This is a genomic window from Yersinia sp. 2553 StPb PI, assembly GCF_052217105.1.
In the GTDB taxonomy this organism is placed as follows: Bacteria; Pseudomonadota; Gammaproteobacteria; order Enterobacterales; family Enterobacteriaceae; genus Yersinia; species Yersinia enterocolitica_E.
The window spans coordinates 573,162-630,832 of sequence record NZ_JAZGPX010000002.1 but is presented as its reverse complement, the minus strand read 5'-3'; the positions used below and the strand labels follow the sequence as shown (position 1 = coordinate 630,832).

Here is a 57,671-nt window from a genome sequence, read left to right as displayed (position 1 = left end):
CGTGACTGGCAGTACTGCGATCGCTTGATTGGGGTATATGAAGAGCATGGTATTCGTATTAACCGCGAGCCATTTGGCCCATTGACCGGCACCTTAATCCCGCCGTTTGTGTCCCATGCGGTCGCGATTATTGAAGGTTTACTCGCGCTGGAACAAGGTGTCCGGTCTATCACCGTGGGCTACGGCCAGGTGGGTAATATTGTGCAAGATATCGCGGCTATCCAATCATTACGCGAGCTGGCTCATGAATATTTCCACGCTAATGGCTACGACAATTACGAGTTGAGTACCGTGTTCCATCAATGGATGGGGGGATTCCCAGAAGATGAGTCCCGTGCATTCGCGGTTATCTCTTGGGGGGCCGCAGTAGCGGGGATGGCCGGTGCTACCAAGGTGATTACCAAAAGCCCACATGAGGCCTACGGGATCCCAACTGCCGAGGCAAATGGTCAAGGATTAAGAGCCTCGAACCAAATGCTGAACATGGTTCGTGACCAAAAATTCCCACCTTGTCTGGAGGTCGATCGCGAGGTTGATCTGATTAAACGTGAAGTTCGCGCCGTTATGAACAAAGTGCTGGAACTGGGTCAGGGCGATATTGCGATAGGTACCGTACGTGCCTTTGAAGCGGGAGTCCTTGATGTGCCATTTGCCCCCGCCACCTGTAACTCCGGCAAAATGATGCCTATCCGCGATAACCATGGCGCCATCCGCGTCTTCGATCCGGGTTCAGTACCCCTGCCTGAAGATGTACTAGCACTCCACCATGATTTTGTTGCTGAACGCGCTAAAGAAGAAGGCCGTGTACCTTCATTCCAAATGATTATTGATGACATTAACGCTGTATCCCACAGTAAATTAATAGGAAGACCATAATGAAAATCAAACACGCTCTGTTCACCGCAGGTTACTCATCTTTCTACTTCGATGACCAACAAGCAATCAAAAATGGCGCGAAATTGGATGGGTTTATCTATCAAGGCAAGCCGGTGACTGAGGGATTCACGTCAATTCGGCAGGCAGGTGAATGCGTCAACATCCAATTAATTTTAGAAAATGGGGCCGTGGCAGTGGGTGACTGTGCCGCAGTGCAATACTCAGGCGCTGGTGGTCGTGATCCTTTGTTTATCGCAGCAAATTTTGTTCCTTTCTTAGAAAAACATATCAAACCCCTACTGGAAGGGCGCGATGTCAGTGAGTTTCGTCTGAATGCCCGTTTCTTTGACGACGTGACCATTGATGGCAAACAGCTACATACCGCCATTCGTTACGGCCTTTCTCAGGCATTGCTGGATGCCACTGCGTTAGCTACCGGGCGTTTAAAAGCCGAGGTAGTGTGTGACGAATGGCATCTGCCGCTGGTTGCCAAACCTATTCCGCTGTTTGGTCAAAGTGGCGATGACCGTTATATCGCTGTGGATAAAATGATCGTTAAAGGCGTCGATGTTCTGCCACATGGTCTTATCAACAACGTTGATGAAAAACTGGGCCGCAATGGCGAAAAACTGCGTGACTATGTGAGTTGGTTAGCCAAACGCGTGGCTGAACTGCGCGTTGATCCTAACTACAAACCGAATCTGCATATTGATGTTTACGGCACCATTGGCCTGATTTTTGACATGGACCCAATGCGGTGCGCTGAATATATCGCCAGTCTGCAAGAACAAGCCGGCGATCTGGATCTGTATATCGAAGGGCCGGTTGATGCGGGCAATAAACCAGACCAAATCCGCCTGTTAACTGAGATTACCCGCAATCTGGCAAAACTCGGTTCGAAAGTCAAAATTGTGGCCGATGAATGGTGTAACACCTATCAAGACATCATCGATTTTACTGATGCGGGTAGTTGTCACATGGTGCAGATCAAAACCCCTGATTTGGGCAGTATTCACAACATCGTGGACGCGGTTCTTTACTGCAATAAAAAAGGGATGGAAGCGTACCAGGGGGGGACTTGTAACGAAACCGATATCAGCGCTCGCACCTGTGTGCATGTCGCTATCGCCTCCCGTCCGATGCGGATGCTAATCAAACCGGGGATGGGTTTTGATGAAGGGATGAACATTGTGTTCAACGAGATGTCTCGCACCATCGCGCAACTTAATGCAAAGGCTAACTGATATGTCTAAGACCTTTAAAATTCTCTCACCAACGGCCATCTTGGGGTACGGATTCCCGGAAGAGAGCTTTATGAAAGCGATGGAGGAGTCACCTGATTTAATCGCCGTAGATGCTGGATCCTCTGACCCCGGCCCTCACTATTTGGGTGCCGGTAAACCTTTTACCGACCGCGCTGGAGTAAAACGCGATCTGCGCTATATGATAACCGCAGGGGTGAAAAATGGTATTCCTGTGGTTATCGGTACTGCGGGTGGTTCAGGGGCTGCACCGCACCTGGAGTGGTGTCGCCAGATAATTTTAGAGATTGCCAAAGAGGAATCGCTCAACTTTACGCTGGCTGTTATCCCTGCCGACGTCAGTAAAGAAGTGGTGCACGCCGCCCTTGATGCCGGCAAGATTCAGTCGCTGGATTTTGTCCCTGAACTGACTCATGAAGCCATTGATGCCACAACCTATATCGTTGCTCAAATGGGGATCGAGCCTTTTCAGGAAGCATTGCAAGCGGGCGCACAAGTGGTGTTAGGTGGCCGTGCTTATGATCCCGCCTGCTTTGCGGCGTTACCGATTATGAGGGGATTCGATGAAGGTCTGGCGTTGCATTGTGGCAAGATTTTGGAATGTGCTGCTATTGCAGCAACACCGGGATCAGGCTCCGACTGCGCAATGGGTATTCTGGACGAAACTGGCTTTACCTTAAAAACCTTCAACGAGAAACGTCAATTTACCGAAACCTCGGCCGCGGCACATACCTTGTATGAAAAATCTGACCCATATTTCTTACCCGGCCCCGGCGGCGTGTTGAACCTGAAAGCCTGTCGCTTTGAAAATGTCGGCAACGGCCAGGTTCGTGTCAGCGGGTCAGTACATGAAAACACGCCATACACCGTGAAGTTGGAAGGCGCACGTCCGGTGGGCTATCGTACCCTGAGTATTGCCGGCACCCGTGATTCCATTATGATTGCCGGTATTGATAATATTTTGGTCGAAGTACGCAACAGTGTCGAAAAAAACCTCAAAATCGATCCTGATGCGGTGAAGCTCAATTTTCATCTGTACGGCAAGAACGGTGTCATGGGCAAAATGGAGCCAGAGCCGGATACCACTTCTTATGAATTGGGTATTTTGCTGGATGTTGTCGCCCCGACTCAAGCCATGGCTGATAGCATATGTTCACTCGCCCGCTCTACTCTGCTTCATTATGGTTATGCCGGGCGAATAGCTACTGCGGGTAATTTGGCCTTCCCATTCTCTCCGTCAGATATTCGAGCGGGACTGGTTTATGAATTCTCCATTTATCATTTGATGGAATACACACCAGAAGTTCCATTTAAATTCCGCCTGGAAAATGTAACAACCGAAGGAGTGGTAGCATGAAAAAATCAATTTTAGATTTGGCACACGTTGTCAGATCGAAAAATGCCGGTCCTTATGAATTAGTGCTGGACATTTTATTTAAGGATAAAGAGATATATTCAAGCATTAAAGCATCAGGGCAATTTAAAAAAGAACTGATTGCGCAACTCTATAAAATTGACCCCAAATTTGTACACCGCATTGTTTGGTTCGATCCCGCCAATGCTGTCAAGGTAGTCATGCCGCGTAGCCTGGTATCGGGTGCAGTAGGCGATACTGACGTCTATGGTGCTCAGCAACATGCACCATTATTGAAACTCGAGTTTAGCATTTAGTATTTCATTAACTGTAGCAATAGAAAAAACACTCTAATAATCCGGTGCACTGCGCTGCGTCATTCGCTTCGTCCTGCACCGTGATTAATATAGAGGCAAATACAACATCAGCACTGTTATTAATTAAGTTTAGAGCAACGATACCACCCTACTTATAAATGGAATCCTTATGAAATCAAAAAATTTGACCACAATGATCATATTGGGTCTGATAATAGGTATTATTGTCGGATTTTTAATTAATTCCTTTAGCAGCCCTGAGTTCGCTAAATCATACTCATCTGAAATATCTATTTTCACCGATATTTTCCTGCGATTGATCAAAATGATCATTGCTCCATTAATCATCTCAACATTAGTGGTTGGGATTGCCAAAATGGGGGATGCCAAAACCTTAGGACGCGTTTTCTCAAAAACGCTGTTCTTGTTCATTTGCGCCGCATTCATTTCCATTCTGCTCGGGTTGGTGATTGTTAACCTGTTAAGACCCGGTGATGGGATTAACTTCGTGGCGGAAACTGCCAGCGCTGTTGACGGTATCGCACCAGTACCATTCTCGGCTAAGGTGTTTATCTCACACGCTATCCCAACCAGTATTGTGGATGCGATGGCACGCAATGAAATCCTGCAAATTGTTGTGTTCTCTATATTTATGGGAATTAGCCTGTCCGCCATCGGTGAAAAAGCTACCCCTATCGTTTCGGTATTAGATTCGTTGGCACACCTGATGCTAAAACTCACAGGTTACGTCATGTTGTTTGCCCCTCTGACCGTATTCGCTGCCATTTCAGCCATGATTTCTGAGCGTGGCTTAAGTGTATTAGTCAGTGCCGGTATCTTTATGGGCGAGTTCTATCTCACCCTCGGCCTGCTGTGGCTTATTTTGATTGGTTGTTCGATACTTCTGATTGGCCGCTGCACGCTGCGCTTAATTAAAGGCATCAGCGAACCCGCGCTGTTAGCTTTTACCACCTCAAGTTCTGAAGCGGCCTTCCCTGGTACGTTAGAGAAATTAGAAGAGTTTGGCGTATCCAACAAAATTGCCAGTTTTGTGTTGCCGATTGGTTATTCCTTTAACCTTGTAGGCTCCATGGCATATTGTTCGTTCGCGGTCATATTTATTGCTCAGGCATGTAATATCCATTTGAGCATGGGTGAGCAAGTCACCATGTTATTGATTCTAATGCTGACTTCTAAGGGCATGGCGGGGGTTCCACGTGCTTCATTAGTGGTTATTGCCGCAACGTTGAGCCAGTTCAATATCCCGGAAGCAGGGTTGATTCTACTGATGGGTGTTGATCCCTTCCTCGATATGGGCCGTTCTGCCACTAATGTGATGAGTAACGCAGTTGGTGCAGCATTGGTTGGGCGTTGGGAAGGTGAACACTATGGTGAAGGCTGCCGTGGCGTGGCAAAAGCGCGTACGGAAACTATCATGGTTAAAGAGATGGCGGTGATTCAAGAGACATTTACTCTCGAGGCGCAGGCCAAGTAATAGCCGCTCTCTGTTTGTTCCCGCTGAAAAAGCAAAAAGCCCAGGCTTGCAATAAGCTTGGGCTTTAAATTTGGCGGAAGGATAGAGATTCGAACTCTAGGACCTGTTACAGTCGACGGTTTTCAAGACCGTTGCCTTAAACCACTCGGCCATCCTTCCAATGGGCAGCATTATCATCTATAGCGCGATGATATGTCTAGTGTTTCATTTAGAAAAAATTGAAATTCGATTCGTTTGGTTAAACTTCACACCAAAATTGGTCAAAAAAAGTCTGTGCGGCTAAAAATGGCGCGCCTTTTGATAAACCATCGGCTGTTTTCAATGCACGTAAGAGCTGCCTTCGGCGGATAAACATCCTGTCCTAACAATACCAGCCTGATGACCGACACAAAAAAACGCGGCCAGATTGACCGCGTTCTGCCTCAGAACTTATCCTGTAATCAGAATTAGAACTGGTAAACCACACCAACAGCTACGATATCATCAGTGTTGATACCGGCGTTTTTGGTAAAGGTATTTTCATCCAACAGGTTGATTTTGTAATCAACGTAGGTGGACATATTTTTGTTGAAGGCATAAGTTGCGCCGACATCAACGTATTTCAACAGATCCTGGTCACCATAACCGTTGCCAAGGTCTTTACCTTTGGATTGCAGGTAAGCCACGGATGGGCGCAGGCCGAAATCAAATTGATATTGAGCCACTAACTCAATGTTTTGCGCTTTGTTAGCATAACCGGCATCGGCATTGTTATTGCCGAAATCACCGAAGCGGGTCAGGTTATAAGTCTGAGTATAGTTAGCCGCCAGATAGACATTGTTGGCATCGTATTTCAAACCACCGGTGTATGCATCTGCACGGTCACCGTGACCAAATTTCAGGTTATTTTGATCAGTAGTACGCAGAGAACTGGCCATCGCCGCAGACGCACTCACACCCCAGCCCAAATCGTAAGATACGGACATACCGTAACCATCACCATTCTGCCCTTGTACATCACGGCCATTATTGGTTTCAGTACCGTTACCATTTTTGCCCTGATATTGCAGCGCAAAGTTCAGGCCGTCCACCAGACCAAAGAAGTTGGTGTTACGGTAAGTCGCCATGCCGTTACCACGTTGAGACAGGAAGTTATCCGCACCATATGTATCGCCACCAAACTCTGGCAGCACGTCAGTCCATGAAGTTACGTCGTACAGCACACCATAGTTACGGCCGTAATCCAGAGAACCGTAATCCGCAAATTTCAGACCCGCAAAGCCAACACGCGTGAAGTTGCCTTGATCCTGACTTTCAGCTTTATTCAGGTTTGCCTGATATTCCCACTCGCCATAACCGGTCAGTTGGTCATTAATTTGTGTTTCGCCTTTTAGGCCGAAACGCATGTAGGACTGATCGCCATCATTGCTTTTATTGTCAGAGAAATAATGCAGACCATCAATTTTACCGAACAAGTCCAGTTTGTTGCCGTCTTTGTTGTAAATTTCAGCTGCACCTGCACTACCTGCGACTAATAAAGCCGGAACCAGCAGAGAAAGAACTCGAAGTTTCATCGTTATTATCCTCTATTATTAGATTTGATTATGCCACTGCTCTTTCGAGCAATTACTCCCAATGGGGTTTCTCTATTGTGGGAATAAGATTAGGATTAATCTATACAGAAAATGCTACTAAGTGACGGATAATGTTTCATATACCCAACAAAGTATTTCAAAATGTAAATACTGGCGAACTTTAACAAATATTAAAAACACTAAAAATATAGCACTTACAATCAAGAACAAATATAATTAACATATAAAACAACATGTTGAAAAAACACATCAGCAGCACAAATTGATAAGTAAAATACAATAATCGAGGGCTATAATACATCCGCTATCATCATTATTTTTACTTTTATTCACATTATGGCTTATGTGGCCAGATAATTAGTTAGTGTTACGGCCGGTCTTTGACCGGCTTTTTTATTGCCAATAATATATAGTTAAGTATATTCATAGTGAGCACGTATTAACAAGATGAAATAGTAGCCGAATAATATAGTTTCATGGTTTTATTTAAGCACAAATAGCTTAAAAATATCTAATCAGTGATTATAATGCCCTATGGATGACCGTTCAATTATTCATCAACGATGAATAATTGAACGGTTCACTCTCTACTAGAAATAATCCTCGGCTAATCATTTTTGATTTTAAGCCACAATCTTATTGAGTGATACGGTTATCCTGCGGTGTATTTAGGATGATAAAAACCACATTTTAGCCTAATGAGTAGCTAAAGAGAGGCCAGCTATGCCATGCATATATAGGGCTTAGAGTCATGGGGTGCCCGCAAGCAACCGTATATAAAAAGCAACTATTCTACTAATCCAGACAAATCCCTTCGACCCGCATTTCTCTTTGTGATAGAAACATCTGTCAATATCACTTGTTCGTTTCAATCGCAGATCTGATACCTCATGACCACCAAAGTACTCCAACAAACATTGCAGCCAGGTGTTGCACAGCAAGTCTCGACCCGACTGGCATTCTTTATTGCAGGATTGGGTATGGCCGCTTGGGCCCCTCTGGTGCCTTTTGCCAAAGCGCGTATCGGTCTTAACGATGCGTCGTTGGGCTTACTGCTATTGTGTATTGGTATCGGTTCGATGCTGGCAATGCCCCTGACCGGGGTACTAACGGCAAAAAGGGGTTGCCGCCCAGTGATTTTACTGGCAGGGGCAGTGCTGTGCCTCGATCTTCCCTTGTTAGTCCTGATGAATACCCCGGTGACGATGGCTCTCGCTCTGCTCGTATTCGGTGCTGCTATGGGCATAATAGATGTCGCCATGAATATTCAGGCGGTTATTGTTGAAAAAGCCAGTGGCCGGGCCATGATGTCCGGTTTCCACGGTCTGTTTAGTGTCGGAGGGATTGCCGGTGCTGGTGGCGTGAGTGCTTTATTATGGTTGGGGCTAAGCCCATTGGCGGCGATTATCGCTACCGTGGTGCTAATGATTGTTCTCCTGCTCACTGCCAATAAGAATTTGCTACGAGGTAGCGGAGAAGCCCATGACGGCCCACTGTTTGTTTTGCCGCGTGGTTGGGTGATGTTTATTGGCTTCCTGTGCTTTGTTATGTTTCTGGCCGAAGGCTCGATGCTTGACTGGAGTGCGGTTTTCCTGACTACACTGCGCGGTATGGACCCCTCACAAGCGGGAATGGGATATGCGGTATTTGCCATCGCCATGACACTCGGGCGTTTGAATGGCGATCGGATTGTCAACGGATTGGGCCGATACAAGGTATTATTAGGTGGCAGTCTGTGTGCTGCGCTTGGGATTATCATTGCGATAAGCGTTGATAGCTCAATTGCCGCTCTTTTGGGCTTTATGCTCGTAGGGCTTGGGGCATCCAATGTCGTGCCTATCTTATTTACCGCCGCCGGTAACCAAACCGTGATGCCAGCCAATTTGGCGGTAGCATCGATTACCACCATCGGATACGCCGGGATTTTAGCCGGGCCTGCGGCAATTGGGTTTGTCGCACAATTAAGCAATTTATCGGTGGCTTTTGGCTGTGTGGCGTTACTATTACTGACCGTCACTGCCAGCGCCAGAGCCGTCACGCGCTAATCAAGGAATATGCATTATCGTTATGCAAAATAACTCGTTATCTACCAGTTCTGCGAATATCACTCGCTGTTTCTGGCTGTTTATCGTCCTGCTGCTCGTCACGATGGGCCTGTATAGCTACAACTATACCAATGCCTATCTGGCAGAAAAAAAATACGCGCTAACGACTATCGCCGCAGGCCTGCAACAACGTATCGATGATTACCGCTATCATACCTATCAGATATACGATTTAGCCAATAACCCCAATATGTCTGAGAAAAGTATCCTCTCCGCACAAGAGGTCCGGCTACGCCCTGATATTTACTATATCGAAAAGCCGCGCAGAAAAACTGACTCGGTCATTTTTGGCAATCACGAGCCAGCAACACTGCCGATGATCTTGCAGATATCTGACTATCTTGATAGCCATTGGGGGTCACAAAATGATACTTACTCGATGTATTATCTTAACGGCCAAGATAATAGTCTGACACTCATCACCACCCAGGCATTAAAAGAAGTCACTTCGCGTTTTAAAGAAAGTTACCTGACCGTTGCTGCTGAATCTCGGCGCGCGGAAATGTTGCAACAGGCCAATACCTTAGATGAACGTGAGAGTTTCTCACCGTTACGTAAATTTCGCTTTCAGAACGCCTACTATTTTACGCTGAGAACCACATTTAACCATCCTGGGCATTTGGCTACCGTTATCGCTTTTGACTTACCAATTAATGACTTAATACCTTCCAATATGGCGCGTTCTAACTTTTTGCTGCAACAAGATAAGACCCCCATTAATGAAGGTATGGCGCCCGAGGACATTGTAGCAACCAGCGTGGCATTGAATGGTTCCTGGCTAGAATTTTCAGCCCCTCTGGCGAATGCCGCGCTGAAAATTGTCTATCGTGTCCCGGTCGGGGGGTTAGCCATTGATTTGCTGAGAAACAACTTTTGGCTCCTTTTGTCCAATATATTGTTGCTAGTACTGGCTGTTTTAGGCATCTATTTTGTGCGCCGCCAATATGTGCGCCCAAGTGCAGATATGGTCGAACAGTTAGAAACACAGAAATCACTGAGTCAGGAGATTATTACCAGCCTGCCACAAGGGTTATTGGTCTATAACTTCAGCAACAGCACTGTAGTCGCTAGTAACCAGATTGCCGATAACCTGATGCCCCATCTAAATCTGCAAAAAATTGCTCATATGGCAGAACAGCACCACGGGGTGATTCAGGGCACGGTAAATAATGAAGTTTATGAGATTCGGATGTTCCGCAGCCAGATTTCACCAGAAACCTATCTGTTCCTGCTTCATGATCAGGATAAAGAGGTACTGGTAAATAAAAAGCTGCAACAAGCAAGGCGTGAATACGACAAAAACCTGCAAGCCCGCAAATTGATGTTGCACAACTTGGGGATTGAGCTGAATCAACCTATCAACAACCTCAATCAGATAGCCCATGAGCTCCAGAACACCACCGACTTACAGCAACAACAGAATCTGAAAGCCAAATTGGTAGCGCAAACTGACACTATCGCCGAGTTGATAGATAACATTACCCTCCTGACGCGGCTGGAGACTCAGGACTGGCAGCCTGAACAGGGGGCCTTCTCTCTATCAGCATTAATCGATGCGCTACTGCTGGAGGTACTGCCTGCGATAAATCAGAAAGGTTTAACGCTGTTTAATCACTATCATGTCAATATCGATCAGGATTACATCGGCGATGAAAAAATCTTACGTAAAATACTGTCGCTGCTACTGCATTATTCTGTTATCACCACAGCTTATGGGAAAATCACGCTCAATGTTGGCCACGAACCCGGGCATCCAGAACAACTGATTATCCAGATAACCGATACTGGTGTCGGTATTTCTGATGAAGAGATCAGTAATCTTAATTATCCTTTCCTCAGTCAAACATTGGTTGACCGATACAACCATGGCTCGGGGTTAACATTCTTTTTATGTAACCAATTATGTAAGAAATTAAACGGCCAACTTGAGATTCGCAGTAAAGTAGATATAGGTACTCGCTATACTATCCGTGTATCCATGGCTATCCAAAATGAACAAGTAGAGGAGCAAGAAAAATTATTGGACGGAGTTACGGCGCTATTAGATATAACTTCAGAAGAAGTACGTTCAATTATCACCACGTTATTGAATTCATTCGGCGCCAATTGCATTGTCGCGGATGATCGTTTGCCAGGGCGGGATTACGATGTAACCTTAACGGATAACCCACAACAGTATGATAACTTTACCTTATTGCTAGTCTCAGACGAGGTGGGTTTACAGCAGTTGCAGGATAATTATATTCGGGTAAATTATAATTTGGGCAGCGCTGTCATTGATGCAATATTATTATTAATCGAGCAACGAATCTTATCAGATGAGTCTCCTGAAGAGTCTGAATCCATTGCTGCTGATGATATAAATACCTACGAGCAACAACTAAAGTCCAGTGACTATTATTCCTTATTTGTTGAGACAGTACCGGTAGATCTGAAGAAACTGTATACTGAAGTTCAGCAACGTGATTTCATATCGCTTTCGCAGACCGCACATCGATTGAAAGGCGTATTTGCTATGTTGAACCTGATACTTGGCAAACAGCTATGTGAAACATTAGAACAGCATATCGCAGATGGCGATCGGTTGAAGATCGAAAATAGCATCAGTCAAATTGATTCTTTCGTCACCAGACTGTTGCAGCAAGGTAACCCATAACCATGAACAACCTTAATGTAATTATTGCTGATGACCATCCAATTGTGTTGTTTGGCATCCGAAAGTCGCTTGAGCAAATTGAATGGGTAAACGTTGTCGGGGAGTTTGAAGACTCTACAGCGCTTATTAACAGTTTGTCTAAACTTGATGCCAATGTGCTAATTACCGACCTCTCCATGCCTGGGGATAAGTACGGTGATGGCATCACTCTGATAAAATATATAAAAAGGCATTACCCAGATTTAGCCATAATTGTTCTGACCATGAATAATAATCCCGCTATTCTTAGTTCAGTTTTGGACTTGGATATTGATGGGATAGTATTAAAGCAAGGCGCACCAGCCGACTTGCCTAAGGCATTGGCCGCACTACAAAAAGGGAAGAAATTCACCCCAGAGAGCGTGGCTAAACTGCTAGAGAAAATCAGTGCTAATGGTTACGGTGATAAACGTTTATCACCGAAAGAGAGTGAAGTTTTACGGTTATTTGCTGAAGGTTTCTTAGTGACTGAAATCGCCAGAAAACTCAATCGCAGCATTAAAACCATCAGTAGCCAGAAGAAATCGGCCATGATGAAGCTGGGCGTAGATAATGATATCGCGCTGTTAAACTATCTTTCATCTGTAACCATTAGTCAGGTTGATAAAGAACAATAATCTTTATCTACCGATATAATCTCAAGCCCGGTGTTGCTCAGCAAAATTTGCTCAGTGACCTCGGGCTTATTTTTATCCATTTTTCCATTCATGCTATTAATGCATTAACTCTCGTTATAACAACCAAACGACCTAAACAGCTAACCCCTGCGGCTTCAAGACCAAGGCATAAGCCAAAGTAATTGGAGTTGCAGGTAGGCAGCAAACGAATAAATCCCGAGGAGCATACTCACGTAAGTGATTCGGGTGAATGAGTGCAGCTAACACCCCTGCGGCTTCAAGACCAAGATATAAGCCAAAGTAATTGGAGTTGCAGGTAGGCAGCAAACGAATAAATCCCGAGGAGCTTACTCACGTAAGTGATTCGGGTGAATGAGTGCAGCTAACACCCCTGCGGCTTCAAGTACGAAGGCTTTAACGTGAACGGCGGACTTTGTCACTATAGTAAACCAACATCTGGCGCAATGTATCCAGTGTCACTGGCTTGGACAAACAGTTATCCATCCCTGCTTCAATACAGCGTTGTTTGCCTTCAGCTAATGCATTGGCGGTTACACCAATGATCGGGAAATGATGGTTTAACTGCCGCAGGCGCTGAGTCAGACGATAACCATCCATATTTGGCATGTTCACGTCAGTCAGTACAATATCGACATTATTGGCACTCAATACTGCCAGAGCATCCAACCCATCATTCGCGGTAATCACTTGGTAGCCCAGAGTGGTGAGCTGATCGGCTAACAAGCGGCGATTAATGGGATGATCGTCCACAACCAGAATTTGCAAGTCTGCATTCTCATCCTGATTTGCTTTCGGTGCTGGCAACTGTAATGGCGCGCACTCAACCAATGGTTGTTCCAGCAATATCTGGTCCAATAGCGGGATAATCTCGAGTAGGGTCGATGTGCTCAGTAACCAATAGCCTGGACGCGTCTCTTGTGGCAGACCAATGTGCTCAATGGAGATTTGAATCCACGTCGATAGAGGTGCGTTTATTTGCGGTAAGTAATCACAAATCAGCACTTGATCCTGCAAGGTCTGTTCATTACTGTAACGCCGGATCGTGGCTCCAAAATGACGCAATAAATCAAGTAAATAGCTTTCCAACCGCGCATTGCGGATATCCAACCACAAGGTTTTCCCTTGCCAACGGTCGCTTTGCGGTAACACGGCATTTTTAGCCCGATTGCCATTTTCGGCAAAATATAATGGAATGCGGATAGCAAAAATACTGCCCATTCCTAGCTCTGAAACCACTTCAACATCGCCATCCATCAGGTTGACCAACTTCTCACAGATAGCCAGGCCTAGCCCCGTCCCTTGAAAATGGCGCTGCACTCCAGTTCCAACCTGGAAGAATGGATCAAATAACTGGTTAATCTCACGTGAATTAATCCCCACGCCGGTATCTCGCACTCGGAATTCCAGATAATCACCGCGCACCCGTACTTGCAAGATAATACAGCCAGTATCTGTAAATTTTATAGCATTATTCAACAGGTTAGAAATCACCTGTTGCAAACGGACAGGATCGCCGAGCATCTGTCGTGGTACATCAGGCTCAATAAAGCAGTAGAGACCTAAGCGTTTTTTGACCACCAGCGGTAAATAGTTAGCCGTAATATGGGTTATCACCTCCACGGTAGAGAACTCACTCGGCTCAATTTTCAGTTGTTCAGATTCTATTTTAGAAAAATCGAGGATGTCGCTGATAATTTTGAGTAATAAGCCTGACGAATTATTCATCGCCGTCACCAGCCGCTCAACACCGTGAGGTAACTCTTTGGTTTGCAACAAATCGAGGTTACCGATAATCCCATATAGCGGCGTGCGCAACTCATGGCTGACCGTGGCTAAAAACATCGATTTTGATTGGCTGGCCTGCTCCGCCGCCGCCGCCATCTCTTGCAGTGACTCTTCCATTTTGACCCGTGAGCTGACGTCAACCAGCACACAGATAGCCACATCTTCATTACGATAACGGGAGTGAACAAAGCTAATTTGTAGATTATTGTTATTGCTGGTCATGACATCGACAAAGTTCGCCTGCTGCTCACAAATAATGCGTGTAATACGTTCGCGATCCTCATTCGTCAGCAAATTAATATAATTATGTGCCAATTCATTGCTGAGGATATTGGTCCCGTCACTAATGCGCAGAATAGAAATGCCCACAGGAGCCGAAGCGACAATTTTGCGGTTGAACTGTTCATGTTCCTCCAGCCTCAAAGCGTTATCTTCTGCTGGATGGAACATTTTTCGCTCAAATAGCCACGCCAGAGTAAAGATCACAACACCAGAAAGCGCATTCAGAAGAAATGCATTAAAAATTAATAACTTGAATGTATCTATTATCGTTCTAACCGGCAAGGAATAAGCGATGCTGAGGGTTGATGGCAGTAAATTCTTTTTTAGAATAAGCGAGTTGTAGTCATCAACGTAGCCAAAATAAGACGGAGAATCAGGGTAATCGTCTAACATCGAAGCATACCGTTCCCCTGTTGCTAACCGTAATACCGGCTCATTATCCTGATCAAGTAATGTCACGCCGACAGGCAATGTCCCGGAAGAGATAAAATCCTCCAGGCGGATAGTTTGCTCAGTACCCACCATTGCCTCTAGCTTGTTGCCCACATAGAGGGGGGTCAGGACATATAAGGTACCAATTTCAGGCCGCACACCCGGTACTATCCAATACAACGTGCTGTCTTTATCCTGATTTTTTGCATCTCGATATTTTAAAATATTTTCATTCAATGACTTAAGCAGACTCTCCTGCTCCATCGGGGTATTGCGAATATCGAAATCCACCATGCACAGCGTGTCGCTGCCAATAAAGAATATCCGGTTAAGGTCATAAGCTGCGGCAAAGTTCTCTTTCCAGTACAGAATCAGGTTACTAAGAGAACTTAATGAAGAGTGGCGCGACGAATTAAGTGCAGCACAATCCGCACCGGTATTAAGCGGATGATATTGTGGTGTCGTTTTGTTTTTGATAAAAGCGCCAGCAGCGATATCACTGCTCGCCGAATCCTGATTTAATCTGTTTTCCGCCATATATTTGATATCGCGGATGATATCGGCAGAGTGCCTGATGTAGCTCTGAGCCTGCTCAAAGTTAGTATTATATTCCTGACGGATGTCAGATTTTTTCTCGTTGAGAATGTTCAGGATATAAAAAGTGGTCAACAGTGCACCAAGTGACCATAACATAATGGCCAATACCCGAAACAAGTAACGGGATATTTTCAGTGTCGTGCGAAATGAAGAGAGATATTTCAATCTGATTCCAGGGTGGAAAGTAGGGCCAGACAGGCTGCATGAGCAACAGAATACACTACCAATAGCCCATAAAAAAGCCAGCTCGTAAGCTGGCTCTTGTTTTCAACAACGCATTATACGTTGTCGTCCTCATCTTCAGCATCGCCTTCTTCTGCTTCATCAGCAGCATCTTCATCTTCTGGTGTATTCAGTGCAGCATCGTCTTCGCCGCCCTCTTCACCTTCTAATGATTCGCCATCAAGGATTTCATCATCCTCTTCTGGCTCAGCAACACGTTGCAGACCAACGACATGCTCATCTTCTGCGGTACGGATCAGCGTCACACCTTGGGTATTACGCCCCACGACACTCACCTCAGATACGCGAGTACGCACCAGAGTACCCGCATCGGTGATCATCATGATCTGGTCAGTCGGAGCCACCTGAACAGCCCCCACAACCTTACCATTACGCTCACTGACTTTAATGGAGATAACACCCTGAGTCGCACGGGACTTGGTTGGGTACTCTTCCACTGCGGTACGCTTACCATAACCGTTTTCAGTCACAGTCAAGATTTCGCCATCACCACGTGGGATAATCAGAGAAATAACCCGATCATCACCATTGAGGTTGATACCACGTACACCGGTCGCAGTACGGCCCATCGAACGGACCTGTGACTCAGGGAAGCGAACCACTTTACCCAATGCAGAGAACAGCATGACTTCATTGCTGCCATCGGTCAGATCCACACCAATCAGCTCATCGCCTTCATTCAGATTGACGGCAATAATACCGGCGCTGCGTGGACGACTGAACTCGGTCAAAGCGGTTTTCTTCACAGTGCCGCTGGCGGTCGCCATAAAGATGTGACGGCCTTCTTCATATTCCCGCACTGGCAGAATGGCGGTAATACGCTCATTTGGCTCAAGCGGCAATAAGTTGACGATCGGACGACCACGTGCACCACGGCTGGCTTCCGGCAACTGATAGACCTTCATCCAATAGAGACGGCCACGGCTGGAGAAGCACAAAATAGTATCATGGGTATTGGCAACCAACAGACGATCAATGAAGTCTTCTTCTTTGATACGGGCAGCCGATTTACCTTTACCACCACGGCGCTGAGCTTCGTAATCCGTCAGCGGTTGATATTTGACGTAGCCCTGATGGGACAGCGTCACAACCACATCTTCCTGATTAATCAGATCTTCGATGTTGATGTCGGAAGTATTAGCCGTTATCTCAGTACGACGTGCGTCGTTATATTGCTCTTTGATAGCAACCAATTCTTCACGGATAACCTCCATCAGGCGATCCGGGTTTTCCAGAATAAAGATCAACTCACCAATTAAGGTCAACAGCTCTTTATACTCATCCAGCAGTTTTTCATGCTCCAGGCCCGTCAGTTTCTGCAAACGCAGATCCAAGATTGCCTGAGCTTGTTGCTCGGTGAGGAAATATCTGCCGTCACGGATACCGTATTCAGCTTCCAGCCACTCAGGGCGGGCAGCGTCATCACCGGCACGTTCCAACATTGACGCCACGTTGCCTAATTCCCATGAATTGGCAATCAAGCCCGCTTTGGCTTCAGCAGGAGTGGCGGCACGGCGGATCAATTCGATAATCGGATCGATGTTAGCCAGTGCAATTGCCAATGCTTCAAGGATGTGTGCGCGGTCACGTGCTTTACGCAGTTCAAAAATGGTACGACGCGTCACCACTTCACGACGGTGGCGCACAAATGCAACCAGAATGTCTTTCAGGTTAAGCAATTTAGGCTGCCCTTGAGACAGAGCCACCATATTGATACCGAAAGTCACCTGAAGTTGCGTCAGTGAATAGAGGTTATTTAGAACCACTTCCCCGACGGCGTCACGTTTAATCTCAATCACGATACGCATGCCGTCTTTATCAGACTCATCACGTAACGCGCTGATGCCTTCTACGCGTTTCTCTTTGACCAGCTCAGCGATTTTCTCAATCAACCGTGCTTTGTTCACCTGATACGGGATCTCGTGAACAATAATGGTTTCACGGCCGGTTTTCGCGTCAGCTTCAACTTCAGCACGGGCACGGATATAGACCTTGCCACGGCCAGTACGATAAGCCTCTTCAATACCACGGCGACCATTAATAATGGCGGCTGTTGGGAAATCTGGACCTGGAATGAACTCCATCAACCCTTCAATGGTGATGTTTTCATCTTCGATCAGAGCCAGACAGCCATCAATAACCTCAGACAGGTTATGTGGCGGAATATTGGTTGCCATCCCTACGGCAATACCTGACGAACCGTTAACCAACAGGTTAGGGATTCGGGTTGGCATCACTGCGGGGATCTGTTCCGTACCATCATAGTTAGGCACGAAGTCAACGGTATCTTTTTCTAAATCCGCTAACAATTCGTGAGCAATTTTAGACATACGGATTTCGGTATAACGCATCGCCGCAGCAGAATCGCCATCGACGGAACCGAAGTTGCCCTGCCCATCCACCAGCATATAGCGCAGTGAGAACGGCTGGGCCATACGCACAATTGTGTCGTAGACCGCGCTGTCACCATGCGGGTGATATTTACCGATAACGTCCCCGACTACACGGGCCGATTTTTTGTATGGTTTATTCCAGTCATTACCCAGTACATTCATCGCATACAGTACGCGACGGTGCACCGGTTTCAGTCCATCCCGGACATCTGGTAAAGCACGTCCGACAATAACGGACATCGCATAATCCAGATAGGAGCTTTTCAGCTCTTCCTCGATGTTGACCGGTGTTATTTCTCTGGCAAGGTCGCTCATTGAGCCGCTATCCCTCTACTAATTACCGGATTTAAAGGTACGAAACTATATCACAAAACCCAGATTTTGGCGAAACTACGTGATGTTTGTCGAAACGACTTTATGTCGGGCTTATCCGCCTAACTTAACGGTATTATTCTGCGTCAATTGGAAGGGAACATGTATAATCTGCGCAAAGAAACAGAACAGTGAGAACTCTCCATGCGTGTAGATAACACAGCTAGCCATCAGAATGTCGACGAGCAAGAAATCGCTAAATTTGAGGCAGTTGCCTCTCGCTGGTGGGATTTAGAAGGTGAATTCAAACCTCTTCATCGCATTAACCCGCTGCGTCTTGATTACATTTTACAGCGCTCTGGCGGTATTTTTGATAAGAAAGTGCTGGATGTCGGCTGCGGTGGTGGAATTTTGGCCGAAAGCATGGCTCGGGAAGGAGCACACGTCACCGGTCTGGACATGGGCTATGAGCCGTTGCAAGTGGCTCGCCTACATGCGCTGGAAACCGGTACCAAACTGGATTATGTACAAGAAACAGTTGAAAGCCACGCGCAAGCACACCCACAACACTACGATGTGGTGACCTGCATGGAGATGCTCGAACACGTGCCAGATCCCGCCTCGGTTATCCGCGCCTGCGCTCAATTGGTCAAACCCGGTGGCCACGTATTCTTTTCAACTATTAACCGCAATACCAAATCCTGGCTGATGGCCGTGGTCGGTGCAGAATATATATTGAAAATGGTTCCGAAAGGCACCCATGATTCGAAAAAATTTATTCGCCCATCAGAACTTATCGGTTGGGTTGATCAAACCCTGTTGCGTGAGCGCCACATTATCGGGCTACATTACAATCCGATAACAGATCGTTTTAAGCTTGGCGGTAATGTTGATGTGAATTATATGGTGCATACTCAACGAGATAGCGAATAAATTCATCGCGTGGGGAGTATAAAAATCAAACAATACCCAATAGATTTCGCGTTGTAGCAAGGCGGCAACCGAACAAATTCCCAGGAGCTTAGTCCACTAAGTGACTGGGGTGAGTGAGGATAGCCAACACCGCTACGGCGCGAAAGATGAAGGGAATTTTTCTAATGTTTAATAAACCGGCAAACGATCCACTTTTTAAGGTTTTCAGTAAAATCTTATCCCCCAAAGCGACAGTAGGTAAGATCCAGTGATGGCGCAGTCTGAGAGCGTTTCGTAACAATTCACCCCCAAGTTATCCACACAATTAAGCGATCTTGTTCACTTGCCAAAAGCCGCAATACTCACTATCTTGTTATCTATCCACTACCCACCCCCTACATATAGTGTTTACATACTGAACAATACACTACAGCCTCAATGATTTTCGTAATCATAGAGAGTGTAAATTTGTGCTGTTTGTGCATGAAGAACGGGGATAAAAGGTCAAGAACACATGAACCAAAGCCTACTTGTTACTAAACGCGATGGCAGCAAAGAACGCATCAATCTGGATAAAATCCACCGGGTCATCGACTGGGCCGCAGAAGGTTTACATAACGTCTCGGTCTCTCAAGTAGAATTGCGTTCACACATTCAGTTTTATGATGGCATTAAGACTGCCGATATCCATGAAACTATCATCAAAGCAGCGGCCGATCTTATCTCGCGCGATGCGCCTGACTATCAGTATCTGGCTGCGCGTCTGGCTATTTTCCATCTGCGCAAAAAAGCTTATGGCCAGTTTGAACCGCCAAAACTCGTCGATCATGTCGCGAAAATGGTAGAAATGGGTAAATACGACAAGCATCTGCTGGAAGATTATACCGCAGAAGAATTCGAACAGATGGACACTTTCATCGACCATTGGCGCGATATGAACTTCTCCTACGCTGCGGTTAAGCAGTTGGAGGGTAAATATCTGGTGCAGAACCGCGTCAGCGGTGAGATCTATGAAAGTGCCCAATTCCTGTACATTCTGGTTTCCGCCTGCCTGTTCTCTAACTACCCGCGCGAAACTCGTCTCGATTACGTGAAACGCTTCTATGATGCGGTTTCAACCTTTAAGATTTCGCTGCCGACACCGATTATGTCAGGGGTGCGTACCCCAACTCGTCAGTTCAGTTCTTGTGTGTTAATCGAGTGTGGTGACAGCCTGGATTCTATCAATGCCACCTCCAGTGCCATTGTTAAATATGTGTCACAGCGTGCCGGTATCGGTATCAATGCGGGTCGTATCCGTGCGTTAGGTAGCCCAATCCGTGGTGGTGAAGCTTTCCATACCGGTTGTATCCCGTTCTATAAACACTTCCAGACTGCGGTGAAATCCTGTTCACAGGGTGGCGTGCGTGGAGGTGCTGCCACGTTGTTCTACCCAATGTGGCATCTGGAAGTTGAAAGCCTACTGGTGTTGAAGAACAACCGTGGTGTTGAAGGCAACCGCGTGCGCCATATGGATTACGGCGTCCAAATCAACAAACTGATGTATCAACGCCTGCTAAAAGGTGAAGATATCACCCTGTTTAGCCCATCGGATGTACCGGGGCTATATGACGCGTTCTTCGCTGATCAGGATGAGTTTGAACGCCTTTATACCCAATACGAACAAGACAGCAGCATCCGTAAGCAACGGGTAAAAGCGGTTGAGTTATTCTCTCTGATGATGCAAGAGCGTGCTTCGACTGGCCGTATCTATATTCAGAACGTTGACCACTGCAACACCCACAGCCCGTTTGACCCGAAAATTGCCCCCGTGCGGCAGTCAAACCTGTGTCTGGAAATTGCATTACCAACCAAACCACTCAATGACATCAATGACGAGAATGGCGAAATTGCGCTCTGCACCCTGTCTGCCTTCAACTTAGGTGCCATTGATAGCCTTGACGATTTAGAAGAGTTGGCGGTACTGGCTGTACGTGCGCTGGATGCCTTGCTCGATTACCAAGATTACCCTATTGCCGCCGCGCAGCGTGGCGCGATGGGCCGTCGCACCTTAGGTATTGGGGTGATTAACTTTGCTTATTACTTGGCGAAGAATGGCGTGCGTTATTCCGATGGCAGCGCTAATAACCTGACTCACCGCACCTTCGAAGCTATTCAGTACTACTTGCTGAAAGCCTCTAACGCGTTGGCTCGTGAGCAAGGTGCCTGCCAGTGGTTCAATGAAACCACCTATTCGCAAGGTATTTTGCCGATCGATACCTATAAGAAAGATTTGGATGCCATCAGCAACGAGCCACTGCACTACGATTGGGAAACGCTGCGTAACGATATTAAGACTCACGGCCTGCGTAACTCCACACTGTCTGCGCTGATGCCATCTGAAACGTCTTCGCAGATCTCGAATGCCACTAATGGTATCGAGCCACCGCGTGGTTACGTCAGTATCAAAGCCTCGAAAGATGGCATTTTACGCCAGGTTGTGCCTGAATATGAGCGTTTGAAAGATGCTTACGAACTGCTGTGGGATATGCCAAATAATGATGGTTACCTGCAACTGGTCGGCTTAATGCAGAAATTCGTCGATCAGGCGATTTCAGCTAACACCAATTATGACCCAACCCGCTTCCCATCTGGCAAAGTGCCGATGAAGCAATTGCTGAAAGATTTGCTGACCACCTACAAATTTGGTGTGAAGACCCTTTACTATCAAAACACCCGCGACGGTGCTGATGATGTGCAGGAAGATATTCAAAGTCAGCCGGGTGATGATGACTGTGAAGGCGGCGCATGTAAGATCTGATTTATAGTTCTGGCCCTACGCGATAATCGCAAATACGGTTATCGCCGGGCCATTCTTCATTTGCCCTTGCATTGTTGTCCCCTGAGGAAATCATGGCCTATACCACTTTTTCGCAAAATAAAAATAACCAGTTGCTTGAACCGATGTTCTTTGGTCAATCCGTTAACGTGGCGCGTTTCGACCAGCAAAAACACGCTATTTTCGAAAAACTGATTGAGAAGCAATTGTCATTTTTCTGGCGTCCAGAAGAGATAGATGTCTCCCGTGATCGTATCGATTACAACGCACTGCCAGATCATGAAAAACACATTTTTATCAGCAACCTGAAATACCAGACCTTGCTGGACTCAATTCAGGGCCGCAGCCCTAACGTTGCCTTACTGCCGCTTATCTCAATTCCAGAACTGGAAACCTGGGTGGAAACCTGGTCATTCTCAGAAACCATCCACTCACGCTCGTACACCCATATCATCCGTAATATCGTGAATGATCCGTCGATAGTTTTCGATGATATCGTGACCAACGAAGAGATCCTCAAACGCGCAAAAGATATCTCAGCCTATTATGATGATTTGATCGAAATGACCAGCTACTACCACCTGCTGGGGGAAGGCACCCATCAAGTTAATGGTAAAACTGTCGTCGTCAATTTGCATGAGCTGAAAAAACAGCTTTATCTGTGTCTGATGAGCGTCAATGCGCTAGAAGCCATCCGTTTTTATGTCAGTTTCGCCTGCTCCTTTGCTTTTGCGGAGCGCGAATTGATGGAAGGCAATGCCAAAATCATCAAAATGATTGCCCGCGATGAAGCCCTGCATTTAACCGGTACCCAGCATATTCTTAATTTGATGCGTTCTGGCGAAGATGACCCGGAAATGGCCGAAATTGCCGTAGAGTGCCAACAGCAGTGTTATGACCTGTTCGTTCTGGCCGCCCAACAAGAGAAAGAGTGGGCTGAATACCTGTTCCGTGACGGTTCCATGATTGGTCTGAACAAAGAGATTCTGTGTCAGTACGTGGAATACATCACCAATATCCGCATGCAGGCGGTGGGGCTGGGTGTGCCGTTTGCTACTCGAACCAACCCTATTCCGTGGATCAACTCCTGGTTAGTGTCTGATAACGTGCAGGTGGCACCGCAGGAAGTTGAAGTCAGCTCTTATCTGGTCGGTCAAATTGATTCAGAAGTCAGTGCTGACGACCTGAGCGATTTCGAGCTGTAATCCATGAAATCCATTATCAAGTTGAGCACCACCGGTGTTCAACTTAACCGGCCCGCGAACAGCCGTAACTTGCTAGAAACGCTTGAATATCATCAGGTACCCATCGAATACCAATGCCGCTCTGGCTATTGTGGCTCCTGCCGCCTGCGCTTGCTGAAAGGCGAAGTCTGCTATTCGCAGCAACCTTTAGCTTTTATTCAGGCCGGCGAGATCCTGCCCTGTTGTTGTCAGCCAAAGGGCGATATTGAAATCGAGCTTTAAGCAGATAGATAAATCAGCCAATCGGATTTCACCTATAATCAGCCTGTTGAATAGATGATATTTTTGCATCTGGAATTAAAATCATAGGGACAAAAGATGAAAAGACTGTCAATCGCCATAACCAGCCTGTTAATGGCCGCCTCTGCCAGCACTATTGCCGCTACTGAGCCACCACTTAATCAACAACAGCCGTTAGAGAAGATTGCGCCTTATCCTCAAGCTGAAAAAGGAATGAGCCGCCAGGTCATTTTCCTCGAGCCACAAGAAGACGAAAGCCGCTTCAAAGTTGAATTGCTGATAGGTAAAACCATTGAAGTTGACTGCAACCGCCATATGCTCGGTGGCAATCTGGAAACCAGAACCTTGTCTGGCTGGGGCTTTGACTATTTGGTGATGGATAAAATCTCCGAACCGGCCTCAACCATGATGGCTTGCCCGGATAACACCCGCCGCCCACAATTTATCGCCGCCAATCTGGGGGACGCCGCTATGCAGCGCTATAACAGTCGCCTACCGATCGTGGTTTATGTACCAAAAGGAGTTGATGTGAAATACCGCATTTGGGAAGCAGGCAAAGATGTAAGAAACGCGCAGGTAAAATAAACGGTTCTGTCGCATTAAGACATCGTCAGGTAACATGCTGTTTTTTTTAAGATGTTGCCTAACCATGTCTCTGATCCGAAACGCCTTTAAACGCCGGCATTATCCCGTTGATATCATCGTACAATGTGTTCGCTGGTATCTGGCTTATACCCTGAGCCTGCGCAATTTGGAAGAGATGATGGCTGAACGCGGTATTGCCGTTGACCATTCCACGTTACATCGTTGGGTTATCCGCTTGGTGCCCTTGCTGGATAAGGCGTTTCGTCGGCATAAACGTACCGTAGGTCGGCGGTGGCGAATGGACGAGACCTACATCAAAGTCAAAGGTCAGTGGAAATATCTGTACCAGGCGGTCGATACTGCAGGCCAGACCATCGACTTCCTACTCACCGCCAAACGGGACGCTGGGGCGGCACTGCGTTTTTTCCGCAAGGCTATTCGCCAACACGGCGAACCTGAGGTGGTCACCATTGATAAAAGTGGTGCCAATACAGCGGCTCTGGCTACACTCAATGCCAGCAAACCGGCGGAAGAAAGCATTACCGTCAGGCAGAATAAGTACCTGAATAACCTTGTGGAGCAGGATCACCGAAATATCAAACGGCGGATACGATCGATGCTGGGCTTCAAATCATTTAGACGTGCGCAGACGATATTGGCGGGCATTGAGTTAGTGCACATGATACGCAAAGAACAGCTTCAACATCCAACTGGTGACAGATTGTCACCGGCGGAAAAATTTTATCTGTTGGCCACCTAAATAACCGACAACGCAACTTTTGCCAACTTCATATCACTAATACGACAGAGCCTTCTTGATAACGTATATCGGAGCAAGGCACTTTATTTTTTAAAGTATTTAGTATATGCAACTTTCAGGAAACACCATTAATGAGATAAAATATGTCTTCTTCATACAATATAGCAGGAAATAATTTATGATATTTTGGGTACGTATTTGTCTGGTAACATTAGTGTCAGCAGCATTTGGCTTCACATTTCATGTCTTATATGGAAGAGGATGGGTTTTAGACTACATGGATGCTGCAACTAAAGCAGGTAGGATGGATGGTCTTTTGCAGGAACCTTATCCTGTTTATATTGTAGTTATAGCTGCTTTAACTGCTTTAATCCCGACTCTGGGTAAAGTGTTTATTTGGTTATTTATTCGAGAGAAGCTACCTGGAAAAAATCTTCTAATCAAAGGAATGTGGTTTACTGTAATAATGATGATTGCTGACAGCGATTTGCTGCGTCAGTCTATAATGAATCTCCTTATAGGGATGCCTATAGATGTATGGTTTGTATACAGCGCTGAGCAGTGGATTATAGTACCAACTATGTGTTTTCTAATTGTTGCGCTATCTCCTAAGAATGAGGAAGGCTAACATGCTGTTTTTTATGATGTTACAACCCTATCAGTTAATAAATTCAATTCAAAAATGTTTCTGAATGGAGCAGGATTTTGGGGTAGGTCAAGCGTGAAGATCCGCCAGTTTGGGATAATTGGGGTAAAGCCAAGGGCAGCAGGAAGGGGAGATAATCCATGAGAAAATATTCCCTATCGTACGCTTCCGTACCATTGGACCTCAAACCCAGACTACTACAAAATATTCTTAACCATATCCAGCAGTAAAGAACTCCCCCCCATCTCAGTAAATCTATCTACACCGTGTGTACGCATATAGATAACCGATTGCCTCCACATGACAGGTTTATTAATATGCTCAGAGAGGTTTTTTATTACAGAGGATACGGTATACGGACAGGCCGTCCTATTGGAGATAACTGATATCGTGGGCGATGAAAATGAAAAGTCTTGTATATATTCCCCGAATTTTATAGCTGCGGAATTTAACATCGTACTATGAAAAGCACCACTCACTCTCAGTACAACATATTTAATTGCATAGTTATCGTAAAATATCTCTTCTGCCTGTTTAATACTCTCAATCGGCCCTGATATCACCATTTGTAAATCGGAGTTAATATTAGCTATCGAAATATCAAAAAGATTATTCTCCTCAAGGATTTGAGCCACTTCTTCAGCATTCAGACCAAGAACAGCAGCCATACCTCCCCCCTGACTTTCAGACATCAGCAAGGCTCTTTTTTTTACCAGACGCAATCCTGTTTCAAAGTCGAATACACCGGCGGCATGTAATGCATTAAATTCGCCAAGAGAATGACCCGCTAGAAATAATGGTAACGCCCCAGACTCATCAATATATCGACGATAATACAAAGCATTAACTGTATATAAAGCTGGCTGAACGTAAAGGGTGTTGCTAAACCGATCCGCAGGATAATCCAGAAAAAAATCACGAATACTAAACTCAGCAATTTCTTCAGCATCTGCCACTAATTTGGGGTAGATATCAAATATCGGAGCCCCCATGTCTGGACGCTGCGCCCCCTGCCCCGGAAATAAAATTGCATGATGTGATGCCATGTATCGCCCTCTTTACTGTGGTGGTGCTATAAAAATAGGTAATCTTTCCTATTTTAGTTCGGAAAATGGCCCCTCCGTAGGCCATAGTTCATAGATGTCTAAGCCTCTGAACTGCTCGTTACAAACATATCAATCAGGCCGTTTATAGATTTAATATTTTTTAACTCAGTACGTGGGATTTTTATTTTTAACTCTCTCATAGCACCTGAGACAACGGAAACTATGTCTAAGCTGCTTGCGCCATAGTCTGCCATTGATTTTTGCAAATCAATGTCATCTTCCTTGATACCATCGACAGAATTAATAATGTGTTTTTTCACAATATTAGCAATATATTCTCTATCCATAACATCCTCTCTTATTTATTAATAAAAATTTATTCTTCTCTGTTCCAAACAAGCTCAAACAACCATGACTCCCCATTGAGAAATATACCATCCGTGGATTTAAGAATTAACTTATCATACTCAAAAATAAAGTATCGGCGAAATTCAGTGCCAATTTGATTGGGAATTTTGCTATTTTCAATAAAATGCGTGACGATGTTTTTATCGTGATTCACATCGTAATGGCCACAATATGTTTCAAATTTAGGAAAATCTGCCACGATCTGTTCTGACGGGATAGCACGAATATCCTCCGTGCTAAATTGAGTTCTTTTACCTGATGCAATAAACACCATCATATATTGTTCGGTATAGGTCAACATACCAAACGGTTCACTACCTATAGGATAAATATGTATACCTCCACTGTTACCAACACAGGACTCAAGTTTCCATCGGCCAAGAAATGAGTTACCTTTGGAAATAGACATGATTAATACCTTTTAGGTTAAAGTAACGTGAATAATACCGAGCGATATATGAGTTAACTCGGAGTAATATTCGTGATAGAGGAGATTCTCCCTCATTATTTCTCGACAAAATGAGTTTCAATCATTTCGATCCACTTGGTAAAGTTGTCAGTAAACATCCTGCCATTATCAACGGTGATGACCTGACCACGCACGGCATCCATTAATCCGCTGCAAAGAGCTACACTTACATTGCCAACAGCCTCAGGTTTGACAATGAAATCTGGATCAAATTTTCGAATAAATGTTTGTGCTTTTTTACCAAAAACCAATTCAAAGGCTTCTGTATCTACCACACCAGGTGAAATGCAGTTAATAATGATATTTTCCCGTGCACCAATGTATTTAGTTAATGTTTCCAATACCGCTTTCGATGCCGCAACATAATCATAGCCTGTTATATGGCAACTACGATGTCCTTCGGAAGTAATTGCAACTACATAACCAGGATATTGAAAAAAATATTGCTTAATGCAATCTATATAAGTGACAAGTGGCCAGGCGTTGTGTTCAATACTATCAAGCAGCCCCCTAAATTTATAAGTATCTTTAAATTGGGGAGCAAACGCAGCATTGAGAATAAGAATATCGATTCTTTTGTTTTCTTGAGCAATGGTTTCAATTAGCCGTATGGTTGTGTCTTCATCACTGATATCCGCCTGAAGGAAGATTGGACGATTGATATATTGAGAAAAATAGTTTTCAACTTCATCTAAATTGTCTCCCCAAAAATAAGTGCCATATACTTTTGCTCCCGCCTTAACAAAGCTTTCAACAGTAGCCCGCCCGATACCTTTCGTACCGCCAGTTACCAATACGGTCATTTCACTAAAGTTATTCAGCATATCTAACCCGTGTAATTGTCTTGTATTTGCTGTTCAATATTGCTTTGATTAAATGCAATATGGTGCATAAACGCCTCTATGGTGCTTGTTTCCTCTAGTGTTTTTCGTCTGTCGATAGACATGTATTTTTTTAATAACTCCAAGCTATGGCGTGGTTTTTCAGCAATGGCTGTAGCCAATTCAATGGCTTTTTCCATGACCGTGGCGCGAGGCAAAATATAATTGAAACAACATTTTCCTTTCAGCTCACAGCCTCTAAGATAGTTATCGGTGACCATCATTTCAAAACCGGTATAGTAACCAAATGCCGCCTTACTCATGGCGGTTGATCCCATCCCTGGGGTGAAACCCATGTTCATAAATGACATGCCATAGCGGCTCTCTTCCGCCGCGACTAAAATATCCGCATATAAACCTAAGACTAATCCCCCACCTGTAGCACTGCCTTCCATCGCAGCAATAACTGGGATCGGTATATTCAGAAAGTTCTTGAGGTGATTGGCATACTCATGCTCAATATTAGTTTTGTAGTGTGTGATTAGGCTTTGTAAAAACGCCTCGGTTCCACCGGTACAAAATATATCAGGCAATCCGACTAAAATAAGTACTTTAATGGTTTTGTCTTTCTTTATCGTGTCGATAATACCATGCAACTGTAAACAGAATTCATCATCAATGGCATTATTGTTGACTGGATCGTTAATATGCATAAAAACGATGCCTTCATCAATTTTTCTTAAATAGAGTTTTTTCATATTTGTCATCCGCATATTCATCATTAAACAACTTGATGTTTTCTAAATACTGACATATTTTTTCTATGGTCTGAGAGTCATTTAATTTTTTCACCAGAAGATGTCCACCTAAATCCAGCCTTTCGTCGAAAGAATGATGTTCCGTCAACAGTAACTTACTTTCTTTTATAGCGGATGTTGGAATGCGAGATAGCTTCTTACTCATAACTTGAATATCTTGGTCTAAGTTTTCCAGTATATTTACCTGATCGATTAAACCCCATTTTAGGGCTTGTTTTGCCGAAATAACACTTGAACTCCATACGAAGTATTTAAGATGATGAGGCCTAATACGTTCAAGTAAGCAAGACATGGCTATTGTTGGTGTAATTCCAAATGTGACTTCTGGCAAACTAAAAGAAGCAGTATCGCTCGATAGAATAAAATCGACGACTGACAGTAAGGCAATTCCCCCCGCGATAACATTTCCTTCAACCTTAGCTAATACTGGCTTATGGCTACTCCTTACCATTTTTAGGATAGTGCAGAACTGTGACACAAAGTTGGCGTCATAATCGGTAGAAATATACGTAAGATCCATACCCATACTAAAGTAGGTAGGCCCGCCCGTAAGCACAATAACGTTATAGCGCTCGTTATTTAGCGCAGAGATAAAGCGGCTTTCGAAGTCGGCTAATGAATTGGGATTAAATTTGATAGGTACAGTGACATATTCATGCATAGCGATAACTCCGTAAGTGGTTATCAATACGCTCAAGAATAAGGAGCCCACTCCCGCTGTAATGTTGTGTATACCAGTCCTGTAAGTTGTCCCTGTCTAAGCTATAGTCTTTACCTTGCATTTGTGCACTACGCGCATTTTCCAGTTGCTCGTATGCCGCTATATCCAATATTTTCCGCTGGGCAAGCAATATGTCCAATGCCGTACCTTGCTGTTGCGCAATCTCTAACGCTTGATCCCCGACCTGCATACTGAAATACTCAGCACAGGACCCTGAACCATAAGAGTAGACCCCAATTCGATCACCTGGTTGAAGCTCTGGTGCTTTTACAATCAGTGAAAATAGGGAAAGAAAAATACTGCCACAATAGGTTGCCCCTATTTCTTGCGAATAATATAGAGAAGGCATAACTTTTTGTTTAAATAAAGTAGCTAATGCCTCTTTTCCAAAGAGCCCTTGGAGTTCTAATAATATTTTATGTGCTTCTTTACTAATTCCAGGGAAAGGGACGTGGTATAAATTATAATTGAAGTAGGCACTCTCTCGAGCATCAGGTGTCTGTTTACAATATTCCTCGAAAGCATTTTCGAGTCCATCCATATAAGAGAAAAGACTGGCTTCTACATCGAAAGCGACCTCTTTCCAAGGAAGAGGACGAATAACATCCGTCACTTCATGAGTATGAATACCCGATTTCCCCGTTTCAATGACCGCAAAAAGAGGATTATTTGAGATAAGCAAGGCAATAGCCCCAGCGCCAAGGCTATACTCCATCTTTCCGTGGCAAATCATGTTATTACTGATATCCACATTGATCAATAGCACTTTCTTACCGTGATTAAGACCGGATGATATCCATGACTCAGCCATTTTTAATGCCGCCGCTCCGGCATGGCAGGCAGATTTCAGTTCAAAAACACGGCAAGTCGCAGGCAGTCTCAAATAGCGGTGCGCCCAAGTACTTATAGCCTTTTCCTGGTCTAAGCCTGACTCTGTTGCAATAATAAATAAACCAATATCCGAACGGTCCTGATCGTTGAGCATATCTTTGGCACTATTGACTGCAAGGGTGACCGCATCTTCCCACTGTGGTACTAAACTGCGCTTTATAACCATTAAAGATTCTTGAATGTATTTGTTGTCTCCACCACGTGCTTGTGCCAATTCAGATAACTTCAGCGCCAAGCTACTTGGGTAGATACGGATTTTTTCAATACCAATATTATTCATTAAGGTATCCCGAAGTTAATAAACCCAGTCAATGCCACCGGTCACACTGAAAACCGCGCCGTTTACATAACTACTTTCTTTAGCTACAAGAAATAAAATGACCTCAGCTACTTCACTGGGGGAACCTAGCCTTCCCACTGGCGCATGTTGAGCAAAAAAATTCTTAATACCCTTAATGTCATTTCCAATAATTTCGGTATCAATTAAGCCTGGGACAACAACATTGGCCGTAATACCGAAACGTCCATATTCCTTCGCCGTTGTTTTAGTTAACCCGACCAAACCGGCTTTTGATGCAGCATAAGCCGCTTGTCCTGATGACCCATCTTTAGCGAGGGAAGATAGAGTGACAATGCGCCCATATTTATTGGCAAGAAATAAAGGCAAGAAATAACGAATGAGATAGAACGAGCCACTTAAATTGGTATTAAGTACTAAAGCCCAATCTTCATCAGTCATCGAAACCAAATTGCCAGGTAAATCTATCCCGGCATTGCAAATAACCGCATCAAAATTGCTAAAATCGGCGAGAAGGCAGTCACCTACTGACTCTACTGCGCCGCTGTCGGTAACATCGAGTTCATAAGCGCGACATAATTGTTGTGGGAACTGTGCGGCGGCGATATCAAGAAGTTGTTGTGCGCCATCCCTATTATTATAGTAACTAAAACCAACATTCCAGCCTTTGCCTAAAGCCGCAATGACCACACTCCGTCCAATGCCACTGGCACCACCGCTGATAAAAAGGTTCATGCTAACCATGGTATCGACCAAATAAGCTAGCGCTGTTAATCCCACCCATACCAAAAGAATTGTTTAGAAAAATATTAACTTCTTTTTTTACATTCCCAAAGGCACAAACATTTAATTCGACCTCGGGATCAAGGGTTTCGATATTATGTGATTGGTGGAATTCACCCTGCCTCATTTGCCAAATGGCTATCGCGGCTTCCACGCCACCAGATGACCACATCGTGTGCCCCAGCAAGGATTTTGGGGCATTGATAATCAGTTTTTCCGCATGCGTACCAAACACTTTTTTAATTGATTTTAATTCTACAATATCCCCTAATTTAGTAGAGGTGGCATGCGCACTGACATAATCAACTTGCTCTGGGGAGATATTGCATTTCTTTAGGACATCTTGAATAACCCGAACTTGCCCTTCATGAGAGGGATCGCCTAAATGGTTGGCATCAGAGTTAACATTGGCACCAAGAAGCTCAGCATAAATTCTAGCTCCCCGATTTTTGGCATGGTCTATTTGCTCAAGTATTAAGACTGCACCGCCTTCAGACGGCAGGAAGCCACTGCGATTTATGTCATAGGGACGACTGGCTTTGGTGGGAGTATCTTGATACTGGCTATAACAGATAGCGTCTAAAATCGTCAGCGAATGTAACATCATCGGGTGGAAAGAGGCCATTGGGCAAACAACGGCCATTACCTGTTTTTTTTCTACTGTAATTGCATTGATTGCCGCCTGAATAGCAATGTTCCCCGTAGCACAGGTGCCACCAACCAGATAGGCTAATCCTTTGGTATTTAATACCTGGGCCACAGAAGATGAATGGTCCGTATCAAGCGAATTTAACCCGGAAAAAGCATCAATAAATTCGGGTTCATCAGAGAAAATCTTTTGCTGATCAAGTAAATATTTATCAGAAAGGTTATGGCCCCCACAAATGACTCCGCAATCAAAAGGGTCAATAATTTGTTCAAATAACCCAGCGTCTAACCAGGCATCCATTGCCATCAATACTGAAAGTTGGACACCTGTGTTAGTTTGTTTAAAGACCTTCTCCGCACGGGCAAGCACGCTTTCTGGGATACGGTTTCTAAACGAGTGCAACTTGCTTTTAATATCATACTCAGGTAGCTGGCCGCCAATCTTTGAATAGATGTTGCTGGTATCAAAATTGCGCCAGTAACCAATGGCTGATTTTCCAGATAATAAATTATTGCCCACGAGATCTAATGTGTCACCAATGGGAGTATTAATGGCAATGCCTGTAACAACGATACGATCAGTAGACATAAAATTCTCCTTTTCCGATGGTTACGATCTGATCGTTAACCGTGATTTGAACAATGGCAGTGGCTATAAATGAGTCGTACTCTGTAATGCAGCAGCGAATAGTCATTAATTCACCGGGGTGTACTGCAGACAAATGAAAGACATCATAGACTCGAGTTCCCACCGCGTTAATAATATTATCCTCTACTGGTGGTATAGCCGTTTCATTTAACAGAAAATACATCAAAATAAGCGCGGTTTGAAACATGCTCTCTTGTTGCAATACACCTGGATATATAGGATCATTGGGGAAATGACCATCAAATACTGGGTTTTTTTCGTCTACTCTTCTTATTGCTTGTATTAACCTGAGCTCCAGATTGATCAGTTCCACATTGTCTACCATAAGAAATGGCTCACGATGCGGTATCATTTTTTTAATGACATCTTGTCCAAATGATGAATTCAACTCATTAGTAACATCGTTATTAAATAACAATTTCGTTTTTAAATTATTTAATTCAGTATTTTTCATATTTAAACATGGCCCATAAAAAGTGTTTGCCATCTGAACTTTACTTATATTTATCACGAAATTACTAGCCATTAATTTATGAGACATACTCCGCACGTCAGATTTTAAATCTTCTATAATATACACACCATAAACTTCAACTTAAATTGAATGTATCTTTAATTAAAAAGATAAAATATATCATCTAAAATCAATTATTAAATATAGCTTTTTTTTACATTCCCGTGATTAATCTGATAGATGATTTTTAATTCTCCACCTCGGGTGTACCATTCTCATTAAGGTCGACTAAATGTATCACCTACATGCCTGCCATCAATGACCGTTTCGCCAAGTGAACTAAAATATGCTCTCCAAAATAAGACCGCTTCTTCAGCATCTTCTTCGGAGGAAACGTTCTCTATTTCAAACACTTCGGAAATCTGAGGGTTCTGACTAACTTGCCAATCATGTAATATCTGATCTGGGCAAAGTTCTATCTGCTGCAATAAATACATTTCATGTGTTGGGATCGACTCGCACACATAATCAATGAACAGGCTATAATCGCGTGTCCCACAGACGCCATAAATGTGATAACAACCAGTACTTACCATCATATCGGCTCCTTTCTATTTAGTCACATCATAGTCATCTGCAATTCATATCCTACTTAAGAGATTATCGATAACTGGTTTAATAGAAAGTATATACAGTGTATTCAAGAATGCTAGTTGCATCCATAGATGCTGTAAAAGAGTCATTTTCTATTTAAATAAAACACAATTAATTGAAATAATTAGTTATTTAAGTTGTTTATTTGTTTTTTAAATAAGAATTATTGATGTTTTTTTTGGGAGAAAACTCAACTCCCCACTAACTACAATTGATTATGTCGATTAATTCTGTAATTATGGTATTTAACACTGAGATATGTTTTTTACCATAAGAAATATTTCATATTAATATAACGGGCTGTGAAAATCATTTTCCCTAGTCTAGGGTATAGGAACAGTAAATTTCGGTGAATATGTAGGGTGTGAGTATTTTAAACTGTCATGTTTGTTTTAATTTTTGTTTTTAAATAAAAATTAACTGAAGTTGCCATAAGTGTATTTTTAAGGCAATGGCATGTATCGAGTTACACTCTATAAAAATAGGTATTACATGAAAAAAACAATATTGATAACGGGGGCGCTTTCTGGGATTGGGAATGCGGCGACTAAGCTATTCTCTGAAATGGGCTATAATGTCGTGTTTTCAGGTCGCCGACCCGAAGAAGGAGAAGTGATATTAAATTCCCTCAAACTCATTAATAAAGACGTACTTTATGTTAATGCTGATATGAATAGTGAATCAGATATAAATCACCTTATCGAGATGACTCTGGAGCGATTCGACTCGTTGGATGTAGCTGTAAATTGTGCAGGCACGGTAGGTGAAACTGCAGAGATCCAAGCCGTAACCCAAGATAACTTTCATTTGGTATTCAATACCAACGTATTAGGTACTCTGCTGGCGATGAAATATCAAATTCCTGTGATGGTGGAAAGAGGAAAAGGTAGCATCATCAATATATCTTCAATTGCTGGTATCGTTGGCCTTCCTAACACTGGGATTTATGTTGCAAGTAAACACGCAATTGAGGGATTGACCAAAACAGCAGCTCTGGAAGTTGCAACTACTGGAGTTAGGGTTAATTCGATTTCCCCAGGGCCCGTAGAAGGAAAAATGTTTGATCGTTTTTTAGGCCATAGTGAAAACAATAAAAAGACATTTATAGAAATGATGCCAAACAAGCGTTTTACCACTCAGGAAGAGGTTGCACATACTATTGTTTTTCTTGCAGAAGATAACGTGACAGCTATTACTGGACAAACGATTACGATAGATGGTGGATACACAGCACAATAAGAAGAAAAGGCTTTTGTTGCAATAAGTGAAAATCAGGAGTGCGGGGGCTTCTGTCGCATTAAGGTGCAGAAAGGTAACATGCTGTTTTTTTAATGTTGCCTATTGCCATTCAGTCAAGTTATCTGCCAATCCAATAAACCGTGGAGGCTTTAATGACGACAACCCTTGATATTCTCAATAGTGCTAAAGACCTGGATCCTGCTGAGTATCGCGCGTTTTTTCTTCAAAGCAAGGCGCCCCTATTTTACGATCTGCGATTTCTTATCGCGGCTGAGCAATCACCGTTGTTAAACGTCAGTAAAATTTTCTATTTGCTTGCGCGAGACGAGGGGAGGCTGATTGCGCTGGTCCCGATTTATCTTCAAGAATTTCGGTCCGTTGATCCGTTAGGGTTATTGGTTTCCTCCACTAAGCTCTCGGTAGGATCTGAAGAGCGCGGACTGTTTAGTCATATTATACATTGTACGGATACCACGATACCGACGTTAAGTCACGACCCGAGTCTTTACGCACGAATATTCGATGCTATTACGGCTATCGCACAGGCTGAGCAGGCACGTTATTTCTGTTTTCTCAATGTACAGGATGGTGTGCTCTTGCGTGAGGCTCAACGTAATGGGCTAAATATAAACTACATGGCGGATAAATTTTCAATCGAACTGGATGCTTTTCCGGATTTTGACAGTTTTGTGCAGCCTTTGCCCAACTATGGGCATTACGAAATGATACGCCAGCTTCGTATCTTCAACCACAGCGATGCCAAAGTTCGAATACTTGCTCCTCCCTTTGATAATGAAATTGAGAAACTGGCCCGGTTGTATCATTTGACCACCAAACGGCTGGGGACGCCCTATTATTGGCCAGAATCACAATTGGCTGTTTTTTGCCATTTTTGCGGCGATTTGGTTCGCCTTATCGTCGTAGAACAGAACGGGCAAATTGTCAGCGGCTTTATCTGCTTCGAGGAAGACGGCGCTCTCCATGTCTGGTCGGCCGGCATGGATTTTGAGAGTTCCGATTTCAGCCCTTACACCTTGGGTGTGTCTGCCGTGTATCGCTATGCATTCGAAAGAGGAATTAATCTTATCGAGTGCGGCCGCTTGAATTCCCACATCAAGACTCACTTGGAGTTCAAACCGAAACGACTCTATTCCATCGTCAGCCAGGATCTGGGAATATCCGCCGCTACGCAGACTTCTCGGTCTCTACTGAAGCTGGCATCGCAACTGGATGGCGAGGTTCGTCTTGCTTCGCATCCCGCCTTTGATGAGTGGTATCTCACCAGCGTCTGGAATGGTCGAGGCCCAACACGTAGACCTGCTGGAATAGTACGCGCTGCGACTGAGGCCGATGTGATTCGCGCGGTTGTATTTGCCAAGGAGCGAAGCATGGAAGTGAGCGTGCGTGGAAGTGGGCACAATTACTCCGGTTGTTTTCTTCGCGTTGATACGCTGATGTTGGACATTTCCGGCTTGAAGGGACTTGATATCGATAGCCGGCGCAAACGCGCCATCGTTGAACCTGGGGTCAGTAGTGGTCAATTGAGTCATGCACTGGCGGCTAAAGGTTTGGCTTTTCCGACAGGGCATGTAAAAGAAGTGGGTATCAGCGGATTCCTGTTGGGGGGAGGGCTCGGGATCAACTGTAGCCAATGGGGAGGAATGAGCGTATTCAACGTACAAGCCTTGGACATTGTCACCGCAGACGGTCGTTTACGACATGTTTCCGAAACCCAGGAGCCAGACTTGTTCTGGGCCGCTCGTGGCGCTGGACCCTGTTCGTTTTTTGTTGTGACCCGTTTTTATCTCAGTTGCTACTCATTGCCTCGGGTAATAACCAACAGCTCATATACGCTACCTTTCACGCATTTGCACGATTTATTGGCGAGACTTGAAGACGCATCTCCCCCTACAAATCTTCAGGTGATGATGTCTGTCAGCCCCCCGACATCGGGTGGCACACCAACAGTGCTGTTAAATATTTTGGCGTTTACCGATAGCCCGCAAGAGGCGCAAGCGCTACGCGAATCTTTTGAAACCAGCCTAGAGCTGCCACTTACAGCCTTGGCCATCAATCAGCCCTCAAACTTCGAGGCCATTTACGAGCAGTTCAACAGCATGGTGGTATCAAAAAGGTTTTATGCCGACAATATCCTTACAGATAACACGCAAGAATTGGTTTCCATCCTATCCCGGTATTTATCAGACGCGCCGTCCCGGAGTACCCTTACAACGATTCTCTGGCGGGGTGTGACCACCTATCCGCAAGCAGCCTTTTCGGCACACGGCAAGTTCTTTGTATCGACCTACGCACAGTGGGATGATGCAAAAGATGACAGTGTCAATCAATATTGGTTAAAACGGATGTATGACGAGCTTCAGGAGATTGCTCGTAGCAGTTATATCAACGAGTACGATCTTGAGACAAGGGCGGGCGAGACCAGCATGTGCTTCGCCGCAGAGAACTGGGAGAAACTGCAAAGACTCCGGCTTGAATACGATCCTGACGGCGTATTTGTTGAGGTGCAACAGTTGGAGGAGCATGGCGATCAGCCAGGAGCGAACAACTAAATGGAATGTCAGCGCCTTGGTCCACCGCTGGGTTATCCGCCTGGTGCCATTACTGGATAAGGCGTTTCGCCGACATAAACGCTAAGGAGGTCGTCTGTGGAGCATGGATGAAACCTATATCAAAATCAAATGGCAGTGGAAATATCTATACCGGGCGGTGGATACTTCAGGCCAGACCATCTACTTCCTGCTGACCACCAAACGTAATGCTGCAGCTGCATTACGTTTCTTTAGCAAGGCCATTAGACACCGCGATGAACCTGAAACAGTGACCATCGATAAAAGTGGCGCCAACACGGCAGCGCTGACAAACTAAAAGAAGAAACCATTACTGTTAGGCAGAACAAGTATCTGAATAACCTCGTTGAACAAGATCAACGGAATATCAAACGCCGTATACGACCCATGCAGGGATTCAAATCGTTTCGGCGGGCACAGACGATATTGGGAGGTATTGAGTTAGTTCACATGATACGTAAAGGGCAACTTCAGCATCCTACCGGAGGGGGATTATCACCGGCAGAACAATTTTATCTGTTGGCCGCCTAAATAACCGACAACGCAACTTTTGCCAACTTCATATCACTAATGCGACAGAGCCGTTTTGTTGGGTATCAAGATAGCCGTGCGCCATATCATAACGAATATGCTTAATATCCGTTTCAGTGACGGGCTTATTATGACGACCCCCCACACTTTCCATATTGTGAATAGCCATGGCACCAGCGATAGAATCCCCCCTAGCCACACCATTGGCTAATATGGCATAGCGATCGCCTTTGCTGGCTAAAAAATCATACATCGGGCCGGGGTCTTTACTCTCCTTATTTGCTTCTAATAATTGCCGGGCGCAGACCAGATCGGCGGCATTAAGTTGTAACTTACCTGCATTGCTATTTTGCTGTAGCATAATTATCTTCCTTAACGTTTAATATGCGATAAAAGAAATTGTTGAGTACTGCTAACAATGGCTCTCCATTGCGGTAATTTCTCTACTGTAAAAATGACTTCAACCAGTGAGCCTATTTCTGGCATCACAAAACGGGCCTCACAGATATAATATCTTTTCTCTAACGGCAGCCACTGACAGTCAAATACCACCGGCACTTGCCCGTTAACTTCTGCCCAGTAATAACCATTAATCGTCTTATCAAACCAATAAGGGCTATTCCTATCCTGTGGTTCTGCCCGGAATAATTTTCTGGTGGCTTTAACAAAAAACAGCCCTAATTCATTAATATAAACAACCGGATCAAAGGTTTTATTCTCGTATTTTCTAAGTCTAAGATAGGCATCGCGCATAAAAGCAACATCAGTATCAGATCGTCTATACGGCTCGACGCTGATTGCTAATCCCTCAAACCTCAGCCCCTGTTTATACCATTTCGATTTATCCCCCGGTTGCATATCCGGCCAACTGGCGATCATGGGTAAAGAGGTAAAATTGGCATCGCAGCCTTTTTTATTTTTAGTAAAGCCAGGCGTCCAGGAACTTTTCCCTTCATATTCTGCCCAGTAGATAATATATTCTTTAGGCACTTCCATTACATGACCATTAAATTTACCACAAACAAAACCGGGGCGGTTTTCGGCAAAACTGAGTGGTGACATTAGCAGAAAAGCCATTATCAATAATGTGACAAAATATCTCAATCGTGTTTTATCACATAACAAACTACTCATATTTATCTTAGGGAACATAATTATCTTCCTTAACGTTTAATATGCGATAAAAGAAATTGTTGAGTACTGCTAACAATGGCTCTCCATTGCGGTAATTTCTCTACTGTAAAAATGACTTCAACCAGTGAGCCTATTTCTGGCATCACAAAACGGGCCTCACAGATATAATATCTTTTCTCTAACGGCAGCCACTGACAGTCAAATACCACCGGCACTTGCCCGTTAACTTCTGCCCAGTAATAACCATTAACATCCTCATCAAACCAATAAGGGCTATTCCTATCCTGTGGTTCTGCCCGGAATAATTTTCTGGTGGCTTTAACGAAAAACAGCCCTAATTTATCGATATAAACAACCGAATCAAAGGTTCTATCATTCTGTTTTCTTAGAAAAAAGTCACGCTTATAGGTGATATCGGTATCGGATCGTTTAAATGGCTCGACGCTGATTGCTAATCCCTCATACTCCAGCCCCTGTTTATACCATTTCGATTTATCCCCCGGCTGCATATCCGGCCAACTGGCGATCATGGGTAAAGAGGTAAAATTGGCATCACAGCCTTTTTTATTTTTAGTAAAGCCAGGCGTCCAGGAACTTTTCCCTTCATATTCCGCCCAGTAGATAATATATTCTTTAGGCACTTCCATTACATGATCATTAAATTTACCACAAACAAAACCGGGGCGGTTTTCGGCAAAACTGAGTGGTGACATTAGCAGAAAAGCCATTATCAATAATGTGACAAAATATCTCAATCGTGTTTTATCACATAACAAACTACTCATATTTATCTTAGGGAACATAATTACCTTCCTTAACGTTTAATATGCGATAAAAGAAATCCTCTAGTAGATGTGGATATTTCCTTACATTGCGGTAGTTTATTTTTATGAAAAGGAAAATTAACCGACGATTGTATCTTTGGTAAAACAAACACAAGCCAGCAGTCAGGATAACATCTCATTTTTGGCATGTGATGGCATTTGATAATAATTGGCACTTAACATAACTAAAATATAAATAATTACGAATCATAATAAAACCGCCCGATTCAAGTAATTCAAAAAAAATCGATATAAGTCAGCACCTACGCAGTTAAATAGATAAAGTGAAAATAACGCAAGTGTAAAAATAAAACAAGAGATAAAAATAAAACAACAGAGCAGCAATAAATATAAAACCAGGGTAATAAATAATATGAATATAATAAAAAAGGCGCAATTTAAATACGCGCCTTTATATTATAATCGAGAGTTATTGATTAACTACAAAATCTTAACCACATCCAGCCAGCCATGCTGACCGCACACCGGGCGACCATTCAACCAACGGCGCACCATATCCAGCGCCAGCATCGCACTGCTTTCCTGGCGAATACGCAGACCATGACGGCTGGCCTGATAACGTACTGTTTGAGCAAATGTTCCTTCAGGGGTATACAGAGCCACGCTCAGGTGATCATTTTGCATAGCGCCGACCGCCAGCACCACTTGCGCACCGCACAACATAGATAACGATTGTGCACGGCAGGCAATCTCGTCTAATGTCTCCTGACAATGCGCCGGTAGCAATTCACCGCCCGCCAATGGCACACCAGCACTCTGCAACTGCCAGTTCATCAACCCGCCGGTAAATTGTTCGCTCACCGCCAGTAGCAAGCCGCGTTGGTTCAATTGCTCAGCTAACAATGCCGGCAACCCTCGCGTACCTTCAAATAGGGTGCTATCTCCCGCCACTTCCCTCACCTGCTGCCATACCTGTTCCATCGCCTGATGTTGCGAGGCAGGACCGGTCAGCTTCAATTCAATAATCGGCGCAGATGAACGGTAGCCTAACACCGCCCCCTCAGGGAGTCGCAGTGGGTCCAGTTCCTGTGCCAAATCACTTTCCGAGCGGCCAAAAGTGGTCATACGTAAGCATAATGGGGGTTCGGCCACATCAAAATGTTGGCGTAAACGTGGCATGATTTGCTGTTCAACCATTACTTTAAACTCTGATGGCACGCCGGGTGTGAAGAACATCAGGCACTTATTTAGCCGTAACGCGAAACCGCACGCTGTACCTACTGGGTTATCCAGCATTTCAGCATTAGCCGGAATATGTGCCTGTTTACGGTTAGTCGCCGACATCACCCTGCCGCGCTCATGGAAGAAAGCCTCCATACGCGCGATCCATTCCGGGTGTTCAACCAGCTCCGTTCCGGCGGCGCGTGCGGCGGCCAGAGCGCTCAGATCATCACTGGTTGGCCCCAGCCCGCCGTTGACAATCAACACATCAGCAACCTGACTGCGTTCGGTCAGCACTTCTATCAGTGCCGAAAGTGAGTCACCGACCGTTTCCCTACTGCTGATTGGCAAGCCTTGATTAAATAAATAGTCAGCCAGCCATGCCGCGTTGGTATCGATAATCTGCCCATGCAGCACTTCATCTCCGGTACTCAACATCTCAACTCTGATCATTTTTTTCTCCGTCAGTGCTTATATATTCACTTTATGAATCTGATTACATAAACACAACGTTTATCTATTATCTGAATAATTAACCCCGATAAAAGTCGACTTTTCAATACACCAACAAACGTAACTATAAGTTTACACCTTGCGTAACGTCCATTTGACACAAACAGGGCAATCCACTACCCTGCTGCACTCAATAATTCCAATAAATTGTCATGTAGTAGAGGAAAGCGTGAAGAATCGCACTCTGGGCAGTATATTTATCGTTGCCGGCACCACTATTGGTGCAGGTATGTTGGCGATGCCATTGGCAGCCGCAGGCGTGGGTTTTGGTGTCACACTTGCATTGCTTATTTCTCTTTGGATATTAATGTGTTACACCGCTTTACTGCTAGTTGAAGTTTATCAGCATGAAGCGGCAGATACCGGGCTTGGTACTTTGGCCAAACGCTATCTTGGCAACCGGGGCCAATGGTTGACTGGTTTCAGTATGATGTTTCTGATGTATGCCCTGACTGCTGCCTATATCAGCGGCGCCGGTGAATTACTGGCAACCAGTATCAGCCAATGGACGCAACAATCGTTTCCGACCTCACTCGGCGTATTACTGTTTACACTGGTCGCGGGCGGTGTGGTCTGTATCGGCACCCACTCAGTCGACTTATTCAATCGCATCTTATTTAGCGCCAAAATCATTTTTCTGATTGTGATGCTGGCACTGATGATGCCACATATCGAAAAAACCAACCTACTGACACTGCCGCTGGAACAAGGGTTGGCACTGTCCGCTATTCCGGTGATATTCACCTCATTTGGCTTCCACGGCAGTGTGCCGAGTATCGTCAATTACATGGGCGGTAATATTCGCAAGTTGCGCTGGGTATTTATTATCGGCAGCGCCATTCCGCTGGTTGCCTATATCTTCTGGCAGTTGACCACGCTAGGGGCTATTTCCTCTCATACCTTTGTCGGTATTTTGGCGCAACAGGCGGGTTTGAACGGCTTATTACAAGCGGTACGCGATGTCGTGGCCTCACCTCACGTTGAGCTGGCAGTACACCTGTTTGCAGATCTGGCGCTGGCTACCTCATTCCTTGGTGTGGCCTTAGGGTTGTTCGATTATCTGGCCGACTTATTTAAACGTCGTAATTCAGTACGAGGCCGCCTGCAAACAGGGGTTATCACCTTCACCCCCCCGCTGCTGTTTGCGCTGTTTTACCCGCGTGGCTTTATTATGGCATTGGGCTTTGCTGCGGTGGCGCTGTCAGTTCTGGCATTACTGCTGCCTGCAATGCTGGCGTGGAAAGCCCGTAAGGTCCATCAAGGGCACTATCGGGTCTGGGGTGGGAAACCAGCACTGGCTGCGGTATTTGCCTGTGGTGTGATGGTCATTGCTATTCAAGTGGGGATAGTGACTGGCGCATTACCGGCTGTCGGCTAATACCCTCCCCAATTAAAAGGGCGCATATCCTGTCAGGAATGCGCCCTTTTTTAATCAAATATTACTCATGTATTATCCAAAGTAATTGGAGTCGCAGGTAGGCAGCAAGCGAACGCATCCCAATGAGCTTACACAAGTAAGTGATTCGGGTTCGCAAGCGAAGCTAACACCCCTGTGGCTTCAAGAACGAAGGATAATCAAAATGCTAAGCCAGCGCCGATATACACGCCATCCGCCACACGGTTATCCCGATGTCCGTCTTTACCTTTCATATTGATATAGCGGTAACCGACATCCACGGTTAACGGGCGGAATACACTCCAGCGCAAGCCACCGTTAGCTTCGCTATAGGATTTCATGCCACTGGTCAGCTCTTCCGGGGCGAAATAACCTTCACCGTACAGAGTGAACGATTTGTTGATCGGATAGGTTAACCCACCGCCAATCGCAATTGCACCACCGCTGCTACCGTCTTCCGGTGACATATAGATACCCTTGCCACCGACTGTTGCCATCATTGGGCCGAGGGGGAGGTTGAAGCCCAGCCCCAGTCCGTAGACATCACCATCGTGCTCACTACGTGCCCAGTTACCATTGATAGCCAAACCGCCAGTGTTGGTGCCCATGCCAAAACCTAAATTAGTGTAATCACTGCCGACTTCACCATTAAAACTCACGGCACTGGCGGAACCCGCCACAAACAGCAGGCTGGCTGCACACGCGATTAAATGCTTTTTCATATTTTTCTCTCGTTATTCGTGATGTCACCCGTGAGCAAACTCTGGCCGACAGGTTTTTCCTGTCCGAGTTTAACCGAAAAAAACAGCATAAACATACCAAAAACCGATTAAATACCACAGTAATTCAAATGATTGTAAATATTTAAGCTATAGGTCCGTATTATGCTAACAATAACAACGATAAGGTATGCCTATTTGCTGAATACAACCAATAAGGCTACAACTAGTGTGGAGATCAAAGAATAACCCCTTGTTGTTGTTTAAATTATTATTTTGTCAATCAGGCTTTTGGCGCGATGTAATGCTGTAAAACACCTAAGAAAGCAATCAATTCAACAGCCATACTGGAGAAAATGATGAGCAAAAAGAAAGGATTAACTACTGCCGCGGGCGCACCCGTTGTTGATAATAATAATGTCGTTACTGCGGGCCGACGTGGACCAATGCTATTACAAGATGTGTGGTTTCTGGAAAAACTGGCCCATTTCGATCGTGAAGTGATCCCAGAACGCCGCATGCATGCTAAAGGCTCCGGTGCCTACGGTACCTTTACTGTTACCCACGATATTACCCGATATACCCGCGCAAAGATTTTCGCAGAAATAGGCAAACAAACCGAAATGTTTGTCCGCTTCTCAACGGTGGCTGGTGAACGTGGTGCTGCCGATGCCGAACGTGATATTCGTGGCTTCGCCATGAAATATTATACCGAGGAAGGGAACTGGGATTTAGTGGGTAACGATACGCCGGTGTTCTATCTACGTGACCCGCTGAAGTTCCCTGACCTGAACCACGTGGTTAAACGTGACCCTCGCACTAACCTGCGCAACCCTATTTATAAGTGGGATTTCTTCTCCCAACTCCCTGAGTCTCTGCATCAGTTAACGATCGATTTCAGTGACCGTGGTCTGCCAAAATCTTATCGTCATATGCATGGGTTCAGCAGCCATACCTTCAGTTTTATCAATGCCAACAATGAGCGTTTCTGGGTTAAATTCCATTTCCGCTGCCAGCAAGGCATTGAAAACCTTATGGATGATGAGGCTGAAAAACTGGTTGGAACTGATCGGGAAAGCTCCCAACGTGACCTGTATGACGCTATTGAGCGTAAAGACTTCCCGCGCTGGAATCTACAAATTCAGGTGATGCCAGAACATGAAGCCTCACAAACACCTTACAACCCGTTTGATCTGACCAAAGTGTGGCCACACGGCGATTACCCACTGATTGATGTTGGTTTCTTCGAACTGAACCGTAACCCGGAAAACTACTTTGCCGAAGTTGAGCAAGCGGCATTTAATCCAGCTAACGTGGTGCCGGGGGTGAGTTTCTCCCCTGATCGGATGTTACAAGGCCGGCTGTTCTCCTACGGCGACGCTGCACGCTATCGCTTAGGTGTGAACCATCATCAGATCCCTGTCAACAGTGCTAAATGCCCGTTCCATAACTACCATCGCGATGGCGCAATGCGTGTTGATGGTAACAGTGGTAATGGTGCAACTTATGAGCCAAACAGTTTTGGCCTGTTCCAGGAACAACCTGATTTCAGCGAACCGCCATTAACACTGGAAGGCGCAGCAGATCACTGGAATCACCGTGAGGATGATGATTACTTCTCCCAGCCACGGGCGTTGTTTAACCTGCTGAGTGAAGAGGAGCATCAGCGGATGTTTACCCGCATTGCCGGTGAGTTGTCACAAGTACCGGAAGAGATTCAGCGCCGTCAGGTGGCGTTGTTTACTCAGGTTCACCCGGATTATGGTGATGGGGTTAAAAAGGCGCTGGGGCTAAATTAGCATTATTATTGTAACCGATTAGGTGATCAGCTCAATTGATGGTTGCCGGCGATCAGGTTCGGTTGTTAAAGCACCGAGTTAACAACCGAACCCTGTCACCTAATCGTCTATCAACCGAACCCGATCATCAAATCAACTTAGCCACAAAATCAATAACCGCCTGTCTGGATACCTTAATCCCCCCCTGCTTAAGCGCCGCCGGTAAGCGGTAAAACGCAATTGGTCGTTGGAATACCGCCAATTGTGGTATCAGCCAATCTGATAAACTCACCTCATCCACCTCATCGGCAGCATCTATCACCGCGACCGGTCGGTGGCCGAATTCAGCATCAACCATCGGCACGACGAAAGCTTGTTGTATCCCCGGATACTGTGACAAAACCCGCTCAATATCCTCCGGCTGAATGCCCTCGCCACCACTGAAAAACAGATTATCCAACCGCCCGAGAATATGCAGTTCACCTTGCCGCCACATCCCGCGATCACGGGTATGAAACCACCCTTCGCTGTCGGTTATGGGCTGCAACTTTCCCTGCTGCCAGTAACCCGCCGCAAGGCAATCTGCTTTTATCCATACTTCATCTGCTACCAGTTTTACCTCGCGCCCCGCCAGCGCAACCCCCACACCGGGCAAGCCATCGGCACGTTTGGCACAAACCGTTGAGGCCGACTCCGTCAGCCCATAACCGCACCAGCAGCGGATGCCACGGGTTTCGGCATGCTCCGTCAGCGCAGTTGGAATAGCCGCGCCCCCCAACAAAACCTCTTTCAGTGTTAGACGAGTGTCAGTGTTCGCTAACAAACGCCACAGTTGGGTTGGCACCAACGATGCATGGCTACATCCGGCCAGAGCATCATGCAATGCCATCCCCTCCTGCACCACCAAAGTGGCCCCGGCACTCAGCCAGCGCCAGACAATACCCTGCCCCGAAACATGAAACAGCGGTAACGACAGCAACCAGCTATCCGTCGAGGTGAAACTCATCAGCTTTAATATGCCATCGGCGCTAACCAGATGCGCCGCCAGCAAATGCACTGCGGCTTTGGGCAAACCGGAAGAGCCCGACGTTAATGTCATCGTCGCCAGCCGTAGACTATCCCAGACAACCGGTGTCATAACGGAGTTATCGGTATCAAGTACCAGTGGCGTGAAGCAGAGAGCCGCTGACAGCGGGGCTGCCAGGTTCAGTACAAAATCAATATCCAACTGGGGCAGAAGCTGTGCCAGCAACGCATCAGGTAACTGTGGATTGAGCGGTAAAACGCGCGCGCCACACTGCAATGCCGCCAGATAGGCCATCAACAATGTGTGACTATTCTTACCACGCAGTACCACACCACTACCGGGGGCGACACCTTGCAGTTGAAAACCTGCCGCTAGGCTATCGATATCAGCCGCCAATTGTTGCCAACTGATCAGTTGTGACCCCGAGCGGATGGCGATCGCCTGAGGTCGCAGATTGGCCCAGTATTTCCAAGGAGAAGAGTAAGTCCAGGGAGAAGAATATTGCCAGGGCCAATCATTCAACTGTGCCATAGAACGGCCAACTGTTCGGTTGTCACCATAGGCAAGGGACTCTCCGGCCACGGACGGACTAACTGTGCCTGCATCAGGTTCAGTGTATCCAACCCCGGCACGGTATCCGGTGTCAGCCAATCAGCCAGCCGTGCCAGTTGGGTTAAGCCAAGACTGGATTCAATGCTGGAACTGATCACCGCCACTAATCCCGCCTGATGCGCTTGCTGCACCAGTTGCTGACAGCGGCTGATGCTGCCCACCAGCGTCGGTTTGATAACAATCGCTACCACGCCGGGTTCGGCTTCAACCTTAAAATCAGCCTCGCGCACACTCTCATCCCACGCGATAGCAATCCCCGTGTCACGGGCAAACTCTCGAGACTCGGCGCGGGTTTTACAAGGTTCTTCCAAAAATGCAATGCGTGCACGCAGTTCAGGATTGACATATTTCGCAAACCCATCAGCTTTCGCCCGCGTCCAACTACGATTGGCATCCAGCCGTAGTGTCAAATCCGGCAAAGCTTCCAGCAGCACATTAACAATCATGCCATCACGCACCGCTTCATACAGCCCGACTTTCACCTTGGCGACTTTTTCCCCAGGCAGTGCTTGTAACACTGCAAATAGCTCATCTGGATCACCGGTGCACAGTGGTGCTTTGCGGTAATTTGCCGCTAATGGCAGCGTTTGATTCAGCTCCGCCAGCGCACAACTAAGGCCAAAAGCAACTGATGGCAAAGCATCAAATTCAGGTTCTGCCCCATTCACCCAGTTTTGTAGCCAATGCTGTGTCACAACCTGAGCTTCAGGCAGGGTTTCCTGGCTGAACTCCGGTAAGGGGGCAATTTCTCCCCAGCCAATCTGGTCGCCCTGCTGTAATTTAACCAATAGCCCATCGCGGCTTTTCAGCCGCTGGTGGCGCAATATCACTCCCGCTTCCATCGGAAGGCTATAGTGGTAAAGCGTGGCCGCGCGCATTACGGATTACGCTTGAATTTGCTGAAGTCCGGCTGGCGTTTCTCATTGAATGCGTTACGCCCTTCCTGACCTTCGTCGGTCATATAGAACAGCATCGTGGCGTTACCGGCCAACTCTTGCAGACCCGCCTGACCATCACAGTCAGCATTCAATGCGGCTTTCAGGCAGCGCAGTGCCATGGGGCTGTTTTGCAGCATTTCACGACACCAACGCACGGTTTCACGTTCCAGTTCAGCGATAGGTACCACGGTATTCACCAGCCCCATATCCAAGGCTTGTTTAGCATCATATTGGCGGCACAGGAACCAGATTTCACGCGCTTTTTTCTGGCCGACAATACGCGCCATATAGGCCGCACCCCAGCCGCCATCGAATGAACCGACTTTTGGCCCGGTCTGGCCGAAAATAGCGTTATCGGCGGCGACGGTTAAGTCACACATCATGTGTAATACATGACCGCCACCAATGGAATAACCCGCGACCATTGCCACGACTGGTTTCGGGCAGGTGCGGATCTGGCGCTGGAAATCCAACACATTCAGATGATGGACGCCACTGGTGTCTTTATAACCGCCGTAGTCGCCACGGACTTTCTGATCACCGCCGGAACAGAACGCTTTATCACCTTCGCCGGTCAAAATGATCACCCCGATATTGTCGTCATAGCGGGCATCAGCCAGCGCCTGAATCATCTCTTTAACCGTTAACGGGCGGAATGCGTTACGCACATGGGGGCGGTTGATGGTTATCTTGGCAATACCATCGCTGGATTTGTGATAACGAATATCTTCAAATCCAGTAGAGCAATCCTGCCAGTCGATAGCGGCGTACAACTGTTCTTCGCTCGGATAAAGCATAGTAAGCATTCCTTTAACGGGGGAGTGACAAAAATGAAGACTGTGATAAAAATGAAAGTACCTGCGCGGCAAAAGCACCGGGATTCGCCCGATGTGCATTGTGTCCGGCACGTGCCAGTGTGCGTAATGGCAACTGGTATTGAACAGCCAATTGCTGGAATTTATGGTCGCGATCGCCACACAGATAAGTGTAAGGGACCGTGAGCCGTTGTAACGCCGGTAGCAGCCAAGGTTGATGGCCGAGTGACGTTGCTTCGAGCATATCAGCGACTGATGGGCCATGATTGTCCGCCCGCAGTAACACCAATTTCTCGCGCTGTTGTGGGTCTAAATCAGCAAATACATCCTGTTGATACCAGTCAGCCAGCACCTGCGGCAACGGCTCTTGGCGAAAACGCTGGCCCCACAGGCGGTCTTGCTGCAAGCGTTTTTCACGCAATTCAGTGCTTTCCAGCCCGAGGTTACCCCCTTCGACCAATAAGCCCTGCAAACCATGATGGCTACCATAGCAGGCGTGATACATCGCAATTCGCCCCCCTAAAGAGTAGCCTGCCAGCCAATATTCGCGAATACCGTTAGCCTGTAACGTTTGTACTAACTGACGGCTGATATCCGCAAAACCACAGGTAGTCTCGGCGGCCGATTTACCGTGGCCGGGCAGGTCTATCAGCAGCGAGGGATAATCGCCACATAACTCAGCAACCGGCAACCAATCCAGACCACTGCCTAACAAACCATGTAACCACACCAACCATGGCCCACTATGATGCCGGGCGGGAGACTGCGGGTGGGGATCGAGTTTACGGCAAGCCAGCGTCATAATTGGGCCACCTGTTGCACCAGTTGTTGCAGTGTTTCTGCCCCCTGACTGGGCGGCACCACGATTTCAATCAATGTAACGCCACCTTGCAACCAGCATTGCGCCACCTGTTGTTGGAGCTGGGGCCAGCTATCCGGTCGAGCATAATGCAGACTGAACATAGCTGCGGCGTGCTCAAAACTCACATCTTGCGGCATACAATAAAAGCGCTGGCGGTCTGCTTCTGGGGTAGGCAACAACGAGAAAATCTGCCCGCCATTATTGTTCACCACCAGCAGCACCGTAGGGGCCGAGCTTTGGCGCAATAAGGCGAGAGCATTAAGGTCATATAAGGCCGATAAATCACCCACGATAACCAACGTCGGCTTAGCGGTTGCACGCTGAACACCGGCTGCCGTTGACAATAAACCGTCGATGCCACTGGCACCACGGTTACTGTAAACCGGATAGCCAGCAGGCAGTTGGCCCAACGCATCAATCAAACGCACAATTAAACTGTTACCGACAAACAACTGACCATTATCCGGCAATAATTCTGCCAGTTGATGCGCGACCGCGGCTTCGCTAAATTGCTCATTCAAGGCTTCAGCCACATGGGCTTGAGCATTCTCCGAGCAGACGGTCAGCTCACCGGCCCACGGCGTGCGACGCTGTGCTGGATGTTCCTCCAGCCATGTATTCACCGGTGAAATAATTCTGCGGCCACGATGATTCGCCGGATCGAGGCGACCGGGCAGGTTATCGACCAACCAGTACTCTTGCGGCTGACACCCAGCCTGCCATTGCAACAGCCGTTTACCGGTCAGGCTGCTACCCAATTGCAGCACAATCTGCGCCTGCGAGAGAATAGTTTTAGCGGTGGGATGCCCAAGCCATAAGTCAGCACAAGGTAGCGGCTGACCGGTTTGTGACAACACATCACCGATCAGCGGCCAACCGAGCAGAGCAGCCCATTCAGCCAGTAGCTGCCCCTCTTGTGCCGTCATGCGCCCGGCAATCACCACTCCGCGCTTTTGTCGCCAGAAAAACCAGTCCGCTTGCTGGCCTTGTGGCACAGATAAGGATTGACGCAGCCACGGATGGCACTCCTGCCACCAGTCGCCTAAGGTGGCAGACCATTCGGCATAGGCGTGCTCATCACCACCATACAAGGGTTCGGCAAACGGGCAGTTAATGTGCAAGCCACCGTGCTGTAATTGTGCCATCGCATTATCGAGTGTGGAAACCAGCCAACTGGCAGAAATATCGGGGGTCGGACGCGGCAGATTGAGGCTTAGTGTAGGGTGGCTGGCAAACAGCCCTTGTTGACGAATAGCCTGATTGGCACCGCAATCAATCAATTCTGGCGGACGATCTGCGGTCAATAACACCAGCCGCTCACCGGTTAGCCCGGCTTCAATCAGAGCAGGATAAAGATTGGCGGCGGCAGTACCGGAAGTGACAATAACGGCCACAGGCTCGGTGGAAGCTTTTGCCAGACCTAAGGCCAAATGGCCCAAACCGCGCTCATCAAAATGGGTATGACAAACCAGCGCAGGATTGGCCGCTGCCGCCAGTGTTAACGGCGTCGAGCGGGAGCCGGGAGCAATACAGATATGACGCACACCGTGGCGGGTCAAGGCTTCCAGTAGCAACGCCGCCCAACGACGGTTAAAAACACTTGTCGACATTGTTCGCTCAACAGTCAGTTAACAGACACTGCGACCCCGATAATCAACATGAGGATAGTGCTTCATCCTGTTAAAAAAGCCCGGAGTGACTGATTAATGGTTATAAGTAAGGAAAGTGCTCACAGTTTACACCTGCCGCTTAGGTGTCACAATCCGCCCACATAATGAGTGCGGTTAATTACGGCATTTTATTATCCTACAGCTGACTTTCCAGCAAGGTGCGTAGCCCGGCTGATTTATTGTTAATTTCTTGCCATTCCTGTTCCGGGTCAGAGCCGGCCACAATACCGGCTCCGGCATACAGATGGACCTGCTGTTCTTCTACCCTGGCAGAACGCAGGGCGACACTAAATTCAGTCTGTTTTGCCGAAAGATAGCCGGCCGAACCGGCATACCAGCCGCGGGAAAAAGGTTCATATTGCGCAATAAACTGTCGCGCGACATTGCGAGGCAAACCGGCGACGGCCGCCGTCGGTTGTAGACGTTGCAGGCAATCGGTATCGCTGGCGCGGGTGAGTTGAGCATGAATGCAGCGGCGCAAGTGCTGCACTTTACGCAAGCGGATGATTTCCGGTGGCATTACATCAACTGCTGCCACCCCGCCCTGCAATCGCTGGCAGATATCATCCACCACCAACAAGTTCTCGCGTTGATTCTTTTCATCATGCATCAGCCAATCGGCCAGTTCTGCCGCTTGCTCGGGGGTTTCTGCGCTGGATACCGTGCCCGCCAGAGCCTCAGTCTCCAGATGCAACTGCTGGCGTAGATAGAGATGCTCAGGGCTGGAGCCGAGAAATGCGCGCCGCGCATCAAAACGCAGCATAAAGTGGAAACAGTGGTGATTGACCTGCCGGCTGGCGGCCATAAATGCCCCACTGGAGAGAGGCTTATCCAGCGTCAGTTGGGTGGCACGCGCCAGAACCACTTTCTCCATCTTCTGCTGCTCAATCTCAGCCAACGCGTGCTGAATAAGATGGCGCCACTGCGGATATTCCGGCATATGGCGGGCATGTTGCACCTGAGTATCAAGTGCAGGCAACGGCCTGGCAGCCACCAGTTGGTCGATAAAGCTAATTGCGTGCAGAGCATCTTGCTGTAGGGAGAAGTCGCTGGCCAAATTGAGCGTTAAATAGGTCTGCTCACCCCGACGTAATATTTCAATGCGGGGTAGAAACAGGAAACTGGCCTGCGCCAGTGGCGCGCCATCAGCGGGTTGGTTAACGATCACCGGTTCAAAGGCATTCAAGCCCCAAATACGTAATCCGCTCGCATCCCGATGCTGCTGAATAAAATGATCAGCCGCTTGCATATCATTGAAGAGCCGAGTTTGACCGCAGACCGCAGCCTCTTCATGACCTTCGCGATGGAGCCAGTAAAATTGTGGGAAATGGCATTGGGCGGCCAGCCACTCTAATAGTTGGCTACCGATTCGACCCGGTGCGGGCACGATAATTTGCCGGATACCTGCCTGGTCAGGGAAACCGGCACGTAATTTCTGCCGTAATTCACCCAGCAAACCAGAAAGTTGTTTCACGACCACCTCGGCAAATCAACAGAAAGAGTGGGATTATACGGGGCGTGAATAATAAGAAAAGTCAGATTCAAAAGTTATTGTTAGTTATCACACTAATATTTGATATTGATGGTTTTGTATACTCAATAAGTGTTATCTGGCACTCAGCACAGGTGTCTACTGGCTAGACTCCAATTATGTCGCGTTGCAGCAAAGCGGCAATTGAAAAATAAAGGGGCCGCAGCCCCTGGTAATGGATCCAGTGATCAGCCGTCAATCCTTCAGCGACGGGCGATCAATAGCCCCACGATCAAGCCAGCAGTCGCCCCTATCCCTACGCTGCACCAAGGTTTTTCACGCACATAATCATCGGTGCAACACGCCAGTGCTTTCGCCCGCTTGATATAGCATTCACTGCGGCCATTCAAACGGTTCTGAACCTCCTTTAATGCTTTTTCCGCCCGGGCTTTAATCTCTTGATAGCTTTCATCAGCCGCATCACCCGAGGCGCGCAGCACTTCTTCCAACGTATCGGTCAGCATAGTCAGATCGTCATCCAGCGAGGTTTGCTGTTCTTTATCTCGGTTCATATGCGTTCTCCATGAGTGAAAAAAGGACATCTCATAAGGATAGTCGAAAATAGCCGGCGTAATATTGATTCAAGGTGGAAATGGAGTTTTCAGGATTAATCTGTATGGCAAGTAATATGAGGGGAAAAAGAGTTACTGATGCCCCTTCCCCCTGTTTTATGACTAAAAACGGATACAACAAGCCCCTTGCTCAGCACCGGAAAGTTGTTCGCGCAATGCACCAAACAATTCACGGCCACATCCTACGTGGAAGGCAGCAATATCTGGCAAGTCGGTATGGCGGGCAGCCAGTTCAGCTTGATCCACTAACAGTGAAAGCTCGCCAGTGACACCATCAACACGCACCCGATCGCCATTACGGATTTTCGCCAGCAAACCACCGCAATACGCTTCGGGTGTCACATGGATGGCTGAGGGCACTTTACCTGACGCACCAGACAAGCGGCCATCGGTGACCAGTGCCACCTTAAAGCCACGGTCCAGTAATACACCTAATGGTGGCATCAGTTTATGCAACTCCGGCATACCAATAGCACGCGGCCCCTGATAACGCACCACCACCACGCAATCGCGATCCAGTGCGCCTGCGTCAAATGCCGGACCAACGTCGTGCTGGCTTTCAAACACCACGGCCGGGCCTTCAATGATCTGATGATCACGCGGTACTGCCGAGGTTTTCATCACTGCCCGCCCTAGGTTGCCACTTAAGACTTTGGTGCCGCCATGTGGTGAGAAAGGCATCGCGATACTGGCGATAACAGTTTCATCCAGCGATTGCTGTGCCCCGTCACGCCAACATAATTGCCCCTGATCCAGATAAGGCTCTTGGGTATAGCGCTGCAAGCCAAATCCGGCCACGGTATGGACATCTTCATGGAGTAAACCGCCCTGCAACAGCTCTTTTACCAGCAGCGCTACACCACCGGCCGCCTGAAAGTAGTTGATATCTGCTGGGCCATTGGGATAAATGCGGCATAACTGTGGTATCACTTCCGATAACTCAGAAAAATCATCCCAATCGATGATGATCCCCGCCGCGCGCGCCATCGCCACTAAATGCATGGTGTGGTTAGTCGAACCGCCGGTCGCCAGTAGTGCCACAATGCCATTGACCACCACCTTTTCATCCACCAACTGACTAATGGGTAAATAGCTACCGCTGGTTTCTGTCAGGCGCGTGACCTGACGGGCGGCAGCGGCGGTGAGCGCATCACGTAGCGGCGTATTGGGCTGGATAAAGGAAGAGCCGGGTAAGTGTAACCCCATCACCTCCATCACCATCTGATTGGAGTTGGCGGTGCCGTAAAAAGTACAGGTACCGGCACTGTGGTAGGAGGCAGCTTCCGCGTCCAATAAAGCCTGTCTATCGACTTTGCCCTCCGCAAACAACTGGCGCACTCGCACTTTTTCTTTATTAGACAGGCCGCTGGCCATCGGCCCGGCGGGGACAAAAACCGCCGGTAAATGACCGAATGACAACGCCGCCATCAACAAACCGGGGACAATTTTGTCACACACCCCAAGATAGAGTGCACCATCAAACATATTATGTGACAGGCCAATCGCCGCAGACATCGCAATTACATCGCGGCTCATCAGCGACAGTTCCATGCCATCCTGCCCTTGCGTCACCCCGTCACACATCGCCGGAACACCGCCCGCCACCTGGCCGACTGCCCCCACAGCATGCAAGGCATCTTTTAGTTGTTGCGGATAATGTTCATACGGCTGATGTGCCGATAGCATGTCGTTATAGGAGGTAATAATCGCGATATCGCTGCGTACCATGTTCTTCAGCGCTATTTTGTCGTCCGGCTGGCAGGCCGCAAAACCGTGCGCCAAATTGCCACAGGCCAGTTGCGAACGGCGAACTGTATTTTCCTTAGCCGCGCTGATACGTTGCAAATAGGCAGTACGGGTGGCTACGGATCGCGCTGTAATACGTTGCGTGACTCGGGTGAGGGTCGCGTTCATCGCCATTCCTTATTCACTCAAGGGCGTTAAAAGTTCAATGCTGCTCAGAGGCAGGCCGATAAAATCTGCCAATACCTGTAACAACAGATTGTGATCATCCAGATGGGGGGCGCCAGATACATTCACACTACCAATCACACCAGCCTGTTGAACCTGTAACGGAAAGCCACCGCCCAAGGCGGCATAATCCCGCAAGCTGACACCATAGCGTGCTTCCAGTGAGGTTTGACGCTGCTGTAACATCAAGCCAGCGGCATAAGAGCTGGTATTAAGTAGCTCTACCACATTGCGCTTACGTCGCAGCCAGTCATGGTTTTCAGCGCTAGTCCCCAACATGGCATAACTAAACAGTGTCTGACGATTTACCGTGATATCGATGGCCAGAGCCACGCCTTGCCGCTCAGCCTGACACTTTATTTTCTCACCCAACCGCCAGGCCGTTTCATGATTGAAATGAGGCAATTGCAGTAGTTGTTGATGCTGCTGACAGCGAGCTAATTGCTGTTGTAGATTCATGAAATTCTCCGGTGATAAATGGCGGGGCATAGTGGTTATCCACCAAAACCCCACCACGGCTTAAGCGCGTTTAGCTTTAGCCAAACCTTTGTCAGCGATGCCCTTCCCCGCCGTGCTAACTTCAACATCACACTCTTTCGGCAGGGTTAAGGTTATCAATCCCGCAATAATCAGGGAGCCTGCCAGCATGCAAACTGCCGCGCTCTGTCCATAGAAGAAAATCATCACGCCTACCAGATACGGGCCACAGAAACCGCCCAGATTGCCTAAGCCATTGATCACCCCGCGTGCGCCACCCGCCACTTCAGGCACCGCGATACGGCCCGGAATTGACCAAAATGGACTGGTTGCGGCTTTGAGGAAGAACCCGCACACCACCAGTGCCAAGTAAGAGACCAGTACGTTGTGGCGGAAAATCACCGACGTCACCAGACCGGCGGCGAAGCAGAACAGGGAAACCATAATCAGCAGTCGGCGCTTACCGGTTCTGTCCGACAAGGCAGAAATGAAGTAGATACCGGCAGTGGTGGCAATAAAGGGTAAAATCGCCAGAATACCGACGGAAGCCATATTACCGCCGGTTAGGTTTTTCAAGATGGTCGGCAGCCATAAGGTATAACCATAATCGCCGGTCTGATAAAAGAAGTTCAGTGCGACCAGTTTCATCAAGCCTTTATTCAGGAATACCGCCTTTAATGGCGCATTGGTCACCGGAGCATCGAGCATCCGTTCAGCCCGTTCCCGCGCCAACTCAGTCACCAGATAATCGCGCTCCCTTGCCGACAACCATTTAGCTTCCTCTGGTCGGTCACTGATAACAAACCACCACATCACCAGCACCACGGCTGACAGTGAACCTTCGAGGAAAAACAGCCAACGCCAGTCCAGAGCATTAATAATGAAACCCGATAGCGGTGCGGTGAACATGCCGCCAATTGGGGCAAACATCATGACAAAAGCATTGGCCCGGCCGATTTCGCGTTCCGGGAACCAGTTACTGACCATAGTCAGCACCACTGGCAGCATGCCGCCTTCTGACACCCCGAGCACAAAGCGCAGGAATAGCAGTTGATAATGATTAGTGA

General features: G+C 46.6%; 47 protein-coding genes, 1 tRNA gene and 2 pseudogenes (2 of these 50 cut by a window edge). 20 read left to right on the top strand and 30 right to left on the bottom strand.

Annotated features, from left to right (window positions below; translation table 11 throughout):
- The 5 genes from V2A84_RS04110 to V2A84_RS04090 all read left to right on the top strand — a co-directional run.
- Positions 1-876, top strand: the 3' portion of a protein-coding gene (locus V2A84_RS04110) for a methylaspartate mutase subunit E (protein WP_083158309.1). Its footprint begins 570 nt before the window's first position; only the last 876 of its 1,446 coding nucleotides appear in the window; its start codon lies off the left edge, out of view; its stop codon occupies positions 874-876.
- Entirely contained in the window at positions 876-2,120 is a 1,245-nt protein-coding gene (locus V2A84_RS04105) for a methylaspartate ammonia-lyase (protein WP_102970385.1), read from the top strand. The genes V2A84_RS04110 and V2A84_RS04105 overlap by 1 nt, the downstream gene beginning before the upstream one ends.
- A 1-nt stretch (position 2,121) precedes the next feature.
- Positions 2,122-3,495 carry an acyclic terpene utilization AtuA family protein gene (locus tag V2A84_RS04100; protein ID WP_442848624.1) on the top strand — a complete coding sequence of 458 codons (1,374 nt, stop codon included), beginning with the start codon at positions 2,122-2,124 and terminating at the stop codon, positions 3,493-3,495.
- Positions 3,492-3,809, top strand: a complete 318-nt coding sequence (locus V2A84_RS04095; protein ID WP_083158307.1) for a DUF4387 domain-containing protein — start codon at positions 3,492-3,494, stop codon at positions 3,807-3,809. The genes V2A84_RS04100 and V2A84_RS04095 overlap by 4 nt, the downstream gene beginning before the upstream one ends.
- Before the next feature lie 169 nt (positions 3,810-3,978).
- On the top strand, positions 3,979-5,304 hold the full coding sequence (locus V2A84_RS04090) for a dicarboxylate/amino acid:cation symporter (protein ID WP_083158306.1): 1,326 nt from the start codon (positions 3,979-3,981) through the stop codon (positions 5,302-5,304).
- Between the two features lie 71 nt (positions 5,305-5,375).
- Here the strand turns inward: V2A84_RS04090 and V2A84_RS04085 are convergent.
- Positions 5,376-5,463 (bottom strand) — tRNA-Ser (locus V2A84_RS04085).
- A gap of 287 nt (positions 5,464-5,750) precedes the next feature.
- Positions 5,751-6,857, bottom strand: a complete 1,107-nt coding sequence (ompC, locus tag V2A84_RS04080; protein ID WP_083158305.1) for a porin OmpC — start codon at positions 6,855-6,857, stop codon at positions 5,751-5,753.
- Positions 6,858-7,768: 911 nt separating this feature from the next.
- Between ompC and V2A84_RS04075 the strand changes: the two genes are divergently transcribed.
- From V2A84_RS04075 to rcsB, 3 genes are read left to right on the top strand one after another with little or no spacing between them, the layout of a single operon-like run.
- A complete protein-coding gene (locus V2A84_RS04075) occupies positions 7,769-8,923 on the top strand; it encodes an MFS transporter (RefSeq protein ID WP_442848623.1) in 1,155 nt (384 codons plus the stop codon).
- A 22-nt stretch (positions 8,924-8,945) separates the two neighbouring features.
- Complete coding sequence (rcsD, locus tag V2A84_RS04070) at positions 8,946-11,639, top strand: phosphotransferase RcsD (protein WP_442848622.1); 2,694 nt, start codon at positions 8,946-8,948, stop codon at positions 11,637-11,639.
- A gap of 2 nt (positions 11,640-11,641) precedes the next feature.
- Positions 11,642-12,295, top strand: coding sequence for a response regulator transcription factor RcsB (rcsB, locus tag V2A84_RS04065; RefSeq protein ID WP_005192390.1), 654 nt, complete (start codon positions 11,642-11,644; stop codon positions 12,293-12,295).
- 414 nt (positions 12,296-12,709) lie between these two features.
- Here the strand turns inward: rcsB and rcsC are convergent, their stop codons facing one another.
- Positions 12,710-15,577, bottom strand: a complete 2,868-nt coding sequence (gene rcsC / locus V2A84_RS04060) for a two-component system sensor histidine kinase RcsC (RefSeq protein ID WP_442847687.1) — start codon at positions 15,575-15,577, stop codon at positions 12,710-12,712.
- 113 nt (positions 15,578-15,690) lie between these two features.
- A complete protein-coding gene (gene gyrA, locus V2A84_RS04055) occupies positions 15,691-18,363 on the bottom strand; it encodes a DNA topoisomerase (ATP-hydrolyzing) subunit A (RefSeq protein WP_083158301.1) in 2,673 nt (890 codons plus the stop codon).
- A gap of 201 nt (positions 18,364-18,564) precedes the next feature.
- On the opposite strand from gyrA, the gene ubiG reads away from it, so the two are divergent.
- The 7 genes from ubiG (at position 18,565) to V2A84_RS04020 (ending at position 25,547) form a co-directional block, all read left to right on the top strand.
- Positions 18,565-19,293: a bifunctional 2-polyprenyl-6-hydroxyphenol methylase/3-demethylubiquinol 3-O-methyltransferase UbiG gene (ubiG, locus tag V2A84_RS04050; RefSeq protein ID WP_372559445.1), complete on the top strand. Its 729-nt coding sequence runs from the start codon at positions 18,565-18,567 to the stop codon at positions 19,291-19,293.
- A 493-nt stretch (positions 19,294-19,786) separates the two neighbouring features.
- On the top strand, positions 19,787-22,072 hold the full coding sequence (gene nrdA / locus V2A84_RS04045; RefSeq protein ID WP_083158299.1) for a class 1a ribonucleoside-diphosphate reductase subunit alpha: 2,286 nt from the start codon (positions 19,787-19,789) through the stop codon (positions 22,070-22,072).
- 92 nt (positions 22,073-22,164) lie between these two features.
- Positions 22,165-23,295, top strand: coding sequence for a class Ia ribonucleoside-diphosphate reductase subunit beta (nrdB, locus tag V2A84_RS04040; RefSeq protein WP_083158298.1), 1,131 nt, complete (start codon positions 22,165-22,167; stop codon positions 23,293-23,295).
- Between the two features lie 3 nt (positions 23,296-23,298).
- Positions 23,299-23,556, top strand: coding sequence for a class I ribonucleotide reductase maintenance protein YfaE (gene yfaE, locus V2A84_RS04035; protein ID WP_102970384.1), 258 nt, complete (start codon positions 23,299-23,301; stop codon positions 23,554-23,556).
- A 96-nt stretch (positions 23,557-23,652) separates the two neighbouring features.
- A complete protein-coding gene (gene eco / locus V2A84_RS04030) occupies positions 23,653-24,159 on the top strand; it encodes a serine protease inhibitor ecotin (RefSeq protein WP_083158297.1) in 507 nt (168 codons plus the stop codon).
- 64 nt (positions 24,160-24,223) lie between these two features.
- Complete coding sequence (locus V2A84_RS04025; protein ID WP_083158296.1) at positions 24,224-24,919, top strand: IS6 family transposase; 696 nt, start codon at positions 24,224-24,226, stop codon at positions 24,917-24,919.
- Between the two features lie 178 nt (positions 24,920-25,097).
- Positions 25,098-25,547: a hypothetical protein gene (locus V2A84_RS04020; protein ID WP_083158295.1), complete on the top strand. Its 450-nt coding sequence runs from the start codon at positions 25,098-25,100 to the stop codon at positions 25,545-25,547.
- A 215-nt stretch (positions 25,548-25,762) separates the two neighbouring features.
- Here V2A84_RS04020 and fabD read toward each other — a convergent pair whose 3' ends face one another.
- The 11 genes from fabD to V2A84_RS03965 form a co-directional block, all read right to left on the bottom strand.
- Positions 25,763-26,611, bottom strand: coding sequence for an ACP S-malonyltransferase (gene fabD, locus V2A84_RS04015; protein WP_083158294.1), 849 nt, complete (start codon positions 26,609-26,611; stop codon positions 25,763-25,765).
- Positions 26,612-26,709: 98 nt separating this feature from the next.
- Positions 26,710-26,958, bottom strand: a complete 249-nt coding sequence (locus V2A84_RS04010) for an acyl carrier protein (RefSeq protein WP_083158293.1) — start codon at positions 26,956-26,958, stop codon at positions 26,710-26,712.
- Between the two features lie 29 nt (positions 26,959-26,987).
- Positions 26,988-27,428 (bottom strand): lipocalin-like domain-containing protein, encoded by a 441-nt coding sequence (locus tag V2A84_RS04005; RefSeq protein ID WP_083158292.1) that lies wholly within the window; start codon positions 27,426-27,428, stop codon positions 26,988-26,990.
- Between the two features lie 95 nt (positions 27,429-27,523).
- Entirely contained in the window at positions 27,524-28,312 is a 789-nt protein-coding gene (locus V2A84_RS04000; RefSeq protein WP_372569369.1) for an SDR family oxidoreductase, read from the bottom strand.
- A gap of 2 nt (positions 28,313-28,314) precedes the next feature.
- Entirely contained in the window at positions 28,315-29,067 is a 753-nt protein-coding gene (locus V2A84_RS03995) for a polyketide synthase (protein WP_442848621.1), read from the bottom strand.
- Positions 29,039-29,788, bottom strand: coding sequence for an enoyl-CoA hydratase/isomerase family protein (locus V2A84_RS03990; protein WP_442848620.1), 750 nt, complete (start codon positions 29,786-29,788; stop codon positions 29,039-29,041). Before V2A84_RS03990 ends, V2A84_RS03995 begins: the two co-directional genes overlap by 29 nt.
- Positions 29,781-31,019, bottom strand: coding sequence for a hydroxymethylglutaryl-CoA synthase family protein (locus V2A84_RS03985; RefSeq protein ID WP_083158288.1), 1,239 nt, complete (start codon positions 31,017-31,019; stop codon positions 29,781-29,783). The genes V2A84_RS03990 and V2A84_RS03985 overlap by 8 nt, the downstream gene beginning before the upstream one ends.
- Positions 31,020-31,034: 15 nt before the next feature.
- Complete coding sequence (locus V2A84_RS03980; protein WP_083158287.1) at positions 31,035-31,772, bottom strand: SDR family NAD(P)-dependent oxidoreductase; 738 nt, start codon at positions 31,770-31,772, stop codon at positions 31,035-31,037.
- A gap of 1 nt (position 31,773) precedes the next feature.
- Positions 31,774-33,057, bottom strand: a complete 1,284-nt coding sequence (locus V2A84_RS03975) for a beta-ketoacyl-[acyl-carrier-protein] synthase family protein (protein WP_083158286.1) — start codon at positions 33,055-33,057, stop codon at positions 31,774-31,776.
- On the bottom strand, positions 33,047-33,571 hold the full coding sequence (locus V2A84_RS03970; RefSeq protein WP_083163538.1) for a 3-hydroxyacyl-ACP dehydratase FabZ family protein: 525 nt from the start codon (positions 33,569-33,571) through the stop codon (positions 33,047-33,049). The genes V2A84_RS03975 and V2A84_RS03970 overlap by 11 nt, the downstream gene beginning before the upstream one ends.
- A 278-nt stretch (positions 33,572-33,849) precedes the next feature.
- Positions 33,850-34,068, bottom strand: a complete 219-nt coding sequence (locus tag V2A84_RS03965; protein ID WP_050691900.1) for a hypothetical protein — start codon at positions 34,066-34,068, stop codon at positions 33,850-33,852.
- A 649-nt stretch (positions 34,069-34,717) separates the two neighbouring features.
- Between V2A84_RS03965 and V2A84_RS03960 the strand changes: the two genes are divergently transcribed.
- From V2A84_RS03960 to V2A84_RS03950, 3 genes and pseudogenes are all read left to right on the top strand, one after another.
- Positions 34,718-35,464: an SDR family NAD(P)-dependent oxidoreductase gene (locus V2A84_RS03960; protein WP_442848619.1), complete on the top strand. Its 747-nt coding sequence runs from the start codon at positions 34,718-34,720 to the stop codon at positions 35,462-35,464.
- 152 nt (positions 35,465-35,616) lie between these two features.
- Positions 35,617-38,034, top strand: a complete 2,418-nt coding sequence (locus tag V2A84_RS03955) for a GNAT family N-acetyltransferase (RefSeq protein ID WP_083158285.1) — start codon at positions 35,617-35,619, stop codon at positions 38,032-38,034.
- Positions 38,035-38,053: 19 nt separating this feature from the next.
- Positions 38,054-38,583: pseudogene (locus tag V2A84_RS03950) on the top strand (IS6 family transposase); the annotation flags it as partial.
- A 52-nt stretch (positions 38,584-38,635) separates the two neighbouring features.
- Here the strand turns inward: V2A84_RS03950 and V2A84_RS03945 are convergent.
- From V2A84_RS03945 to V2A84_RS03930, 4 genes and pseudogenes are all read right to left on the bottom strand, one after another.
- A pseudogene (locus V2A84_RS03945) lies at positions 38,636-38,944 on the bottom strand (hypothetical protein); the annotation flags it as partial.
- A gap of 11 nt (positions 38,945-38,955) precedes the next feature.
- On the bottom strand, positions 38,956-39,660 hold the full coding sequence (locus V2A84_RS03940) for a hypothetical protein (protein ID WP_372569901.1): 705 nt from the start codon (positions 39,658-39,660) through the stop codon (positions 38,956-38,958).
- Between the two features lie 86 nt (positions 39,661-39,746).
- Positions 39,747-40,445: a hypothetical protein gene (locus V2A84_RS03935; protein ID WP_442848331.1), complete on the bottom strand. Its 699-nt coding sequence runs from the start codon at positions 40,443-40,445 to the stop codon at positions 39,747-39,749.
- A 537-nt stretch (positions 40,446-40,982) separates the two neighbouring features.
- Positions 40,983-42,176, bottom strand: coding sequence for a nicotinamide mononucleotide deamidase-related protein YfaY (locus V2A84_RS03930; RefSeq protein ID WP_083158283.1), 1,194 nt, complete (start codon positions 42,174-42,176; stop codon positions 40,983-40,985).
- Positions 42,177-42,405: 229 nt separating this feature from the next.
- On the opposite strand from V2A84_RS03930, the gene tyrP reads away from it, so the two are divergent.
- Positions 42,406-43,614, top strand: coding sequence for a tyrosine transporter TyrP (gene tyrP, locus V2A84_RS03925; protein ID WP_083158282.1), 1,209 nt, complete (start codon positions 42,406-42,408; stop codon positions 43,612-43,614).
- 197 nt (positions 43,615-43,811) lie between these two features.
- On the opposite strand, the gene V2A84_RS03920 is transcribed toward tyrP, so the two are convergent.
- Positions 43,812-44,354, bottom strand: coding sequence for a YfaZ family outer membrane protein (locus V2A84_RS03920; protein ID WP_442848618.1), 543 nt, complete (start codon positions 44,352-44,354; stop codon positions 43,812-43,814).
- Between the two features lie 356 nt (positions 44,355-44,710).
- On the opposite strand from V2A84_RS03920, the gene V2A84_RS03915 reads away from it, so the two are divergent.
- Positions 44,711-46,150, top strand: coding sequence for a catalase (locus V2A84_RS03915; protein WP_193784627.1), 1,440 nt, complete (start codon positions 44,711-44,713; stop codon positions 46,148-46,150).
- A gap of 127 nt (positions 46,151-46,277) precedes the next feature.
- Here the strand turns inward: V2A84_RS03915 and menE are convergent, their stop codons facing one another.
- The 10 genes from menE to V2A84_RS03865 all read right to left on the bottom strand — a co-directional run.
- Entirely contained in the window at positions 46,278-47,687 is a 1,410-nt protein-coding gene (gene menE / locus V2A84_RS03910) for an o-succinylbenzoate--CoA ligase (RefSeq protein WP_442848617.1), read from the bottom strand.
- Positions 47,675-48,646, bottom strand: coding sequence for an o-succinylbenzoate synthase (gene menC / locus V2A84_RS03905; RefSeq protein WP_083158278.1), 972 nt, complete (start codon positions 48,644-48,646; stop codon positions 47,675-47,677). Before menC ends, menE begins: the two co-directional genes overlap by 13 nt.
- A complete protein-coding gene (menB, locus tag V2A84_RS03900; RefSeq protein WP_005191245.1) occupies positions 48,646-49,503 on the bottom strand; it encodes a 1,4-dihydroxy-2-naphthoyl-CoA synthase in 858 nt (285 codons plus the stop codon). The genes menC and menB overlap by 1 nt, the downstream gene beginning before the upstream one ends.
- Positions 49,504-49,516: 13 nt before the next feature.
- A complete protein-coding gene (gene menH, locus V2A84_RS03895) occupies positions 49,517-50,326 on the bottom strand; it encodes a 2-succinyl-6-hydroxy-2,4-cyclohexadiene-1-carboxylate synthase (protein ID WP_102970380.1) in 810 nt (269 codons plus the stop codon).
- Complete coding sequence (gene menD / locus V2A84_RS03890; RefSeq protein ID WP_083158276.1) at positions 50,320-51,993, bottom strand: 2-succinyl-5-enolpyruvyl-6-hydroxy-3-cyclohexene-1-carboxylic-acid synthase; 1,674 nt, start codon at positions 51,991-51,993, stop codon at positions 50,320-50,322. The genes menH and menD overlap by 7 nt, the downstream gene beginning before the upstream one ends.
- 196 nt (positions 51,994-52,189) lie before the next feature.
- On the bottom strand, positions 52,190-53,527 hold the full coding sequence (menF, locus tag V2A84_RS03885; RefSeq protein WP_442848616.1) for an isochorismate synthase MenF: 1,338 nt from the start codon (positions 53,525-53,527) through the stop codon (positions 52,190-52,192).
- 260 nt (positions 53,528-53,787) lie between these two features.
- Positions 53,788-54,096 (bottom strand): DUF883 domain-containing protein, encoded by a 309-nt coding sequence (locus V2A84_RS03880; protein WP_083158274.1) that lies wholly within the window; start codon positions 54,094-54,096, stop codon positions 53,788-53,790.
- Between the two features lie 162 nt (positions 54,097-54,258).
- A complete protein-coding gene (gene edd, locus V2A84_RS03875; RefSeq protein WP_442847683.1) occupies positions 54,259-56,070 on the bottom strand; it encodes a phosphogluconate dehydratase in 1,812 nt (603 codons plus the stop codon).
- Positions 56,071-56,079: 9 nt separating this feature from the next.
- Positions 56,080-56,586 carry a heme-degrading domain-containing protein gene (locus tag V2A84_RS03870; protein WP_083158272.1) on the bottom strand — a complete coding sequence of 169 codons (507 nt, stop codon included), beginning with the start codon at positions 56,584-56,586 and terminating at the stop codon, positions 56,080-56,082.
- A 60-nt stretch (positions 56,587-56,646) separates the two neighbouring features.
- A protein-coding gene (locus V2A84_RS03865; protein WP_083158271.1) for an MFS transporter crosses the window boundary here: on the bottom strand, positions 56,647-57,671 show its 3' portion. The gene runs 292 nt beyond the window's last position; 1,025 of the gene's 1,317 nt are visible here — the last part of the coding sequence; its start codon lies off the right edge, out of view; the stop codon is at positions 56,647-56,649.

Coding starts and splice junctions, on each gene's coding strand:
- V2A84_RS03975 (WP_083158286.1), bottom strand. CDS start 33,057: ATGTCTACTGATCGTATCGTTGTTACAGGCATTGCCATTAATACTCCC.
- V2A84_RS03880 (WP_083158274.1), bottom strand. CDS start 54,096: ATGAACCGAGATAAAGAACAGCAAACCTCGCTGGATGACGATCTGACT.
- V2A84_RS04000 (WP_372569369.1), bottom strand. CDS start 28,312: ATGCTGAATAACTTTAGTGAAATGACCGTATTGGTAACTGGCGGTACG.
- gyrA (WP_083158301.1), bottom strand. CDS start 18,363: ATGAGCGACCTTGCCAGAGAAATAACACCGGTCAACATCGAGGAAGAG.
- V2A84_RS03935 (WP_442848331.1), bottom strand. CDS start 40,445: ATGGCTTTTCTGCTAATGTCACCACTCAGTTTTGCCGAAAACCGCCCC.
- V2A84_RS04005 (WP_083158292.1), bottom strand. CDS start 27,428: ATGTCTATTTCCAAAGGTAACTCATTTCTTGGCCGATGGAAACTTGAG.
- V2A84_RS03870 (WP_083158272.1), bottom strand. CDS start 56,586: ATGAATCTACAACAGCAATTAGCTCGCTGTCAGCAGCATCAACAACTA.
- V2A84_RS03930 (WP_083158283.1), bottom strand. CDS start 42,176: ATGATCAGAGTTGAGATGTTGAGTACCGGAGATGAAGTGCTGCATGGG.
- V2A84_RS04020 (WP_083158295.1), top strand. CDS start 25,098: ATGATATTTTGGGTACGTATTTGTCTGGTAACATTAGTGTCAGCAGCA.
- ompC (WP_083158305.1), bottom strand. CDS start 6,857: ATGAAACTTCGAGTTCTTTCTCTGCTGGTTCCGGCTTTATTAGTCGCA.
- V2A84_RS03985 (WP_083158288.1), bottom strand. CDS start 31,019: ATGAATAATATTGGTATTGAAAAAATCCGTATCTACCCAAGTAGCTTG.
- V2A84_RS03915 (WP_193784627.1), top strand. CDS start 44,711: ATGAGCAAAAAGAAAGGATTAACTACTGCCGCGGGCGCACCCGTTGTT.
- rcsD (WP_442848622.1), top strand. CDS start 8,946: ATGCAAAATAACTCGTTATCTACCAGTTCTGCGAATATCACTCGCTGT.
- V2A84_RS04105 (WP_102970385.1), top strand. CDS start 876: ATGAAAATCAAACACGCTCTGTTCACCGCAGGTTACTCATCTTTCTAC.
- V2A84_RS04090 (WP_083158306.1), top strand. CDS start 3,979: ATGAAATCAAAAAATTTGACCACAATGATCATATTGGGTCTGATAATA.
- eco (WP_083158297.1), top strand. CDS start 23,653: ATGAAAAGACTGTCAATCGCCATAACCAGCCTGTTAATGGCCGCCTCT.
- V2A84_RS04025 (WP_083158296.1), top strand. CDS start 24,224: ATGTCTCTGATCCGAAACGCCTTTAAACGCCGGCATTATCCCGTTGAT.
- menB (WP_005191245.1), bottom strand. CDS start 49,503: ATGCTTTATCCGAGCGAAGAACAGTTGTACGCCGCTATCGACTGGCAG.
- V2A84_RS04100 (WP_442848624.1), top strand. CDS start 2,122: ATGTCTAAGACCTTTAAAATTCTCTCACCAACGGCCATCTTGGGGTAC.
- nrdB (WP_083158298.1), top strand. CDS start 22,165: ATGGCCTATACCACTTTTTCGCAAAATAAAAATAACCAGTTGCTTGAA.
- menD (WP_083158276.1), bottom strand. CDS start 51,993: ATGTCGACAAGTGTTTTTAACCGTCGTTGGGCGGCGTTGCTACTGGAA.
- edd (WP_442847683.1), bottom strand. CDS start 56,070: ATGAACGCGACCCTCACCCGAGTCACGCAACGTATTACAGCGCGATCC.
- nrdA (WP_083158299.1), top strand. CDS start 19,787: ATGAACCAAAGCCTACTTGTTACTAAACGCGATGGCAGCAAAGAACGC.
- V2A84_RS03965 (WP_050691900.1), bottom strand. CDS start 34,068: ATGTATTTATTGCAGCAGATAGAACTTTGCCCAGATCAGATATTACAT.
- V2A84_RS03990 (WP_442848620.1), bottom strand. CDS start 29,788: ATGCATGAATATGTCACTGTACCTATCAAATTTAATCCCAATTCATTA.
- V2A84_RS03995 (WP_442848621.1), bottom strand. CDS start 29,067: ATGAAAAAACTCTATTTAAGAAAAATTGATGAAGGCATCGTTTTTATG.
- menC (WP_083158278.1), bottom strand. CDS start 48,646: ATGCGCGCGGCCACGCTTTACCACTATAGCCTTCCGATGGAAGCGGGA.
- V2A84_RS03960 (WP_442848619.1), top strand. CDS start 34,718: ATGAAAAAAACAATATTGATAACGGGGGCGCTTTCTGGGATTGGGAAT.
- V2A84_RS04010 (WP_083158293.1), bottom strand. CDS start 26,958: ATGGATAGAGAATATATTGCTAATATTGTGAAAAAACACATTATTAAT.
- menE (WP_442848617.1), bottom strand. CDS start 47,687: ATGGCACAGTTGAATGATTGGCCCTGGCAATATTCTTCTCCCTGGACT.
- V2A84_RS03970 (WP_083163538.1), bottom strand. CDS start 33,571: ATGAAAAATACTGAATTAAATAATTTAAAAACGAAATTGTTATTTAAT.
- V2A84_RS03955 (WP_083158285.1), top strand. CDS start 35,617: ATGACGACAACCCTTGATATTCTCAATAGTGCTAAAGACCTGGATCCT.
- yfaE (WP_102970384.1), top strand. CDS start 23,299: ATGAAATCCATTATCAAGTTGAGCACCACCGGTGTTCAACTTAACCGG.
- V2A84_RS03920 (WP_442848618.1), bottom strand. CDS start 44,354: ATGAAAAAGCATTTAATCGCGTGTGCAGCCAGCCTGCTGTTTGTGGCG.
- ubiG (WP_372559445.1), top strand. CDS start 18,565: ATGCGTGTAGATAACACAGCTAGCCATCAGAATGTCGACGAGCAAGAA.
- fabD (WP_083158294.1), bottom strand. CDS start 26,611: ATGGCATCACATCATGCAATTTTATTTCCGGGGCAGGGGGCGCAGCGT.
- V2A84_RS03940 (WP_372569901.1), bottom strand. CDS start 39,660: ATGGCTTTTCTGCTAATGTCACCACTCAGTTTTGCCGAAAACCGCCCC.
- V2A84_RS04075 (WP_442848623.1), top strand. CDS start 7,769: ATGACCACCAAAGTACTCCAACAAACATTGCAGCCAGGTGTTGCACAG.
- rcsB (WP_005192390.1), top strand. CDS start 11,642: ATGAACAACCTTAATGTAATTATTGCTGATGACCATCCAATTGTGTTG.
- V2A84_RS03980 (WP_083158287.1), bottom strand. CDS start 31,772: ATGAACCTTTTTATCAGCGGTGGTGCCAGTGGCATTGGACGGAGTGTG.
- V2A84_RS04095 (WP_083158307.1), top strand. CDS start 3,492: ATGAAAAAATCAATTTTAGATTTGGCACACGTTGTCAGATCGAAAAAT.